Below are 57,671 nucleotides of genomic sequence, written 5' to 3' on the forward strand. Positions count from 1 at the left end.
ACGCGAACACACGAATCGCCGAAGGCCTCCGAACCCCCCTTGACCAGGGAAATAGGTGGATATTAGCCGGATAAGGGGCAATCGCCGACCGAGCCGACCGATGCTGACAGACCATGCAGGGCGAGCGATTCGGTGAACTTCACCGAGACGTACTGGCTGCCCGCGTCGGTGTGAAATATGAGTCCGGGCTCGACCGGGTGCCCGTAGTGGCCGCGCCGCCACACCGCCATGTTGAGAGCTTTGTCCACCAACGCTGTCGTCTTCGTGGCCGCGGCGGTCCAGCCCACGATCGCGCGAGAGTAAGCATCGAACACGAACGCCACATACGCCCATCCGGTCCAGGTCGAGACGTAGGTGAAATCCGCGACCCATACCCGGTCCGGAGCGGGGGCGGTGAAGTCGCGGTTGAGCTTGTCGGTGGCGCGCACGCCGTCCTTGCCCGGGATCGTGGTGCGATGCTTGCGGCCTCGCACGACACCGTTGAGCCCGAGTTCGCCCATGATCCGGTCGACGGTGCAGAACGCCACGTCGTGGCCTTGGCGGCGCAGGTAGCGGGTCATTTTGCGGCGTCCGTACATTTGCTCGGGCTTGCCCGCGAGGTCTCGTAACGCGTTCTCGAGGTAAGCGTCGGTGATATCGCGGGCCGAGGGTGGTCGGTGGCGGGCTTTGCGGTAGGTCCTCGGCGCGATCTGCACTCCGTGCGCCCGTAGCGCACGACAGATCGACTCGACACCGTAGACCCGACGGTATTCATCGATGAACCCGACGATCACCGGTGTCGCGGGTCGGTGAAGTCGGCCCGGGACGCGGTGACAACCATGTGGTTGTTCCGTCTTCCCGAGCCGCTTCCCGAACCCGGCGTGCCCGTTTCCGAGCACCGGGCTCTCCGCGAGACCCGTTCAGGCAGCGGCTATTTCCCGTTCCTCAGCGTCCGGCCAGGGGGACGGGATGACCGATCCGCGATAGCGGTATCGGGTCGTGCCGACCTTCTCGAGGTTGATCAGCTCCCGATTCTCGGTGACCGGCCACCATCCGCCATCGAAATATCGGCGGCGGATCTGGGTCCGGGTCAGCTTGCGGTGTTTCCGAAGCAGCCACCGCCACACCGTCTTCCATGTGTAGTGGGACAGATAGGAGAAGACCGCCGAAGACACCCCCGCCCGGAAATAGCCACTCCAGCCCCGCAACGTCGAATTCACCCGGCGCAGCAGGGCATCCAGCGGCTGACTGGTCGCGACCTGTCGGCACAACGTCTTGATCTTCCGTCTCGCCGCCGCGACGGCCTTCTTCGACGGATAGACATAGACATAGTGTTTGCTGGTCCCTCGCTTTCGATGACGCTGGATGCGCCACCCGAGGAAGTCCAGCCCCTCATCGATATGAGTGATACGCGTCTTGTCTTGTGACAGACGCAATCCCATCACCGCCAGTACTTCGGCGATCCCATCGCGCAACGCTTCGGCGTCGGCCCTGGTGCCCCTGATCATCAGGCACCAATCGTCGGCATATCGGGACAGCTTGAAGTTCGGCTGTCCATGCCGAAGACGCCGGGCGCGTTCCAACGCGCCGGTGTTCGGCCCACCCGCAGAGCGGGCGATATGTTCGTCGAGCACCGACAACGCGATGTTCGCCAGCAACGGCGACAGGACCCCACCCTGCGGGGTCCCGGCGGTAGTGTCCTCGAGCAGGCGGTCCTCGGTGAGGATGCCCGCCTTCAGAAATGCCTTCACCAGATCCAGGACACGGTTGTCCCCGACTCGTCGACGCACCCGCTGCATGAGAGCGACATGCGAGATTTCGTCGAAACAGGCTTTGATGTCGCCTTCTACGACCCACTCGTAACAACGAGGACGGGACGCCAGATAACGCACCTCGGCCACCGCGTCATGAGCCCGGCGATTCGGGCGGAAACCATAGGAACACGGCAGGAAATCCGCCTCGAAAATAGGCTCCAGCACCAGCTTCAGCGATGCCTGGACCACCCGGTCGGCGACGGTCGGAATCCCGAGGCGACGCAACTTGCCACCCGCCTTGGGAATCATCCGCTCACGCACCGGCAACGGGCGAAAACTACGGTCCTTCAAACTGTTCCGCAGCTGGTCGAGGAAATCCTCGTCCCCGTCGAACGCCGCGATCGAGGACGCCGAGCGGCCATCGACCCCGGCCGTCCGGGCACCCTTGTTCCCACTGACCCGATCCCACGCCACCAGTAGGAAGGCGGGATCGGCGACGAGATTGAACAGATCATCGAACCGGCGATCAGGATCATCGCCCGCCCAACGGTGCAGCTTCGTCTGAATCTTCAGTACCCGGCGCCGAGCCTCATCGAGGACCTGCTCCAGTTCGTCGGTATTCACCGGCGACCAAACCTCCTGACATTCCAGTACTTCCACTGCTTGCCTTGCTGGCCCCCTTCGCCCTGCGGCCGCCTCTCGCGGCCTCCACGGCGGGCACGTCACCGCCCGCGACTACTACGGAGCCTCCGCCCCACCACACGGTCCTCGACCGGACACAGTCTCCACACCCCACCCGGACCGGCTGCCCGGGCGAAATGAACGGTCCCGCACGATGGTTCCCACGTTCACCAGATGATCGATCGGTCAGGGAGGCACCCAGCTCTACTCCGGCAGCCTCGCCGCGCCTACGCCGCAGACCTTCGACACGGCCTCCGCACCCGTCGGAAAAAAAAATACGGTCACGGAGTCGGAACCCTCGGAACTATAAGGTTCCGCGCACTGCATCCCGGCCCATATCCACCAGATTGGAGCCGGTTTCGCGGTTACGGAGCTTCCACCACTGATTCGCTCACGCTGCACCTTCTGACCTCGCTCGACGAACCCGCACCGTCTGGCAGTTCCGGCACGTCCCGCCTTTATCAGGGCCGCTTGCCACCCCCGGAACGGTGTCCTCCGCCCGAGAGCTGCCCCCAGCTTCACTCAAGCCGCTGCGACGACCCGAGGGAGACGGTCTCTCACCACCTCTCGATCACTCCAGCGCCTCGTGGCGCACAGTTCCCCCGCGAAGAAAGCCGACGCCAGCTTCAGGATCTCGTTGGCCTGCTTGAGATCTCGGACCTCTCGCCGCAGTTTGGTCAGTTCCTCACGCTCGGTCGAGGACAGGCCCGCGCCAGCCGCTCCGCTCGGCCGGGCGCCCTCGGCCAACGCCTTCTTGATCCAGATCCGCAGCGTCTCGAAATGGACATCGACCAACGGCGCGATTGCCTGCGCAGCGGCATACGGGGTGCCGTACTCATCGAGGCGCTCGAGAGCCAGACGCACAGCCTTCTCACGAACCTCGGGCGGGTAACGCTTCGACATGATGGAGACCATCTTCCTCTAGGAAGAAGCGGCCCCCAACCCGTGATACCTCTGTATTTGTCAAGCGGCTTCGGCTTGACGGGCGAGTTCGACTGGTTTGGTGCGTCGTTCGTCCCGGATCATGGTTCGCCAGCACAGATCCGCCAGTCGCCGCTTGAGACAGCGTTTCGCCTCCTTCGGTGTCTTTCCCTCCGCGATCTTCTTGTCGTAGTAGGCGCGTCCGGCGCTGCCACGCATCCGGATCTGGATCATCGCAATGGTGTGCAGGGCGGAGTTGAGTTCGCGATCGCCATAGCGTGACAAACGATGACGAGTCGAATCACCGCTGGCGATCTCGACCGGCGCCGCACCGGTGTAGTTGGCGTAGGCGGCCGCGGTTGGAAATCTGCTGGCCCGACCCGTGCGGCCGACGATCCGGGCAGCGAGCACCGGGCCGACACCGGGGATCTCACGCAGCGTGGTGCCGTGCACGTCGAGCAGCTCGCTCATGGCCGCGGTGTTGTCGATGAGCTGCGCGTCGTAGCGCTTGATGTCGGCGATCAAGTCCTTGACCAGGGACTTGCGGACTTTGCCGGTCCCGGTGCTCGGACGCGGGCCGCGCAGTACGGTCGAGGCTTTCGCCGCGGTGAGATCGGTGGGCACCCCGCCGGGCAACAGCTCCCGCAACAGGGCATGCAACTGATTCACCGACCGGGTCCTGTTCTCGGACAGAGTCTTTCGCCGCTCATCCAGCAACGCGAGGGAATCGGCGGTCGTTTCCGCATGCACCGGACGGGCATCGCCGTGCATGGCCGCGACACTCGCTGCCGCAGCGGCGTCGATGCGGTCGTTCTTGCGGCGCCCACCGCGGGAAAGCTGCCGGATCCGAGCTGTCGCGGCCGGCGCGACATCCACCACCACCTCACCCTTCGAGACCAGCCACCCCGCCAGATGATGGCCCAAACCTTCAGCGTTCTCCACCGCCCAGGTTCGTTCGGGCCACTGCACCGCCCAGGCCAGCAACTTCCGATAGCCCCGAAAGCTGGCATCGATACGAATCGAACCGCGATCAGAGTTCGTCGCGGGGGCGACAGCGGTGGCGGTGTGGGTGGACTTGTGCGGATCGACGCCGATCAGCATCATCAGATTCGGTTCCTCGTCTCATGCCGGGTGGGGAATCCACGGCCGACATGTCGACTTCAAGAACCTCTCACAGCAGCTTGTCGTCACACCTCTGTCGAGTCAGACCGTGAACGGAGACCGGGCAGGTGGACACATCACGGGCAAGTCAACCGCAAGGGCGACAGACGGTTCACGAGTCAACCCGCCCGGTCTCCTGCGGCACGTTACGGGGCAGCTGACCCCGACCACGAAACCGCTGCCACTAGATAAGTCGACGGTTCAATCTCCCGGCCGCGTAGTTCCTGGTAGTAGGCACGGGCTCCGGGGTCGTGCAGCATCGCGGCGTGGGCTTGGGCGTGCAGGGCGTCGACGAGGCGGTCGTTGTGGACGAACCGAGCGTGGACGGTCTTGGTCTTGCCGGACTGACGGGTGATCGGGGCGGTCCCGGCGTAGTTCTTGCGGGATTTGGCGTCGGTGTAACGGTTTTCGGCGTCGCCGAACTCGGCAAGCACCCGGGCGCCGGTGATCACGCCCATGCCGGGCTGGCTGAGGTAGACCTCAGCGTCCGGGTGCCGGCCAAAACACGACTCGACCTCGCCCTCGAGGATCTTGATCTGCTCGTTGAGGGTGCCTAGGACCGCGACCGTCGCACGGACCGACGCCGCGTAGGCGCCGGCCACCGTGTCGGCTTGGCCGAGATGCTCGGTGCGCAGTGCCGCCTGGATCGCGGCGGCCTTGGCGGGGATATCGCGGCGTCGCGCCCGTTTCAGTGCGGCGGTGACCTGGCCGATCGTCAACCGGGCCGCTGCCGTGGGATCGGCGGCCTTGCCCAGCAGCTCGAGGGTGTCGACACCGGCGAGCCCGAGTGGCTTGTAGGCGGCGAGCGCGGCCGGGAAGTACTCGCGCAGCGTGGTGCGCAGCCGCAGCATGTGCCGGGTGCGTTCCCAGATCATGGTCTGGTGGGCGCGCGCGGCGACCTTGACCGCGGCGGCCTCGTCGGAGTCAGCGGCGACGGGGCGTAGCTGGTGGCGGCGAGTCCGCAGCAGGTCGGCCAGGGTGCGGGCGTCGGCCTTGTCGTCCTTTGCTCCCGACAACGACATCAATTCCCTATGGCGCGCAGCGGTTTTCGGGTTGACCCCGTAGACCTGGTAGCCGGCCGCGACCAGTGCACGCACCCACGGGCCGCGATCGGTTTCGATGCACACCAGCACCTGGCCGGGATCGGAGTCCTGCGGCAGGAATCGGGCGATCAGCTCATGCAACCGGCTCATGCCCTCGACACCCTCCGGCAGCCGGGCTGCCTTCAGGGTCTGACCGTGTTCGTCTTGCACCTCCACGTCATGGTGATCTTCGGCCCAGTCGTCTCCGACGAACAGCACGTACGCTCCTGAATCTGCCTCGTTCGGTTGTCAGCAGCCGACGGGAGACTCAGCGCCCTAATGGACCAGTGCTCACACCAAAGTTGTTGGCGGGCACGACATCCCATAAGTTGTTTCGCTCCCGACCACCGGCAGGGGCACGGTCTGACACCAGAACTCGAAGTTCAGGTGAGGTTAGTGCTCACCTGCCGGGGCTACCGGCACCGAGTCTGCCCTACTGGCTGGCCCGGTAACTCCCATTAGGTGCAGCGGGCCGGGGCCGGCGGTGGGCCTCGTGGAGGATGCGATCGCGACGGATCCGGTTGACGGTGCAACCGCTCGATTACATCCGCAGGCTCACGGCCCTCTGGGTAATCGGTGCGGTGCCGTGAATTGTCTTCGGGCGACCAGCATCTGCGGGTTCACGGTGGTCGGCCAGGTGGTGCGGCGGTGGTCCAGCCAGAGGCGGATGGCGCGGTGACCGAGATCACCGAGGCGTTGACGCCGTTCGGCGAGGGTGATGCGCCGGTTGGCCAGGTCGACGTCGGCGAGTTTCAGGCTGCGAATGGCGCCTGTGCGGGCGGCGTTCTCAGCGGCCAGGGCGACGTGACCCGCCAGGGCGGGGTCGGTGGCCAGTTGCTCGACGGGCGTGGATCTCCTCGTCGGTCATCGGCAGCAGGGCCAAATCGGCGGGGCGGGTATTCGACCTCGGTGGCACCCAGCAGCCACTGCGCGATCCTGACGCCCACGACAACGATTGAGCAGGCTATCTCGGTGGCGAGGGGCGTACTCGTCCTCGGGCGGACGCGCTGAGAGTCATTCTGAGATTTCTGTGGTCATGACTCGTCGATGACTTCGATGCGGTGGTCGTCAACGATGTGTCCGTTCTCGTCTTCGATCCGGAGGGCTTCGATTCGGGATTTGACGGTGGGGTGCACACCGTTCATGAAGTGCATCTTCAGTTCTGGTGGTTTACCGTCTACCCAGTACTCGGGGTTCGTGTGGGAGATGGCCAGTTGTCTGCGGGCTTGTGCTTCCAGGTCCTTCTGGTGAGAGCGTTGAGAGTCGGGGTCGTTGGTCTTGACTTCGTGCCAGACGCGGCCCTCGTCGGTGACGATGTCGACCTCGCTGGCCATCCGGGCGCCGGTCGGTGTACTGACATCGACGAGCGGGCCCAGATCGTGGATGTTGTCTAGTTTCTGCGCCATCCGGATCTCACCCTCGTATCCACGAATTCCCGCCTCGGGTCCTTGCAGGGCGGCATCGTTGATCATGCGCCGGGTGACCGGGTCACCTGCCGCCGTGCGGGTCGCCACCCTGTCCGAGAACCGGGTGACGATGTCGCGGTGGGCGTCGATCCCCGCCTGCCAGCGGTCGGCTCCTTTCTCCGCCAACTCCGGTGACCTGTCCAACAGCGTGTTCAGGCGTTGCTGGGTCGCATTCAGGCGCTCGTGCATGGCTGTGAGCTTTTCACCGGCCGCGCGGAGTTCCGGTCCCGACAGCGGCTGTTGCTCGTACCGGTGTGTCGCGGCGAGCCGGTCGGCGATGCTGACACCGTCGCGCTCAGCTGCTGCCTGCATCTTGTTGAACCATTGGCTGGTGTTGTTCGCCGCGACGCTGTCGATCATCCGTTGAGCCTTCGCCGTCTCGGTGAACGCTTCGGTTTGACGCTCGGCGAGCCGGTCTGCCACATGTGGCGGGAATCCGTGCCGGGCGAATTCGGCCCGTTGTTCCAGCAGCGTCTCGCGGTAGGTGTTGGCCATCGGCTGCTGCCGGTAATCGTGGTATCGATCGTGCAGCAGACTCTTGGCATCGGCGACCGCACGCGGATCAGCGCCACTGTTTTCGATCAGAGCCACAGCTTGCTTCAACCCTTTGGGCAGCTGCTCGGCCCGCTCACTCTGCGTTGCAAAGCGTTCGAGCAGGTCATCGACGTGCCGTGGCCCGATCCTCCTGGGCGAGGAGCCGACCTCACGCAACACCGGGGTGAGCCCGATCTTGTCCGCCCACTCGGTGGTACGAGCCGTCGCGTCACGGATGATCAACTGTTGAGCCCGCTCCCCAGCCAGATACTCATCCACCTGGCGCCGCGCCGATGCGTCAGCCGCGTCCGCGGACTCGCCCCGCTCGCGAAGCTCGCGGGACTTGTTGTTGAGAAACTCCCGCCCCAGATTGGTCTCGCGCACCCGACGCTGTTCGGAGTACTTCTTCAGCACCGCCCGCTCGACCCGAGCCGTGGTCTCCCCGTCCACACCGGTGGCCCGGATACCTGCCAGCAGACCCTGCATCCCCTCGGGAAGCTCCTGACCATCGTGAGCGTCCTCGACGAGGTGTGATGACCGTTCCACCTCACGCGCGCTCGCCGCGATCTGCTGCCCACCGTGCTCGTCCGCGTCTCCGTGCTTGCGCATCGCATGGCGCAACTCATCAGCGTCGCCGCGATACCTGTCGTGCAAGCTGCGACCAAGCCGGCGACTGAGCAACTCTTCCAAGTCGTCCCGTAACCGTCGCAAAAGCGCACTGAGCTCATCAGTGGAAAAGCCCCTCACCAAATACCCTTTCAACGCGCAGCCGCAGTTCGAGCACGGTTTTCCTGCCTGGATCCCCCGTCCGGGCAGCCGACGCGCGGCGAAGCTTCGCACCGGGTTTGCCCCGACAGCTTCGTGTGGTCCACCGTGGTAGCGGGCGGTGTGGTCCTCGAACAGCTCAGCGGCGCGGCGGTTACACGGCCGCGCCCTCCAGTGGTCGGGTCGACGCCATTGCTGGCTACCGATGGGCGGGCCTTACGGTCAGTGAGGAACAATGGACTGGACTTGCGGCCGCCCACCATCCGAGGCAACAACCGCGCGATGCCGATCTGCCACGCGGTTACCTCCCGCGCCCCCCCTTGCGGGTCACCACCGCACACCGGTACGCCGTGTCGAGATCAAGCACATCCAGCATCAGCATCTCCTCGGCACACGCCGAAGATTCGTAGAACATGTACTACAGCAAGGCTCCCGTAGCGGCGTATCCGATCCTCGGATCTGGCCGGCCAGTTCCGTGCTCAAAGCCTTGTCTGCAACCGGCGGCGCGGGCCGCGCCCGTGAGCGCGCCAACGGCTCCCCCGACCAACCAGCCCTGCGCCCGCCATACCCGCACGCCGACGCCAGCGCGGTCAACCGGATACTCAACGTCTTCGCTGACTTGCCACCCCACACGAACATGGGCCAACCGATCGACCGATCCGGCTCCTGATCCAGGAGGGACACATCCGTATTCACCCCTGAATCGGCCACCAACCGATCGAACGCCGCCGCGTACGTCGCCCGCATGTTACGCACTGTGATCGTCACCAGGTAGATCCGCACCGCATCTGCCGACCGCGCACCACCCACTGGAGTCGGCGTATCTGAACCCGACTCGTCGGACCAACTCCAACCCGCCATCGCAGATAGTGTCCCGAGTCACCTCACAGGACCATGTCACTATCTCCGGCAACTCCTTAGCGCCGGATCGAGCGGACTTACTCCTCGGCCTCAAGCACACCGGAGACTGGGTGAAACTGTGGCCGTTCAACGCGGTCTGACCACATCAATCCGGGTTGCGCTGAAGTCGTACACACCCTGAATCGGTACTGCCGACGATAACTGTGCCTCGGTGGATAACTGTGTGCACACGGCTTGCGAGGTCCTGCACCGATATTTCGGTGCCTTGCAGGAGAACCAGGTTCGCGAGCTTACCCGCGGCGACTTCGCCGATCTCGTCTGCCGCACCGAGAAGACGGGCGGCGGAACTCGTCGCCGCACGCAGCGACTCGGTGGGTGTGAGACCGGTTTCGCATAGCAGCTCGAGTTCACGCAAGTTCTGTCCATGGGGGGCGATACCGGCATCAGTGCCCATCGCGATCATGACGCCGGCGTCGCGGGCAAGCTGCACCGATGCTAGGTGCGCCTCGAGTACGTCGGTGATCTTCTCGCGAGTCGCTTCGGTGAGTGTGGTGCTGTGCCGGGCTTGGCGGAGCAACGCATCCGGAGCTGAAAGAGTCGGAACCAGCCATGTCCCTCGTGCGGCCATCATTTCGACCGCTTCCTCATCGAGATAGACACCATGTTCGATCGAGCGAACGCCAGCGCGTACGGCGTTCTTGATACCGGCCGTGCCTTGTGCGTGAGCCATGACCGACAGACCCGCTGCGGAGGCCTCGGTGAGAAGTGCGTCGAGTTCGTCGTCGCGAAAGTGTGCCATTCGCGGGTCACTGCGTGGGCTGGTCACGCCGCCACTGGTGGCGACTTTGATGACATCTGCTCCGGCTCGCACCAGTTCGCGGACCGTTCGCCGGACCTCGTCGACGCCATCGGCGACGGTGGTAGCCGGCGTTCCTGGATGCGACGGCCAGAGTGCGTGGACGCACCCGCCGGATGCCATCCATTCGTCGGCGTGTCCGCCTGTTTGACTGATGATCCCGATCGTGATCTGCATGTCCGGCCCGGATATGAGACCGGACGAAATCGCGCGTTTGACACCGAGATCGGCCCCGGCGGCATCCCGTACGGTGGTAACACCTGCTCGCAGTGTGCGTGAGAGGTTGCGCGCTGCTCTGAAGAACCGTAACGAGAACGGTTCCTCGATCAATCGGAGAACATTGATCTCGTCCAGGGTTACGTGGACATGGCAGTCGATGAATCCAGGCACGACCAGGCAACCAGCCGCGTCGATCTCGTAGTCGCCATCAATGCCCAGGCCGACGTCGACGATGCGCTGGCCTTCGATTGCTACATCGGCGGTACTAGCGCTACCCGACAACGGATCGAAAACGCTACCTCCACGGACAATAAGCCGCTCGTTCATAGTCTTCACACCACATCGGGGCCGTAAAGTGCGCCGACCCATATCACAGCGAGCGCTCGGGTGACCACGTCTGGATCGGACAACGGTGCGCGGCCGAAGGACGCCAGCAGGTAGCGCTCGTTCATCCAGATAAGAGCCGCTGCCACCTCGCGGGGTTCGCTGACCCGGCTAGCGCCCTGCTCGATATCCTTTTCAATGCGTTCGGTAGTCGCGGCGATCAGGCGATCGGCGAGGGCTTGGTAGCGCCGCCCCATATCGGGATCGTAGCGAGCGGTATCGGAGATGGCCTGCAAGAGCCGGCCGTGTTCGGCGAAGATCTTGGTGAGCCCTGCCAAGCTGCGCCGCAGATCCGTGATGCTGTCGCCGGAGTCCTGCCACCAATTCACCGCGACGTGCTCCAGTTCCAGACCGACATCATCGAGTATCGCATTCAGCAGCTGCTGACGGTCTTCGAAGTATCGGTAGAAGGCTGTCCGGGCTACCTCTGCGGTGGCGGCGATCTCCTCGAGCGAGATTTCTGACCAGCTTCGGTCCTCGAGCAGCTCCTGCGCCGCGTCGAGCAACCGTCGACGCGCGTCTCGTCGTTGGGCGCGGCGACGGGCGCTCAGCTCGTGCTGTCGCGTAACCAAGATCTTTTCCCTCTCGTTCGAGTGGCTGCCGAATCGAACTCCTGGCGCACCTTGCGGAGCGCTCCAAACCGCATCCTATCACTTGGTGTCGCACGATCAGTGTTTCTATATGTTTGACATGATGTCACACACCACCTATGGTTGTCCGCAATCGAGGGGTTCCAAGCGAAGCTGGCCCCGACTAGGCAATCAGCCAAAGAAGAGGTAGATGATGCGGATCAGCCTGGCATACACCGGTTTTGGTTCCATTTTGGCGAACCTTCCAGCGATCCACGCGGCCGACGAGTGCGGTCTCGACGGCATCTGGTATGCCGAGCACATCTGCAACCACGATGCGATCGTGCCCGCGACCGTCTACTTACGAGAGACCGAGCGCCTGGAACTCGCGCTGATGGGCGTCAGTACAGCTGGTCGGCATCCAGGGGTGGCGGCTATGGAGCTCGCCTCATTGGCCGAGATCGCCCCTGGCCGAGTCCGAGCGGCTGTCGGAACCGGTGTGCCGGAGATGATCGCGAAGCTCGGCAAACGCCCACGTCGACCGGTCCAGGAGACGATCGCATTGCACCAGGCTCTTCGCACGGCGCTCGCGGGCGGTGACTTGAATGCAGACTACGGCGATTTTGGTTTCACGCAGTTCAAGATGAACCCCCTGGCGGGACCCCCACCGCTGGACATCATGGCCATCCGGCCGCGCATGGTGGAAGCAGCGGCGCGGCACGCCGACGGGGTCTGCTTCAGCGCTGGCAGTTCGCGTAAGTATTTGGCGCAGACGGTTCAGCGTGTGGAAACTACCTTGGCTGAGTCCGGCCGTGATCGTGCGAGTTTCCGAATCACGAGCCTCGTTGCCGCGTTCATCACCGACGATATGAGCAAGGCCCGGAGTCAGGTAGCTGCCTTGCTGTCCACCTTCGACCCGGCGACCACGGAGTACCTGGCTGCGGGCGCTATTCCAGATGGGGCACTCGTGAGGGCTGTCGGCGAGGGCGGCCCGTTCGCGGCGATGCCTGTGTTCACTCCCGACGTGATCGATGCAGTTGCAATGGTGTGCCCTCCAGACGGCATCGGGGAGGCATTGGGCCGATATGCCGAAACCGGAATCGATGAGCTCGCGGTCGCATTGTTCGCGCCGACGGAGCAGATTCCCGAACTCGTCCGAGCAATGGCCGCGAGCCGGCCGACGCTCGGCTCCAGTCTCTCCTAGAGAACGAACGGAATGAGGATATGACCGACGCTGCCAGCATGCTCGACACGGATGCTCAGGAGATTCTGCGCCTCCATAGGGAATTTGTCGACGCCAACGGTCCCCTCGACTCCACGTATTTGCGGAATCGAGTCGTGTCGGGCCCGGACGAGATGATCTGGTTCAACCTCAACGGGTCAATCTACACCGGAGTGGATCATATTGCGCAGCTGTGGGACATGCTCGCGTCGATCATGGCCGGTGAGGCGATGAGCTCGGAACTGCGAGACGAGCATGTGCATGTGGTCGGCGACTGCGCATGGGTGACCTATCTCAACCACTACCGGGCGGATTTCGGCAATCTCGGCAGTTTCAACGCCGGGATGCGTGGTACCGAGATCTGGCGCCGCGACAATGGAATGTGGCAACTCGTGCATGTGCACTTCTCGACTCACGTGCCCAATCAGATGGGCGGGCACTGATGTCCGCGTGCTTCAAGCAGGTTAAAAACGCCGCGCGGGTTATGGTGCCCAGACCGGGCGGCGAGTTGTCCGTGTTGCTGCGACGCTCCGCGGGTGCCGCCCGAACCCCAGTGGTCTTGATACATGGCATCAACGGCGCCGCACGAGACTGGTCACATGTCATGGAACTGCTGTCGGATCGGCCGGTCCTCGCCATAGATTTGAGCGGGCATGGAGGTTCAGCACCGTGGTGCCGCTATGACGCGCAGACCTATGCCGAGGACATCATGACCGTGCTCGATCACTTCGCCTTGGGCGAGGTGCATCTCGTCGGTGCTTCGTTCGGTGGCGGGGCCGTGATCACCGTGGCGGCGCAGCGACGAGTCCAAGTGCGGTCTCTCACGATTGTGGGTGGGGCGCTGAGTCTGGCTGGTATCGCCGACGTCGATCAGATCGCTGCAGAGCTACGCAGGCTGGGGCCCGCCGCCTTCTTCGAAATGGTTGCCGAGGCCAGCTTCGCGCCCGGCACCGATCGTGCAGTCATCGACGAAACTGTGCAGTTGGCTGCGCTACGTGACATCGACACGATCGAAGGAATCATGCGGGATGCGCTCGCCGCTGACGTGTCTGCGGCCGCCGCTTCGGTCCAGGCGCCGACCTTGGTGCTGACGGGCGAGTACGACCAGACCTGTCCCCCGGCACTCGGTGCGGCACTCGCGCGAGCTCTCCGCGGGCATCACGAGATACTCCCCGGTCGAGGCCATATGGCACATGTAGAGGACCCCGGCACGGTTGCCGACCGGATTGATGAGCATCTGGCCATGGCCGAGGCGGACGTTTCCGTGGTTGAGGGCTGAAATCTATGCATCCTGTCGACTTCGGCTACAGTGCGCCGACCACCGTGGCGCAGGCTTGCACCGAACTTTCCGGCGGCTCGCGTTGCACCCGCCTGCTCGCTGGCGGAATGAGCATCATGCCACTGATCGTCCGGCGGCTCGCCCGGCCGGAACGGCTCGTCGACATCACCAGAATCGCTGCGCTGCAACAGCTGACGTCTACCGGTGAGGGCCTGCGGGTGGGAGCTGCCGTCGTCCAGCGCAGACTTGAAGTGAGCGCCGAACTCGCCGGCTACGACCTTCTTCGGCAGGCGTTGCCTCGGATCGGGTCGGTGTCCACGCGCAACCGCGGCACGGTTGTCGGCAGCCTGGCACATGCGGATCCGGGAGCACAGCTCGGCGTGTGCCTGGTCGCGCTCGGCGGTGAACTCACCGCTGTGTCGACCGCTGGCGCGAGGCGCATCCCGGTGACCGACTTCTTCCGCGGACCGTATACGACGGCGCTGCGGGCCGATGAACTCCTTACCGACGTGACCTTTGCACGTCCGCCCTTACATACCATCGGGTACTTTGAATCGGTCTCGCTCCGCGGACGCGGGGATACGCCCCTGATCAGCGTTGCCTTGCTCGGACGCCGCCGCGTAGATGCCGTACCACGGCTTGTGGTCGGCGGCGCGGGGCGGATACCGAGTCCAATTCCCGCGTCCATACTCGATGACCTGAGCGACAGGTCGATCGACAGCGCATCGCACACCCTACGGGAGGTATTGCGTTTCGACGACGACCTACGGGCCAGCGCCAATCATCGCGCACGCCTGACGGTGCGCGTGCTGGCTCGGTTGTTGCGCCGGTACCGCGAGGAGAACCGATGATACACGACACACACCCGATAACTGTTCACATCAACGGTCGTCCAGTATGCGCCGCTGTCGCCGCACGGTACTCACTGTCCGACTTCATCAGGGAACGCGCCAGCCTCACCGGAACACACGTCGGATGCGGTGAAGGCGTCTGCGGCAGCTGCACCGTTCTGGTAAACGGCGCTTCAGCCCGCTCGTGCCTGGTCCTAGCAGTGCAGGTCGACGGTGCTCAAGTAACCACCATCGAAGGACTGTCCACGCCTGGCGAGCTGTCGGCAGTTCAAACGACGCTGCTCGAACATAGCGCCTTTCAGTGCGGCTTCTGTACCTCCGGTGTCGTGGTTTTGATCGAAGAGTTGCTCGCCGAAATCGACGACGGGGCGCGACTGACACCGGAAGACATACAAGATCGGCTTGCCGGAGTTATTTGCCGCTGCACCGGATACGCGCCTATCGTGGCCGCGGCAACCGCCTGTATCGCGGACCGGGTGAAGGGGATGCGATGACCGCCCCAGGCACGACCGAACGTAACCACCGTGCGCGGCTGCTCACCGGCGACGCCCGCTACTTGGCCGACAATGCCTCCACCGGCGATCTCCACCTAGTTGTCGTCCGGTCCCGGCAACCACACGCCAAGATCACCGTCGACGCCGACCCTGCACGGTCGGCACCAGGTGTGCATATGGTACTGACCGGCTCCGATATCCGTCCGGCCACCTCTCCGATGCAGATGATGTGGAACGCGCCGATTCAAGCGAGCGCACCGACCTGGAGTTTGGCCGGCGACCGTGTCCGCTACGTCGGCGAGCCGATCGCTGCCGTCGTGGCCGACGACCCCTACCTCGCCGAGGACGCCGCCGAGTTAGTCGCCGTGCAGTACGACCCACTACCGGTATCGATCCGACCCGACCCGGATGGACCGCGCTTATATGACGACTGGCCGGACAACGTCTTCGGCCGGACTCGGTTCGAGGCCGGCGACCTGGAAGCCGCGCTCGACGCTGCCGCCCTCGTTGTCCGCGGCCGATATGGCCACGATCGGGTTGCCGGGTTACCACTGGAGACGCGAGGGGTCCGGGCCGAATGGACCAGCGACGGGCAAGCGCTCACCCTGACCACCTCGACCCAGTCACCCCACCAGGTCCGCGCTTCGCTTGCCCACACCCTGCAGATCGCGCCCCATGAGGTGCGCGTGGTGTGCGGCGACATCGGCGGCGCATTCGGTACCAAGGCATGTGCGTACGTAGAGGAGACGCTGGTCGCATTCGCCGCTCGGGCGGTGCGGCGCCCGGTTCGCTGGATCGAAAGTCGCGCCGAATCTTTTGTCGCCACAGTCCATGGGCGCGGCGCGACCGTCGACATCGAGCTGGGCCTAGCGAGCGATGGAACAATCAGCGGACTGCGCGCACAGGTGCTATTGGACTGCGGCGCAACGCCTTACATGGTCGGACTCGGTACTGGCATAGTGACCGCGGCCATGGTGTTCGGCCCGTATCGAATTGCCGATGCGCTCTCCGAACTGGTAGGTGTCGTCACCAATAAGACTCCGATCGGCGCCTACCGGGGCTTCGGCATGCCGGAAGCCACGTTCGCGATCGAACGCGCTCTCGACGAAGGAGCGCGGCGCCTTGATCTCGACCCGGTCGAGATCCGCCGCCGCAACATGCTGCAGCCCCACGAGCTACCCCATTGGACACCAGCCATGCTGTGTCTCGACAGTGGCGACTACCGACAGCTGCTCGACAAAGTTTCCGATCGAATCGACTGGCCGCGCACACGTGCAACGGCCGCCGACGCACGCGCAGGCGGGCGACTGATCGGCGTCGGGATAGCCAGCTACGTCGAGGCAACCAACTTCGGGCCGTCGCTGACATCGGCAATGATGGGAATTTCCAATCCTGGTCATGACCGCGCCGTGGTCCGGATCGGCGACTCGGGCCAAGTGACGGTGCTCACCGGACAGATGCCGATGGGGCAGGGCCTCGACCTCGTTCTCATTCAGATCGCTGCCGAAGAAATCGGCGTTCCCGCTGCTCGCGTCTCGCTCGTCTGGGGAGACACCTTGGCCTGCCCGTACACCGGCTATGGCAGTGGCGGAAGCCGCGGAGCGGGAGTCGCGGGCTCGGCAGTGATGACGGCCGCGCGTCAGATGCGAAACCGGCTTCGCGCGCTTGCGACACACCTTCTCGGCGTCGAGGATACCGCCGCCGTGCACGACATCGGCGACGGATTCAGGGACGACTCCGGCAATACCCTCAGTATTACGCAGCTTGCGGCCGCCGCTTACCGAGCCACAGATCTGCCTGCAGGCATGGAGCCCGGACTCGAGACTTCCTACAGCTACGATCCGAACGCATTCGCTTTCTCCTATGGAACGGTCGCAGCTGTGGTCGAGGTTTCCACCGACACGGGTGCAGTCGACGTACAACGCCTCGTCTTCGGACACGACTGCGGCCGGCAACTCAACCCAAAGATCGTTGCCGCGCAGATACGCGGCGGCGTAGCGCAAGGTATCGGGGCCACATTATTCGAGCACCTGCCGTACACGGAAGACGGTCACCCCGCCGTCCAGTCTCTGTGGGACTACTTCCCCCCACTGGCCGCCAATGTTCCCGATATCGAACTGGTGCACACAGAAACGCCGTCACCGTTCTCGCTCAATGGTGCGAAAGGAGTCGGCGAGAGTGGCGTGATCCCGATCGCGGCCGTAATCGCCAATGCCATCCGTGACGCACTCGGACACGACAGCCAGGTCACGGACTCGGTGCCGATCACCGCCGAACGACTGCTCGAAGAGCTGGAACGCGATCGGCGGATCACCGATCCGTCGGCAACCATATAACGAGAGGACCATCCGATGAAATATGCGTCTCAAGAGTGGCTGGATCGACAGTGTGAGTTGCAACAAGCATTTACCTCACGCCCCGGTGCCTCTGCGCGAGTGCAGTATCGGCTTCTAGATGCCCCCGGTGGAAGCGAGATCCGATATTACGCCGATGTCCAGGATGGGCGCGCCGTCGAGCAGAAACTTGGAGACGACCCCCACGCGCAATGTACGATGATCTGCTCCTATGACGATTCCGTCGCGATGCTACGCGGCCAGCTTGCGCCGACCACCGCATTCATGGACAAACGAATAAAGGTGACCGGCGACGTGGCGAAGCTGGCTCCACTGATGCCGCTCACGCAAACCCAGGAATACCGCAAGCACTACGAACAGCTCCTCACCGAAACCGAGTTCTGATATGCAGCAATCGGATCCACCCGGTCGTAGGTCGCGATGACATTCTCGATTCTCGCCTACGACCCGATCGCCGGTCAGCTCGGCGTGGCGTCGCAATCGCACTATCCCGGTGTCGGCGCAGTCGTCACATGGGCCGAGGCCGGCGTCGGCGCGGTCGCCACGCAGGCCTTCGCCGATCCCTCGTACGGCCCACGCGCGCTCGCGCTGATGCGCGCCGGGATGGACGCGGGACAAGTTTTAACCCACCTTCTCGGTGCCGACGCGGGGCGCGAGACACGCCAAGTCGGCATCCTAGATGTCGCCGGGAACGTCGCAACGCATACAGGTCGGCTGTGCGTGCCCGCGCTGAGCGAGGCGCACGCGCCATACGCCCTCGCGATTGGTAACACCCTCGACAGCGATACCATCGCCGCCGCGATGGTCCACGGCTACGAAACTACGGACGGCGATCTGACACATCGCCTGCTCGCCGCATTACAGTCCGGTCAAACAGCCGGCGGCGACATCCGCGGGATGCAGTCCGCAGCGCTGCGTGTGGTTCGCACCGAACCGACACAGGACCCGTGGGACGGCGTGATCCGCGACCTTCGCGTGGACGATCACAGCTATCCGATCGCCGAGTTGGGCCGGCTGGCCGACCTGTACGACGTGTTCGATGCCATCTCCGAAGTGGTCTTCGCCCCGCAAGGTGTCGTACTCGGAGCGCGTGAAGTCCATTCTGCACATAGCTATGTCGCGGCGGCCGAGCGGCTGGTCCGCGCGGATCATCTCCTCGGGGCCAACCCGGAAGCAGCGTTCTGGGCTGCGGTTGTACACGCCCGCGCCGGACGATCCGACCTTGCCCGGCGTCTGCTCGACAGTGCTACACGGCGAAACCGCAGGCTTCCCGAGCTGTTCCGCCGACTGGTCGACACAGGCATTCTCACCGAAGCCGACGTCGACGCGTCGATCAGGCATTAGCCATGTGCTCGGTCTTCCCAGCTAGGACAGCGATGAGATCGGCCGCCCTCAGCAGCCTGTTCGTCCTGATCTCTGCCCAGTGGCTTCGGGATCGTAGCCACGACGACTCCGTGGACCATCGTCGACCGAGTGTCAACCTCGGCTGGGCTGGTCGTGGCCGCGGTATCGCTGCCACGCGAAACAGTACGCAGAACCGCCCCACTCACCTCAGCGACAAGACCGCCGAGGCCACTCGCCAGCGGATTAGCCGGTGACAGGAGGTCCTAACGAATGCGTGATGTTCTCCCTCAACTTCTCTCCTGGTGGCATGCCGGTGAAGTGGTCGGCGTCGGCACCGTAGTCGCGACCTTCGGCTCCGCTCCTCTTCCGCCAGGAGCCACGATGATCGTCGGACCCGACGGAACCTCGGTCGGATCGGTGTCGGGCGGCTGCGTCGAGGGAGCGGTCTACGACCTGGCGTCGGCGGCGGTCAACTCTCGAACCCCGGTCCTCGTGCGGTATGGGATCTCTGAGGAGGACGCACTGGCGGTAGGCCTGACCTGCGGTGGCACCCTCGACGTCTTCGTAGACAGAGTCAGCCGCCAGACCTATCCCGAACTCGATACGATTGCCGCCGACATCGAGGTGGGACGCGCGGTCGCGGTCGCGACCGTGATCGAGCACCCGAACCCCGCGAGACTTGGTCGCCGACTCGTCGTACGCCCCTCCGACGGGACAGCCGACCGCGCGAACACCGGGTCGAAGGGAGCCACGCCCGCCCGAACGGTATCAACGCTCGGGTCCACGCGGCTCGACGGCATGGTTCGGGACGATGTGTTGAGTATTCTCGCCGCCGGTCATAACGCGACACTGAGTTACGGGCCAAACGGTGACCGGAGTGGCGAGGGAATGCGTCTCTTTGTCTGGACCTGCGTTTCCCGGCCGCGACTAATCGTGTTCGGCGCCACAGATTTCGCGACCGCGTTGACCAGAGTCGGAGGATTACTCGGGTACCACGTTACCGTCTGCGATGCTCGACCGGTCTTCGCAACGAAGACCCGGTTTCCCCAGGCAGATGAAGTCGTTGTCGACTGGCCTCACCGCTACCTTCGCCGAGAACGCGACGCAGGCCGGATCGATCCCCGAACAGTGATCACAATCCTCACCCACGACCCCAAGTTCGATGTGCCCGTCCTGACAGAGGCACTACGACTGCCCGAGGTGGCGTACATCGGAGCGATGGGCTCCCGCAAAACAAATACCGACCGCCTGGCTCGACTACGTGAGGCAGGACTAGCCGCCAGCCAGGTTTCGAGGCTTCACAGTCCGCTCGGCTTGGACCTAAGAGGCCGCACCCCCGAGGAGACCGCGATCAGCGTCGCGGCAGAGTTCATCGCGACGCGCTGTGGCGGCACCGGCCGGCCCCTGCGCGACCTCACCGGGCCTATTCACTCCCTCGAGACGAATCGTCTCGAATCACCACGGCTGCACAAGTTTCATGAGAACGTCGAGCCTACGTTGTAACTCCAGCTCGGAATCCTACTCGTCGTCTTCCTCCTGAACTACCGCCGAATCCCTGTACCGGTTATCTTTCGGCGTCGGCAGCGGTCCCGCCCCACCCGCCTACCCGAGTTGCGCTGTGCTGACCCGATCAGCGCGCCCCACCTTTCCTCGGAGAGTTTTTTCGGACAATCGGCACTGTCCTCCGGCCGCGGTCACCGCGGTTCCCATATCGAGCGCGGCCCGTTGGCTTCTTCCAAGATCAGCCACGTCTTGGTCGACCGGACCCCATTCAGAGCATGCAGCCGCTCGAGCACCAAGTTGCGAAGTGCGGTGTTGTCCGGTGCTCGAACCAGAACGAGGACGTCGAAATCACCACCCAGCAATGAAAAATGCTCTACGAACGGCAGAGCACTCAACTGACTGGCAACCCCTTTCCACGAGCCCTGCCGGATTGAGAGCGCAATAAATGCAGACGCGCCGAAGCCTGCTCGCTCGTGGGCGATGCGGGTGGTGAATCCCTCGATCACCCCCACCTTCTGCAGTCGCTCGATTCGTACGTAGGCGTGGGCACGGGAAATGTGCACTTTCTCTGCGAGTGCCCGCACCGAGATTCTGCTGTCGTCAACGAGTTCCTGGATTATCTGCCGGTCAATCGCATCGAGTACATAAGGGTCGTTTGTGTCGGTGGCCATCTGTCCATCTCGGCGTGGTCGCTCACACGGCAGTGAGACATTCTGTCACGTACTCGGACATTGTAGTCCGTTTGCCTTCGTTTTCCGCATAGCGTTGTCGTTTAGCCGCTTGCTTGCGAGGATCGGCAGGACACAATGTATTTGGAGGCAATGTGACGCTCGTGGAGCCTGTCGATGCGCTGCAGTACCGGAAGTTCCTCCCGGCGGATACCGCGGTGCAGTACCTGGATGCGGCGGGTCAGCCGAAACAAAGTGAGGCACGGTATCCGCGCCCGGACGATGACCGGCTCATCGAGATGTATCGGAAAATGGTGCTCGGGAGGCGGTTCGACCAACAGGCGACCGCCCTGACCAAGCAGGGGCGATTGGCCGTGTACCCGTCCTCCCGTGGACAGGAGGCCTGCCAGATCGCGGCAGCGATGAGCCTGCAGCCTTCGGACTGGATGTTCCCCACTTACCGAGACTCCGTCGCCCTGGCCGCCCGCGGGATCGATCCGGTAGAAATCCTCAGCATGTTTGCCGGTGACTGGCACTGCGGCTACGACCCCGCCACTCACCGCACCGCCCCGCAGTGCACCCCTCTGGCAACACAGCTACTGCATGCCGCCGGCCTGGCCTACGGCGAGAACCGCAATGGCAACGACACGATCGCGCTGGCGTTCTGCGGAGACGGCGCCACCAGCGAAGGCGACTTCCATGAAGCTCTGAACTTCGCAGCCGTGTTCAAGGCGCCGGTCGTGTTTCTGATACAGAACAACGGATTCGCGATCAGCGTCCCCCTCGCGCGACAGAGCGTCGCACCCAGTCTCGCGCACAAAGGTGTCGGCTACGGCATCGGCTCCGAGCAGGTCGACGGCAACGACCCTGTCGCGATGCTCGCGGTGATGGACGAGGCAGCACGGTTCGTCCGCGCGGGCAACGGGCCCGTTATCATCGAGGCCCACACCTATCGGATCGACGCGCACACCAATGCCGACGACGCCACCCGGTACCGGGACTCCTCCGAAGTCGAGCAGTGGCTACAGCGCGACCCCCTTGCACGTTTGGAGACCTACCTGCGCGGCAAGGACCTGATGGACGACGCGTTCGCCGCCGCACTCGCTGCCGAGGCCGAAACAGCTGCCGCGGAGCTACGGTCAGGAATGAACATCGACCGTCCCGCCGATCCACTCGACCTGTTCCGGTATGTCTTTGCCGAGCCCACCCCACAGCTGCACGAGCAGCAGGCGCAGGTGCAGGCCGAACTCGCTGCAGAGTCCGAGGAGAACTGACATCGTGCCCACACTCACCATGGCGCAGGCACTCAACGCCGCGCTACGCGACGCCCTGACCGCGGACAAGAACGTCGTAGTCTTCGGCGAAGATGTCGGCACACTCGGCGGCGTGTTCCGGGTAACCGACACGCTCGCTCGTGATTTCGGCGACGACCGCTGCTTCGACACCCCGCTGGCCGAGTCCGGCATCATCGGCTTCGCGATCGGCATGGCGATGGCCGGATTCAAGCCCGTGGTCGAGATGCAGTTCGACGCGTTCGCCTACCCGGCGTTCGAGCAGATCGTCTCGCATGTGGCGAAGATCCGGAACCGGACCAAGGGCGCGCTGTCAGTCCCCATGGTCATCCGCATTCCCTTTGCCGGCGGTATCGGCGGCGTCGAGCACCACTGCGATTCCAGCGAGGGCTATTACGCCCACACTCCCGGTCTCAAGGTGGTCGCGCCCTCCACTGTCGAGGACGCCTACACCCTCCTGCGACGGGCGATCAACGACCCCGACCCGGTGATCTTCCTCGAGCCCAAGCGCCTGTACTTCACCCGTGCGGATGTCGATCTCTCCATCGGGTCCCCGATAGGGCAGGCTGCCGTGCGCAGGACCGGCAGCGACGCAACCCTGATCGCCTACGGGCCGTCGGTCGCGGTCGCACTCGAAGCCGCCGAGGCCGAAGGAGATGGCCACGCTCTCGAGGTGATCGACCTGCGCTCGATCGTGCCATTCGATGACCAGACAGTGATGAAGTCGGTTCGTAAGACCGGACGTTGCATCGTAATTCAAGAAGCGCAGGGCTTCGCCGGGGTGGGTGCCGAGATCGCCGCCCGCGTCCAGGAACGATGCTTCCACCACCTGCAAGCTCCGGTCCTACGGGTCAGCGGATTCGACATCCCCTACCCCGCCCCGAAACTCGAGAGGCTGAACCTGCCGGGCGTCGACCGAGTCCTCGACACCGTCGACCGGCTGCAATGGAACGACACCGTCGATACACGCTGGGCGGTGACCGCATGAGTCACCAGGTGTTCGTGCTTCCCGACCTGGGTGAGGGCCTGACCGAAGCCGACATCGCCGAATGGAAAGTCAAGATCGGCGACACAGTCACCATCGACCAGGTGGTCGTCGAGGTCGAGACGGCCAAGGCGATTGTCGACGTGCCGATCCCATTCGAGGGCACCGTCATCGCCCTGCACGGCGACGAAGGCGCCACACTGAAGGTCGGCACACCTCTGATCACCATCAGCTCTGTGGGCGACGCCGCCACAACAGACGCTGTCCAGCCTGGACACAAGCAGTACCGAACCGAGGAGCGCGCCGGATCCGGCAATGTTCTCATCGGCTACGGCACCCGCGAAGCCACCCGCAGGCCCCGCCGACGCGTGCGACCGACCGCGACCATCGCAGTGGGAGCGGAAATCAAGCCCACAGCCTTGCCCCCCACCACCTCTGCGGTCCGCGTGATCTCGCCCGTCGTGCGAAAGCTTGCCCGCGAGAACAATGTCGATCTTGCGCAAGTCGCGCCCACCGGTCCAGGCGGCATCATTCGTCGCGCCGACGTCGAACTGGTTCTTGCAGGCGCCGACTCTTCGAATAGCTCAGTAACGCGCACAAGCCGGGATTCCCAGAGGATTCCACTCAAAGGCCTCCGCAAGGCCGTCGCGGAAAAGTCCTCGACCAGCCGCCGAGAGATCCCTGATGCCACCACTTGGGTGGACGTCGACGCCACCAACCTCGTGCAAGCCCGTCACACGATCAACGCATCACTACCTGAGAACGAGCGAGTCAGTCTATTGGCCCTCCTGGCGCGGTTGACCGTCGCCGCGCTGCAGCAATTTCCGGAGCTGAACTCGACTGTCGACACCGATCGTGAAGAAATCATCCAGTTCGCACACGTACACCTCGGCATCGCTGCCCAAACTCCGCGTGGCCTGGTCGTTCCGGTAATCGAGCACGCCAACTCGCTCACGACCGCGCAGCTCACGCGGCAGCTGCAGCAGGCCACGTCGCTCGCTCGCGACGGCAAACTGCCGCTGGCACGGCTGACCGGCGGCACATTCACCCTGAACAACTACGGGGTCTTCGGAGTCGACGGAAGCACCCCGATCATCAACCACCCAGAAGCCGCGATTCTGGGCGTCGGCCGCATCATCGATAAGCCCTGGGTGCTCGACGGTGAGCTGACCATCCGCAAGATCACCCAGATCTCGCTCAGCTTCGATCACCGAGTCTGCGACGGCGGCACCGCCGGCGGATTCCTCCGGCTCTTCGGTGACTATCTCGAGAACCCCATTGTCGCCTTGGGAAGGCTGTAGATGACCGGCACACACAGCGACGTGCTCATCCTCGGCGGCGGCTCCGGCGGCTATTCCTGCGCGTTCCGCGCCGCCCAGCTCGGGCTGTCCGTCACATTGATTGAGGCCGACAAGGTCGGAGGCACCTGTCTGCACCGCGGCTGTATCCCTACCAAAGCACTGCTCCACGCCGCCGAGATTGCCGACAACATACGAAACAGCATGTCGTTCGGGATCAGGGCGACGTTCGACGGAGTCGACATCACGGCGGTCCACGAATACAAGAACAGCACCATCGACCGCTTGTACAAGGGATTGCAGGGGTTGGTGGCCCACCACAAGATAACCACCGTAAAAGGCCGCGGCACCTTCATCGGTGACCGGACGATCGCTGTCGATGGCATCCGCTACACCGGTACCTCGATCGTCCTGGCCACCGGGTCCCACGCTCGCACCATTCCGGGCATCGCGATCGGTGAGCGGATCGTCACCAGCGATCACGCGCTCGATCTCGACTTCGTACCCGAGTCGGCGATCGTGCTCGGCGGTGGCGTCATCGGCGTCGAGTTCGCCAGCCTGTGGAACTCGTTCGGCGCCGACGTCACCATCGTGGAAGCACTCCCCCGTCTCGTCCCTGCCGAGGACCCGTGGTGCTCGAAACAACTCGCCCGGGTCCTCCGCAAGAGCGGGATATCGATCCGTGTCGGAACCAAGATCGCGGCAGCGAAGGAGTCCGCCGACGGTGTCATCGTCGAGCTCGAAGGCGGCGAGACACTCGAAGCGGTTGTATTGCTGATCGCCGTCGGTCGTGAACCTCGCACGGTCGGTAATGGTCTCGCCGAACACGGCATAACCCTCGACCGTGGGTTCGTTGTCGCCGACGAGCGCCTACATACCGGTGTCGACGGGGTATATGCGGCCGGTGACATCGTTGCCGGGCTTCAACTCGCGCACCGGGGGTTCCAACACGGCATCTTCGTGGCCGAAGAGATCGCGGGGCTCGCGCCTGTGCCTGTGGCCGAGCATCTGATTCCAAGGGTGACGTACTCGCATCCCGAGGTCGCATCCGTCGGGCTCACCGAGAACGCGGCGCGTGAGAAGTACGGCGACGTTACCGCCGTGGTCTACGACCTCGCCGGTAACGGTAAAAGCCAGATCCTGAAAACCACAGGTGGTATCAAAGTCGTCCGGGCCGGGGGTGTGGGCACGCCGGGACCGGTAGTAGGGGTGCACATGGTCGGCGATCGTGTCGGTGACATGATCGGCGAGGCTCAGCTCGCGGTCGGGTGGGAGGCACTTCCCACCGACGTCGCGTTGTACATTCATGCCCACCCCACACAGAACGAGGCACTCGGGGAAGCCATGCTTGCCCTCTCAGGGACCCCACTTCACGCGCATGGCTAATTGATAGGAGGTAGTTCAGCTGCAAACCTGCCAGCTCCATGCGAGGACAGCTCACACCCCTGGCCTCGCTCATGGACATCTCTTCTGTCGCTGTTGCTTTACTGTGGTCGTCGGTCAGACAGCCGGATGTGGGCGTGTCATCTGCGGCCCCGATGTCGCAGACGCTCCCGATTTGGTGGGCCGGGCGCGTTGTCCGCGATATGGCCTTGTTCTGCGCGCACCTGAATGACCACAGGTTGCGGGTCGTGGCCGGCCTCCACCGGGCAGATCGGCAACTTGGGCACTGTTGCCGCGTAGTTGAGTATCACCGTCGACCACGGCGCCTCTATCACCACGCTCGGTCTCGCCGCTCCTCGATTACCTGCGCTGCACAAGCTGCGGGAAGCATCACGGCAACTGAGAAAACGGCAGCTTGCATGCATTGATGTCCAAATGGCCTCATGGGCACCGGCGGATGCCGAATCAGTAACGGTTCCGCAGGCAGCATCCCCCTTCGATTCCCGACACAACCCAACATCTGCGTGGCGACAACTACGAAAGGCTGATTCATGAGTCTGCACGACACCCTGCGCTGGCAGGGGGAACTGACAGCGACCCGACACGACCCCCAAACCGGGGCATCGTTCGTCATCCGCATCTCCTCCACAAGCCTCGGACCAGCAGCCGGCGGCACGCGGGCGGCTCAGTATGCCTCCTTCGCAGACGCCCTCGCTGATGCCGGCAAACTCGCCGACGCGATGACCTTGAAGATGGCTGTGAGCAATCTGCCCATGGGGGGTGGCAAATCGGTCATTGCCTTGCCCGCCCCGCGCAAGGACATCGATCAGGCCACCTGGAACCGGATCCTAACACTGCACGCGGAGAACATCGACAAGCTCAAGGGCAACTACTGGACTGGACCCGACGTCAATACGAACTCCGCCGACATGGACACTCTCAGCGAAACAACGAAGTTCGTCTTCGGACGCTCCCCTGAGCGCGGGGGCGCCGGGTCGAGCGCGTTCAACACGTCGCTCGGGGTGTTGGCGGCGATGAAGGCAACGGCTGCTTACCGTGGCCTGGGGACCCTTGACGGGCTCCGTGTGCTGATTCAGGGACTGGGGGCAGTCGGCAGTGGAGTGGCCAGGCTTGCGGCGGACGCCGGAGCACGCCTCCTGGTCTCCGACACCGATCCGGCTCGAATGGCATGGGCGCAGCAACGCGGATATACCGTCGTCGGCGTCGACGAGATTCTGCGGACACCATGCGACATCTTTGCGCCTTGCGCCATGGGAGCGGTCATCGGCACCGATGTCGCCGCGGAGCTGCCAGCTTCCGCCGTCGTCGGTGCAGCCAACAATATCCTCGCCGACGACCACGCCGGGGCCATACTCCGTGAGCGCGGCATCCTCTACGCCCCAGACTTCGTCGCCAATGCCGGTGGGGCATTCCATCTTGTCGGCCGGGAGGTGCTCGGGTGGGACCGCGAGACCGTCGAAGAACACACCCGCGGGATCGGCGACATCTTGACCGAGGTGTACACGTTGGCGGAAAGCAGCAGGATCACAACTGATCTTGCTGCACGCGCCGTGGCTCGCACCCGCCTTGAGACAAGCCGCGCCGAGACTGCCGCTTGAAGCTGGCGCCGCCACCACCCGGCAAGTAGCCATCGCGGTACGAAAGTGTCCACCTGGCTCGGCACTTGACGCTCTCTATCGGCGCACCCCGTCGGGAACCACAGGTACCAGTCGATCGGCGCCGGGTCTGTCAGGAACCTTTGGGGATGGAGGTGATGATCCCGAACAGGTGCTGAAGCAGCCTGCCGCCGCTTCTGCGAGGAGGATCACCGTGAACGACAACACAACTCGGTCTGCTAGTGATGGGTTGGATGTTCGGATCGCGCATGAACTGGTAGAGCAGGCCCGCTGCGAGGAGCTGTCGTTGACCGGGCCGCTGGTCTGTTGACGGCTGTGCCCCGCCGCGTCATAGAAGGCCGCTCTGGAAGCGGAGATGCCGAGCATCTCGGATACGCCAAGGGCGATCGTGTAGTGACGGCCGAGATGGAGGCTGACAATCACCGCAATGGCACCAGCCGCACGATCGTCCATACGATATCGGGCCGGTCACCGTGGAGGCGCCCCGGGACCGGGCCGAAGAGTTTGGGCCACAGATGGTGCCCGAGCATGCGCGGCGGGTCACCGGGTTCGACGAGGCGGCGGTCAGCCTGTATGTCAAAGGGTTGACGACTGGGGAAATTCGCACTCATCTAGCCGAGATCTACGGCGCCGACGTCTCACGGGAAACGATCTCGAAGATCACCGACGCCGTGGCCGCCGAGTTGGCCGAATGGCACGCTCGATCGCGCCGACGCCGATTTCAGAATTGCATTGGCGCGCTTGAGTTCTGCGTTCTCACGCCACAACCGCTTCGGCTCCGCGGACTCAGCAGAAGTGACGCCCCGGAAGTCACCGACGTCGATCTCGGCCTGCCACACCCGCGTCCGGACCGTTTCCGGATGCGTGGCTCCCAGCAGTTCCGCGACCGCCCGCATCGCAGACCACTCCGACGAATGCCGGCCATGGACCTCCACGACCATCCGCACCGCCCGCTCACGCCACTCGGCCGGATACTTCTTCCTCGACGACACGGCCAAGATATGCAGTCTCTCTACCTGCCAAGGCGATCCAAACGCACCTCGTAATGCCGGTGCTGGACGACGGCGTCACCGATTGAAGCCACTGGCCGACGTCAGGTCTGCTGTGCGCCTGCTATCAGCGGGGCCAGAGAGTGCGTAAACCGAGTCCGACCCTTGAGGCCCTGCTCGGAACATCAACACAGCCGGGAAGAGCGGACGAGTGCCGAAAATTCTCTGTGGTGAAGCCAGTTCTCAGAGCGAGAAGTCGAGAATCAGCCGCTCCCTCAGACCACCTGCCGCCAGCAACCGATGCGCTTCTGCAGCCTGCTCCGGTGCCATCGCCCGGGTCCGGAGTGGACTCAGTACACCCTTGTCAACCTGTTGCCGAAGACGATCCAGCGCGTCACCATCCGTCAGGCGCAGATCCACCCGAGCCCGCAGCACCGAGATCCCCCGCCCCGGTTCCGGCCCTTCCCACGGACGCACTACCGCCAGTCTGCCACCGGTTCGGATCGCCGGCACCACTGCCTCACCCAGCACCGCCGCATCCACCAGCGCGTCGACGCCGTTCGGTTCGACCTCGCGGATCCTCTCGGCGACCTCGGGCCCCCGGCGAACGACCTCGTCCGCGCCGAAGGAGCGCACCAGCACCTCGTCGTTATCGGCGGCGTCGGCAATTACCCGTAATCTCTCGGCCTTCGCGAGCTGGATGACATATGCACCAACGGCACCGGCAGCACCGATCACCGCGATCGTCGCCCCCGGTTGCAGATCGAGCCGATCGACGATGTCGCGCGCCGTCAAGCCGTTCATCGGCAACGTTGCGGCATCAGTGAAATGCAGGCCGCTCGGTATCGCTGCGGCGGCTTCGGCAGCGACAACCACCCAATCCGCATAGGACCCCCCACCAACCGCCATCGTGCCCTGGGCAGTCGCAACCATCACCCGCACACCGGCACGCCATGACGCGCCGGGGCCTACCTCGTCGATCACCCCAGCGGCATCCATACCAAGTACGTATGGCGGATCCCACTCGGGTCGGCCACGCCGACCCGCACGGATCACGGTGTCTGCGGGGTTCACTCCCGCCGCATGGACTCGGATTCGAATCTGCCCCGGTCCCGGATGTGGTTCGGACAGATCGAGAACCTGCAGTTGCTCCGGACCGCCGAACTCGTAAATACCAACAGCTCTCATGATCTAGGCAACGTTCCGCAGGTGCCGATTAGTCCCCACCCGGACAACCCGCCGGATTCGGTTGTAAAGCAATCACGCATGAACCGCCTTTTCTGCTGTCGCCTGCCAAGGTGATGGGTTCTGGCACAGATAGTGTGATCATTACGAGGGTCGCCGAATTTCGGCAGTCGAGCAGGACAGTTGTGGCTGAGTAGTGCTCGCTTCCGGAGCATGTCCAGGTTTGATCATACAAAGCACTGCTGTTTGAGGGCCTTGACCTTGTTCACGGTGCCCACAGTTGGACCATTGCTTCCAGGGCAGGGTGAGCCCGGCAGTGACTGCGGCGAGATCGTGCTCGAGGCCGGCCGCGAACGAATGCAGCGCGGAAAGGTCGTCGGCGCTGACTGGTCCATCCATTCGGATAGCGGGTCACCGCGCCGGTCACGCATCATGACCGCGAACGCGCCGATGTGGCGGCGGGTGGTCGCGAGTTCCGGACAGCGGGCCAGGATCTGGTTCAGTTGTTCGTTGTCGTCGCCTGTAAGGGTTTCAGGGTCGCGCATGATCCAGGGAGGTGGCAGCGGCAATCACCTCGTCCGGTGAGGCGGCAATCACAAAGCGCCGCACTTCTTTCCGATCGAGGCTGAGTTCCTTGGTCACGGAATCGTTCTTCACGACGTCCAAGACGGAACTCGTGCACATTCGCTCCCGGCCGATGCTGGCCCAGTTTCGGAAAGAGACGTTCGACTGAATCGAGAACTACTACAACACTCAGCGAAGGCACTCTACGCTGAATTATTTGTCACCAGAAGATTATTCGTCAGGGTACAGAGAAATCAGTCAGATTGCGGCTTGGTCCGGTGTCCACGAAACCAGGAACACTTTAGCGGAACTTCCTCCGGATAGGGGTTGCACGATCTACTCGTCGGCGATGATGGTGCGTGTAGTAGCTATACGAACCGTCGAATACCGATTCGTATAGCGGCGTAGCGTTCGGACGAAAGCCTCCTCAATGACTCTGCCCGGCAGCGAACCACTCCGCCGCCGACGGCGCTCCGTTTGTCACGAGGGTGCCCGTTCGCTTGGCTCTACCGATCCTACTTCGGGCGCCTGTCTACAAGCCGTCGCGCTTTACCAACTGACCGCTCGATTGAGTCGGGGGGCAGGACATCAACGACGACACTGACCCCGATTCGCTGCTTGATCAGCTGTTTGAACACTACAGCTGCGGCCGTGCGGTCCTCCGAAGAAGCCTCGGCGCGGCTTTCCACGCGAACGGTCAGGCGGTCCAGGCGTTCGGGGCGGTCGAGGACACACTGGAATTGGGGCGACAGTGCGGGGACCGTCAGGATGAGCTCCTCGATTTGTGAAGGAAACAAATTCACGCCCCGCAGGATGATCATGTCGTCACTGCGGCCGGTGATCTTCTGCATCCGCCGCATGGAGCGGGCGGTGCCAGGCAGCAGCCGGGTCAGGTCCCGGGTTCGATACCGCACTACCGGGAACGCTTCCTTAGTCAGCGAGGTGAAAACCAGCTCGCCCTCGGTACCGTCGGACAGCACCTCGCCGGTCTCTGGAGCGATCACCTCCGGGTAGAAGTGGTCCTCCCAGATGTGCAGGCCGTCTTTGGTCTCCACGCACTCCATCGCCACGCCGGGCCCCATGATCTCGGATAGTCCATAGATGTCGACGGCCTGAATGCCCAGCTTCTGCTCGAGCTCGGTCCGCATGGACTCGGTCCACGGCTCGGCGCCGAAGATGCCGGTGCGCAGGGAGGTGGCGGCCGGGTCGATGCCGTGCTCGATCATGGCGTCGATCATCGTGAGCATGTAGGAGGGGGTAACCATGATGGCGTCGGGCCGGAAGTCCTGAATTACACGGATTTGCCGCTCGGTCATGCCGCCGGACATGGGCACCACCGTGCACCCCAGGCGCTCGGCGCCGTAGTGCGCGCCCAGCCCGCCGGTGAAAAGCCCATAGCCATAGGCGACGTGCACCATGTCGCCGCGGTTCACCCCGGCGGCGCGCAGGCTGCGGGCGATCAGGTCGGCCCAGTTGTCCAGGTCCCGGCGGGTGTAGCCGACCACAGTGGGCCTGCCGGTGGTGCCGGACGAGGCGTGGATGCGGTTCACCTGGTCGCGCGGCACCGCGAACATGCCGAACGGGTAGCTGGCCCGCAGTTCGGCCTTGGTGGTGAACGGGAAACGCGCCAAGTCGGACAGTTCCCGCAGGTCCGACGGGCGCACGCCCGCGGCATCGAAGGCCGCGCGGTAGTGCGGAACATTGGTGTAGGCGTGGTTCAGCGACCAGCGCAGCCGCTCGAGCTGCAGAGCCGCGAGGCGGTCGCGGTCGGCGAACTCGATGTCAGTGTCGGAGAGGTTCTCGGGTGCGGGAGCGGCGGTGCTCATGGCGGAGTCCTTCATGAACGCGGTCAGCAGTCGAAGTCGACCGTGAGGGTGTCAGTGGTCGGATAGGTCTGGCAGGTGAGTACGAAGCCGGAGGCGACCTCGTCGTCGTCCAGTGCATAGTTGCGGCGCATGTTGGCCTCGCCTTCGCAGATCAGCGCACGGCAGGTGCCACAGACACCGCCCTTGCAGGCGAAGGGCAGGTCGGATCGGATCTGCTCGGCCGCGTCCAGGATGGTGCGGTCGCGCGGTAGGTCGGCGGTGGTGGAACGCCCGTCCGAGGTGATGGTGACACGGCTGGTGGGACCGGTCTGCGCGGCCTGCGGGTGCCGGTCCGGTGCTGGCGGCGCCTCGCCTACGTAGAACAGCTCGCGGTGGATTCGTGCCCGGTCGAGACCGAGCTCGGCGAGCACCGTCGTCGCGTCGGTGACCATTCCCAGCGGACCGCACAACCAGGCGTGATCCACGGCGTCGAAGGGAACCAGATCCGTCAGGATGGCACGGATCCGGTCGGCGTCCAGGCGTCCGGAGAACAGCTCCACGTCGCGCGGCTCTCGTGATAGGACGTGGATCACCGACAGTCGGGGACCGTAGCGATCCTTGAGGTCGGCGATCTCATCGGTGAACATCACCGACTGGGTGCGCCGATTGCCGTAAAGCAGGGTGACGCGCGCACCGGGGTCGGTCAGCACCGAGGCCGCGATTGACATCAGCGGTGTGATGCCCGAGCCGGCCCCGATCAGCAGGTGACGAACGCCGCCGACCGGGTCAGCGGTGAAGGTGCCAGCCGGTTCCTGCACTTCCACACGGTCGCCCTGCGAAACTTCGCGTACGAGCCAGCGGGAGAACAACCCGGCCGAGACCTCCCGTACCCCGACACGCGGAGCGTGCCCGACGGGGGCGCAGATCGAGTACGAGCGCCGATGCTCGACGCCGTCGACCTCGCGCCGCAGGGTCAAGAATTGTCCGGGTCGGAAGCGGAACCGCTCGCGCAGCTCATCGGGCACCGCGAAAGTGACGGCCACGGCGTCGTCGCACAGCCGTTCCACCGCCGAGACGGTCAACATGTGGAACGCCGTCGCCCGCTGCTGGGGCGCGGGTCGCTCCGTTGCGGTCGTCATCTCAGATCTCCTTGACGTGGTCAAACGGCTCTTGGCACGTCCGGCACCGGTAGAGCGCCTTACACGCGGTGGCTCCGAACTCGGAGATGCGCTCGGTGTCCGGCGAGTCACAGCGTGGGCAGCGCACCCGCCGTCGGGCGGGGATCAGGGTCAGCGCGACCGGACCCCGGCGCGGCGCCGGGCCCGGTGTCGAGTAGCCGTGCTCGCGTAGCTTGCGGCGGCCGTCCTCGGTGATCCAGTCGCTGCTCCAAGCAGGGGCGAGCACTGTGTCGACCCGCACTTGCGGGTAGCCGCTGCCGCGCAGCGTGCGAGCTATATCGGCGCGGATCTCGGCCATGGCCGGGCATCCGGAGTACGTCGGCGTGATCGTCACGACAATGGTCCCGTCCACGTCGGAGCGCACATCGCGCAGCACACCCAGGTCGGCCAGGGTCAGTATCGGCATCTCCGGGTCCGGCACGGCCGCGGCGAGTTCGCACGCGGTGTCGAGGGTGTCGGCGGCCACGCTCACCACCGCCCTTCAGGATGGGCACGGGCCACGCTCTGCATTTCGGCGAGCAGGGCGGCGAGGTCGCCAGTGTGCTCGCCGATGCGCCCGATCGGCGCGGACGCTGTGGCGGCCGGCAGCGTCAGGTCGGCGGCACCGAGGATGGTGGCGACGCTTCGGTCGAAGTCCGCAGATAGCTCGGCCGGATCGGCAGCGATACCGGCGCCAGTGAGTTCCCGCTCCTCGTCGGTGGTGGCGAACAGTTCCGCGATGTACGGGGCCAGCGCCCACAGCCCGTTCTCGATGCGGCGCCGCGACTCCTCGGTGCCGTTGCCCAGCACCACCACCCAGCGCCCGGCGTAGTCGCGATGATAGGTGAGCTCCTTGAGGCCCTTTTCCGCGACCGCCGACAGTACCGGGTCACCGGATTCGCGGAGCCGGTCGAACAGCAGGGTCCGCCAGGTGATGAACAACAGCATCCGGGTGACAGTGTGGGCGAAGTCCCCGTTGGCGACTTCACACATCCTCACGTTACGGAAGTCCGGCGCGTCACGGAAGAACGCCAACGCATCCTCAGCAGGGACGGGTGAGGTCTGCGAGATCACCGGCACTACAGCGGAATCCGCGGCCGCCGCGCGGGCGAACAGTAGCCGAGCCTGTCCGAGCAGGTCCAGGCCGATGTTGGCGAGGGCGACTTCCTCTTCGAGTTCGGGCGCGTGGGTGCACCACTGGGTGAGCCGCTGGGCGCTGACCAAGGCGTCGTCGGCGAGCATCAGGCAGTAACGCGCCAGGGCGGTGCGGTTCACACCCTCGGGCACCGAGGCGTCGACACCGGCCAGTGGGTCGTCGAAATCGCCGCCGAAGGCCCACCGACCGTGGTCGTCGCCCTCCAGCAGGCCGGAGTAGGCGTTGTCGTGATCGATCATGGCTGCCTCACATATGCGGGACGTTGTCGGGGATCTCGTAGAAGGTCGGATGGCGATAGACCTTGTCCCGGTTCGGGGCGAAGAACGGGTCCTTCTCGCTCGGGCTGGAGGCCGCAATTGCCTCTGAGCGCACCACCCACAGGCTCACGCCCTCGTTGCGCCGGGTGTAGACATCACGGGCGTGCCGCAGCGCCATTTCGTCGTCGGCGGCGTGCAGGGACCCCACATGCACGTGGTTGAGGCCGCGCTTGCCGCGCACGAACACCTCATACAGCGGCCACTCCCCGCGAATCCCGTTGCTGCCGAACATCATCGGGCTCGTTTCGATTCGTGCTGAGCGAACGCGGCCGCGGCCTCACGCACCCAGGCTCCGGCGTCATCGGCCGCCCGGCGCACCGCGATGCGCTCGGCATTGCACGGGCCGTCACCGGAGATGACTTTGGTGAACTCGTCCCAGTCCGGGGTGCCGAAGTCGTGGTGTCCGCGGCTTTCGTTCCACCGCAGCTCGGGGTCGGGCAGGCTAACGCCCAGCGCCTCGGCCTGCGGCACGCTCATGTCCACGAAACGCTGGCGCAGTTCATCATTGGTGTGCCGCTTGATCCGCCACCGCATGGACTGCGCGGTGTTGGGCGAGGCGTCGTCGGGCGGGCCGAACATCATCAGCGCAGGCCACCACCAGCGGTTGACCGCGTCCTGCACCATCTCCCGCTGCTGGGCGGTGCCGCGCATCATGGTCATCAGCAGCTCGAAGCCTTGGCGCTGGTGGAAGGACTCCTCCTTGCAGATACGCACCATGGCCCTCGCGTACGGCCCGAAGGAGCTGCGGCACAATGGGACCTGATTGCAGATCGCGGCGCCGTCGACCAGCCAGCCGATCACACCGACATCGGCGAAGGCAAGGCTCGGGTAGTTGAAGATGGACGAGTACTTCTGCGCGCCTACGATCAGCTTGGCGGTCAGATCACCGCGGTCGGTGCCCAGCGTCTCAGCCGCTGAGTACAGGTAGAGCCCGTGGCCGGCTTCGTCCTGGACCTTGGCCATGAGGATAGCTTTGCGGCGCAGCGAAGGAGCCGAGGTAAGCCAGGCACCCTCCGGCTGCATACCGATGATCTCCGAGTGGGCGTGCTGGGCGATCTGCCGGATCAGGGTGCGGCGGTAGCCCTCGGGCATCCAGTCCCGCGGTTCGACGCGCTGGTCGGCGGCGATGGTGTGGTCGAACTCTGATTGCAGTTTTTCGGTGGACGTCATCGAGGTGTCTCCTCACCGACCCGTGAACACGGGAGTTGTCTTGTTGAGGAACGCCACGACCGCGTTGCGGTGGTCGCTCGTCGCGCCGAGTTCCCGCTGGACGGCGCGCTCGCGCTCCAGCGCGCCGGACAGATCAGGAGGGCCGTTGCGGACGAGATACTTCACCGCGCGGTACGCGGCGGTCGGTCCCGAGGCGAGGCGAACGGCAAGTGCACGCGCGGTATCGTCGAGTTCGGCTGCGGGCACCCGCTCATACACCAGGCCCCACTTCTCGGCCTGCTCGGCGGTGATCTTGTCACCCAGCATCAGCAGCCCGGTAGCATGGCTGACGCCAAGGCTGCGTACCAAAGCGTGGCTCAGCCCTGAGTCGCTCGCAAGACCAATACCGGTGAACGCGGCGGCGAAGGAAGCGTTGTCGGCGGCGACCCGGATATCGGCGGCCAGCGCCATCCCGAAACCCGCGCCGACGCAGGCGCCGTTCACTGCGGCCACCACTGGGATCTCGAGTCCGGCCAACGCGCCGATCAGGGGGTTGTAGTGCTCGGCTATGGTGCACATCGCACGCTCGGGGCTGTCCCGCAGCACCTTCGCGTGTTCGGCGAGATCCTGGCCCACGCAGAAGTGTTTGCCCTCCGCCCGCAGTAGCAAGGCTCGAGCATCCGGGTTCTCGGCCACCCCACGCACTGCGGCCAGCAGTGCTTCCTTCAATGCGGTGTCCAGTGCGTTCGCTGCGTCTGGCCGGGCCAGCGTGAGGGTGACCAGCCCCGCTACGGACTCGACGAGGACGGGTTCGGTTGTGGTGGCACTCATCGTGTCTCCTTGGTGTCCCAGGTGTGGAAACCTCGACCGGTCTTGCGGCCGAGTTCGCCGCGCGCGACCTTCTCGCGCAACAGCTGCGGCGGCTCGAAGCGCGATCCGAGATCGGTGGCAAGGTGTTCGGCGATCGCCAGTCGCACATCCAGTCCGACGAGGTCGGTGGAACGCAGTGGCCCCATGGCGTGCCGGTAGCCCAGTTCCATGGCGCGGTCGATGGCCTCGGCGTCGGCCACGCCGTCCTCGAGCATTCGAATCGCCTCGAGTCCGAGAGCGACACCGAGCCGACTGGTGGCGAAGCCTGGGAAATCGTTGACGACGATCCCTTCCTTGCCGAGCCCAGCGACCCAGTTGCGCACCGCGGTGACGGTCGCCTCGCCGGTGACGGCCGAGCGCACGATCTCGACCAACCTGGAGACGGGCACTGGATTGAAGAAGTGCATGCCAAGGAACCGAGCCGGATCGGCAAGGGCAGCGCCCAGTTCACCGATCGGCAGCGAGCTGGTGTTGGATGCGATTACCGTGTCCTGGCCAACCGTCTGCTCCACACTGGCCAGCACATCGAGCTTTAGCGCGATATCTTCCGGCACGGCCTCGACCAGGAGGGTGGCATCGGCCGGCAGGTCGGCGATGTCGCCGACCATGCGCACCCGATCCAGCACTTCCTCGGCCATGGTGCCCGGGAGCTTGCCCTTAGCGGCCGCGGCGTCGAGCCCATTCGCGATGCGGGCGTGGGCGGCTGCACGATCACCGGCTTCCGCGACCGTAACGATGCTGCCCAGAGTGGCGAACACCTGCGCGATACCCGCGCCCATACAGCCGCCGCCGACGACGGCGACGATGGCTGGTGCATGCTGTGTCATCGGTTCCTCTTTTCCAGGAATTCGGCCATCCGGTTGTGTTTGTCGGGCGTCTCGAACAGAACGGCCTGGGCGAGGTCGTCGGCGAACGGCCGCGGAGCGGTGGCGTCAATCACGAGTTTGGTGAGCCGCAGCGCCAGTTCGGAGTTACCGGCGAGGCGGTCGATCAACGCGTGGCCGGCCTGCAGGTGGGCGCCGTCGTCGACGATCTCCAGTACTAGTCCGCTGCGCAGCGCTGTCTCGGCGTCCAGGCGAGCGCCAGCCAGCAGCACCTGCTTGGCGAGGGAGTTCCCGACCAAAGCGGGCAACCGGTAGGCGGCGCCGGCCGCGGCCATGATGCCCAGTCTCGGTTCTGGATTCGCGAACACTGTGGTGGGGGTAGCGATGCGGATGTCGCATGCGTAGGCGAGTTCCGCACCGCCGCCGAGGGCATAGCCGTTGACCACCGCGACAGTAGGCAGCGGCAGCCGGGCGATTCGATCGAACAAGTTGCGATTGATCCCCGCGAGCGCCGCGTCCCGGCCCCGATCGCGCAACTCGTTTATGTCGGCACCACCGGCGAAGTGATCACCGCGGCCGGTCAGCAGCAACAGTTTGGGCTCTCGCTCGAGCCTGCCGCACATCCGATGCAGTTCGGCGACCATGGCCCCATTGATGGCGTTGCGCTGCGCGGGCCGGTCCAGGGTGACCGTGATCCGATCGTCGGACTCGGTGACCTCGATGGTGCGGAAGTGCTCTGTCACGGTCACGGTGTCTCCACCGGCAACGAGACGCCCTGCCCCACACCGACGCATAGAGTCGCCGATCCACGGCTGTGATTGCCCTGCGCGGTCCTGGCCCCGTGGACGAGATACACGTTCTGCACGTCTCAACTCCTGCTGTCGATGTCACGATTATTACCGAACATTCGGTTGGTAATCAACATCTATTTCTAGGTTTCCACCGGAGCATCAGGTCCTGGGAGGATGTGGACCATGACTTCCGAACGCGCCACTCGCAGGCCGGGCCCCGGACGCCCGGGATACGACCTGGACTCGCTACTTTCCGTCGCAGTGAAGGTCTTTAACGAAAAGGGCTACGACGGCACCAGCATGGAGGTGCTCGCCACGCGTCTCGGGATCACCAAGTCTTCGATTTACCACCACGTGTCCAGCAAGGAGGAACTGCTCGAGCTGGCATTGTCGCGTGCCCTAAACGCGCTCTTCGCCGCGACCACCGAGCCGGAGGCAACTAGTGGAAGTTCGGTATCGCGATTGGAACACCTGGTCCGACGCAGTGTCCAAGTGCTGGTTGCAGAACTTCCCTACGTGACGCTGCTGCTGCGCGTCCGCGGGAACAGTGCGATCGAGCGTCGGGCGCTGACCCGTAGGCGCGAGTTCGACGAGTTCGTCGCGACGCTGGCCCACGACGCCGCAGCCGAGGGCGACCTGCGCCCCGACATCGACCCGGCGTTGATCAGCCGACTGCTGTTCGGCATGGTCAACTCCCTCATCGAGTGGTATCGCCCGCGCAGCGGGGCGGACACCGACCAACTCGCCGACGCCGTAGTCGCGATGACTTTCGACGGTCTGCGCACCCACCCACGCCGGACGACTTCTTGACAGGATCCGGAACAACGAGGATGGTAATTACCGACCGAACGGACGGTGCGAGGAGACGTGGTGGGCAGACTTCTGCAAAGTTATGTGACAGGGACGTGGTACAGTGCGCCCGACGAGGGTTCGCCCGTGTACAGCGCCGTCGACGGCAGCGAGATCGCCCGGATCTCTGCAACCGGCCTGGACTACAGCGCAGCGGTGCAGTACGCGCGCACCGTCGGCGGCCCCGCCCTCACGTCGCTGACCTTCCACCAGCGCGCGGTCGCGCTGAAACAGTTGGGGCAGACACTGCTGGCGGGCAAACAGGAGTTCTACGAGCTGTCCCGCGCGACCGGTGCGACGGACCAAGATTCCGGCATCGACATCGATGGCGGTATCGGCACCCTACTGAGCTACGCGAGCCGGGCGCGGCGCGAGTTGCCCGACGACACAGTCGTGCTGGACGGTGCAGTGGAGCGGCTGGGCAAGACGGGCTCCTTCCTCGGGCAGCACATCTACACCTCCCGCCGCGGCGTCGCGGTGCAGATCAACGCGTTCAACTTCCCAGTCTGGGGCTTCCTGGAAAAGCTCGCGCCGACGTTCATCGCCGGATTGCCCACTATCGTTAAACCCGCCGGGCAGACCGCCTACCTGACCGAGCTGGTTTTCCGTCGAATCATCGAATCTGGCTTGCTACCAGAAGGTTCGATGCAACTGGTGTGCGGCAGCGGCCAGCCGCTGCTCGAGCACCTCGGCGGACAGGACTCCATCCTGTTCACCGGTTCCGCCGACACCGCGCGTGTCCTGCGCACCAACCCAGCGGTGGTCGCAAGCGGCGTCCGGTTCAGCGCCGAGACCGACTCGCTCAATGCCTCGATCCTAGGCATCGACGTGACCGCCCGATCCGCTGAGTTCGACCTGTTCGTCGAGCAGCTCGTGGTGGAAATGACCGCGAAGGCGGGCCAGAAGTGCACCGCCATCCGCCGCGCCTTCGTACCGAATGTCCTTATGGACGACGTGATCGCAGCGGCGAAAGCCCGACTGCAGAAGATCGTGACCGGCCCCGCCGACGCCCAGAGCATCACCATGGGCGCCCTGGTCAGCGTCGAGCAACGCGACGAGGTGCTCAAGGCGGTACGTGCCCTGACCAAGAGCTGCGAGATCGTTCACGGCTCGGCCGAGCCGCCGATCGGCCCTGGCGCCTACTTGCCACCGATCCTGCTGCGTTGCCACGACTCTGCTGCTGACGAGCCCCACGACATCGAGCCGTTCGGGCCAGTGGCCACGGTAATCGGCTACGGCGACACCGGCGACGTGATCGAACTCGCCGCACGCGGCCACGGCAGCCTGGTTGCCTCCGTCATCACCGGCGACCCTGAACTGGCACGGGAGATCGTGCTCGGCCTGGCACCGTACCACGGGCGAGTGCTCGTCCTGGACAATGTCACCGCCAAGGAGTCCACCGGACACGGTTCGCCGCTGCCAGTGCTGGTTCATGGCGGCCCGGGGCGTGCGGGCGGTGGCGAGGAGCTCGGCGGCATCCGCGCCGTGCTGCATCACATGCAGCGCACCGCCGTGCAGGGCAGCCCGCAGGTCCTCACCGCGGTGGGCCACCGGTGGGTCACCGGCGCCTCTCGCACCGACGGTGGTGTGCACCCGTTCCGCAAGGATCTCGGCGAACTCGCCCTCGGCGACACCATCGTCAGTGGCCCACGCAGGGTCACCCTGGACGACATCACCCATTTCGCCGATTTCACCGGCGACACCTTCTACGCCCACACCGACCCCGCCGCGGCGGCGGCCAATCCGCTCTTCGGCGGCATCGTCGCACACGGCTACCTCGTCGTCTCGCTGGCGGCCGGACTGTTCGTCGACCCAGCTCCCGGTCCGGTCCTGGCCAACTTCGGTGTAGACAACTTGCGCTTCCTCACCCCCGTCAAGGCCGACGACGAACTCACCGTGGTTCTGACCGCCAAGCAGATCACCCCACGCAGCGGCGCGAACTACGGAGAGGTCCGCTGGGACACCGTTGTCACTAACCAGAACGACGAGGCCGTCGCCACCTACGACGTCCTCACGCTGGTCGTCAAACCTCAGGCAGAGTCCGCATGAACCACCGGATCGCCGTCTGCTACGGCGCCCCACCGACCCTGCCGCGTTCGACGAGCACTACCGCAGCGTGCATATCCCCCTCACACTAAAGGTGCCCGGTTTGAAGGACTTCGCCTAGGCAAAGTGCGCCGCAGTCGACAGCTCGACCCGCCCTACTACGCCGTCGCCCATCTCGGCTTTGAGACCGAGGAATCGCTGCGGCAGGCGTTGATCTCTCCCGAGATGAGAACCTCCGCCCAGGACGTGCGCGACTCCGCTACCGGCTCGGTGACGAAGTACATCGAACACTACGAAATAAGCGGACATTAGCCCTGTTACAAGGCCCTCGTCCCAGCGGTCACAACCGTCATCACCGGCCCAGTTGAGAACAGAAACCACCGCTATACCGCGTCAACCCTGGCAGGTTCGCTCCATCCTGTTGCACACACTCCCAGGCCTCGGCTTGGCGGCAAGATCCCACCGAAGTGGTGCAAACGTACGCGATGGCCCGGGCAAGTTTGTCGGTAATTCCACAGGCCGCCGTCCGAAAGATAGGTATGCCGGCGGCAGATCGACCGTCGTGGATACCGTGTCGCGCGAAGGAGAATTTACGCACCACAGCAAGCGCTATCAAGCGAGGATTCGGATGTATCTCCCGCGCGAAGATCGCCCGGATGCGGGTGGACACACGCATCCGGGCGCCGATGGGCGCCTAATGATTCGACGTTGCCCGGCTTGTACGAAATTGCTCGCGCCACTGACCTCGTCCTGCTCGTCGTGTCAATCGACGGAGCTGGAGTGGGTGGCTTCGTCCGGCGAAGGGGCGATCGTCTCCTGGAAAATTGTGGAGCGCTCTACGGGCGACCGCCGCGAGGCTACGGAATTGTCGACGATCGCCGTAGTCCAACTCGATGAGGGACCTATGGTCTTCACCACAGTACTCGGCGAGATACCGCCGTACTCGAAAGAATCAGTGCGCGTGAAGTTCGCACCCATGCCCACAGTGGACAGGTTCCCCGTCTTCACAGTGGACACAACCAGCAGAACAAAACACGACTGGCGGCCTGCCTCCAGAGCATCCGCCCAAGAGTGATCCGGCAGGAAAGCGATCGAGGATTGGCGTGAAGATCGACAGCATCAGATACGATGCGAGTTGGGTTCAATCGGCGCTGAAGCAGTGCATTTACTTGGAAACGGTCAAGTCGGTCGACGCTGACGCAAAGTTTGTGATCGAGTTCGCGATTCGATGGGCTCCGTTCGGTGGTGCTAGTGCCGGAGATCTGTTGGTCGCCTTCGGCGCCACTCGGTTGCGATTCTTGCAACTAGTCCGGGAGGCCCTTGACCCTCGCCCAGACGACGACCCGCACGCGCGAGCCCTCAAACGTGATTTGGTGGGCTCGCTATCCTGGGCATGGCTCGTCTGTACCGATTCCGCAGCTCCGTACACCATTGGCTGGCTGTCGCAATGAATGCTTGTCGTTTCGCATGTCGCCAGACCAATGGAACCTGTCGGAGCTGGGTGCTACCGGCCGCCGCTGATGCGTGGTGGTGCCCGGTCGTCGGTAGGCCGGCGAAGCTCAAGCCCCACATTGCCAGCTGGTCCTGCGGGATCGTGTCGCTCAGGCGAGGGTGGTGACGTCCAGGTCGCCGTCGGCGCACTGGGCGCGTAGCCGCTTCTTGTCGAACTTGCCCACACTGGTCTTGGGGACCTCGGCGATGAACGTCCAGCGTTCGGGCAGCTGCCATTTGGCGAACTTGTCGGCGAGGAATTCGCGCAGTTCTTCGGGTTTGGCTTCGGCGCCCTCGGCCAGCACGATCGCCACCAGCGGGCGTTCGTCCCGCTTCTGGTCGGGCACACCGATCACCGCGGCCTCGGCGACCGCCGGGTGGGCGATCACCGTGTTCTACAGATCCACCGAGGAGATCCACTCCCCACCGGACTTGATCACATCCTTCGACCGGTCCACCAGGGTGAGGTAGCCGTCGGGGCTGATCTTGCCGACGTCCCCGGTGCGCAACCAGCCCTCGTCGAACTTCTCCGGATCGATGACCGTGCCGTCGGGCGAATATAGTAAGAGCCGGTGATCCACGGCCCGCGTACCTGCAACTTCCCCAGCGATTCGCCGTCGTTGGAAACCACGCCGTCGTCACCGACCAGACGCGCCTGCACCCCGGCGGGGAACGGCCCTGGGTGACCCGGTAGGCCCACTTCTGCTCGTCGGTGACCGCGGTCGCGGGCGGCTGCGCCACACTGCCCAGCGGGGAGGTCTCGGTCATCCCCCACGCGTGCAGCACCCGCACGCCGTGCTCGACCGCGACGAGCCTGCCGAGCTGGATGGCCTTGCGGGTCGCGGTGGCGGACGGCCTATGTCGAGATGGCGGCAGATCGCTCGTATTGTCTGGGCTATCCGCTGAGGGACGGCTGGGGCGAAATAGCGCCTCTACGATCGAGACGCGTGGCCCAATAGTATGGCGGCCATGTTGGGGTGCCGTTGGGGGTCGGGGAGTAATCGGGAGGTGAGGAGGTCGCCCGTCGAGTTGCCGCAAATAAATTAGTGTGCCGCTATGTGCGGCAAGGGCTAAAGCGAGCCGTCGCGTTAGGGCATGCATGGCGATGTGAAGGCCGGGACCGTTGCCGTGCGTGCGTGCGTGCGATGTTCGAAACGGAACCGGGCCTTGCCGGAAATCGAGATTAGGCATTGTTGTTTTCCCCTTGCCTGCGTAGCCAGGAGTCCCATGCCTCGTAGTCGGGATGGTCTGGACCGATCGTGACGAGAGCGTCACCGATAATTTCGTTGGTTTCGGCGCGCATCGGCACCGTCAGGGTTCCGTCGGAGTTGCGTGTTGCCTTCATGTGAATCGTCCCCTTTTAGAGCGGGTGCGGCTCGAGACGGTGTTGGAGGTTCGAGAAGTATCTGTCGAGTAGAGTCCCCTGAGCCTGTCTATTTTTTCTGCTTATGTCGAGTGCCTCGGCGATGGCGTTAGCTCGGTAATCGGGTGGCATCTGGCGGTTGAGTGCCCAGGCGGCAAGCCCCTCAGCGAAGGTTTCTTCCCGGCCGGCGTTACCCGGCTGAGCAAAGTAAGGCTCCCTTGTATCCATCTTGTCGTACAGTTTCCTGAACTCTACCGACTCGGACGCGTTGCCGATGGCCCTGTCGAAGGCATGACCAGTCTCATGCACAGCCAGGGAAACACAATCGTGTTTGCCCCTGCCGCCGAGGACCACTCGGCGCGTTGACTTATTGTACAGTCCTGGTACGCCGTCCCAGGTCTTTTTGCGGGGCCATCCGCGTGGTGTTACTCCGCGAAGTTCGGGCAGGACGTCGGTGACCGGGCCGTCGATAATATCGATGCCGCCTTCGGGGTGGCTGGCGAAGTATTCGAGGAGTTTGTTATGGAAGCTGTCCGGGAGACGTTCCAAGTCACGTATATGCCGTTCCGTAGCGCTCCCATACCCGATAATTCTGAGCCGGTCGCCGTATATGGCGGATAGGCGGGTGCCATTGCTGTTTCCGAAGCCGCGACCAGCCTGGCTGGTGCGTTCTTCCGCTGTCATCGACGCGGCTTCACTTCCAAGCACCTGCCTCTCACCCGCCAGGTCGGCGTTTTCCGCCTCCCGCGCAGCCGTCTTTGCCCCCTCACCGATCTCACGCGTGAGCCTCGCACGGTGTTCGGCTGCCTCGCCCGTCCGAAGCATCTTCGGGACTATCCGCTGACGAAATAGATCGGCAATGGCCCTGCTGAACCGCACCCCGTTCCCTACCCGTTCATGGCGGTGTCACCGCAGGCCGCGTGGCGTTGCCGCGTCGGAGGGAGCAGCAGACGGATGTCGCACTTCGGCGATGTCGGTGATGGTGTACTCGCCGGTGGCGTGCATACGCCGCAGCTCGGTGCGCTGCTTGGCTGAGAGCTTGGGCGCCCGGCCACGAAGGCGGCCTTTGGCGCGGGCCACGGCCATGCCCTCGCGGGTGCGCATCCGCAGCGGGTCGACGTCGAACATTGCCGCCCCTGACACGACCCTTAACGGCACCCCATGTTGGTGAGTATGTGGCTGATCTTGCGTTCCGAGTGCAAATTCTATTTGTGTGGGCGGGCGCTGGCGTCGATAATTTTTCACCGGCACCATCCGCCGCAGAATGTAAACTTGCCCCGCAACTCGAGTCCAGTGGGCGATCAGCGGGCCAGGTGTGTGAGGAGGAAGTTGCAAGCTGCGCTGGACGCCTGGTCGAACCGTTCGCCGTACACTGCAAAATGGCCGCCGGGCAGCAGTTCGAGCTGTTTCGGTTCCAACGCATCGGCATAGCTGGTCAGCGCGATGTCCGTCGGTGTCAGCGTGTCGTCGTTGGCGACTATCATCAGCAGTGGCGTCGGTGAAACTCGCCTCAGGAACGCTTCCGGGGCGTATGACTGGAGCTTGTCCACACTGGAGAGGGTGACTTCGTTCCGCCAGGTAGGAATCCGCGGCCCGTTCGCCATCAGCCACTCATAGACCTCGGCGCCCGGCATCGCGACCAAATCGGCGGGATCATCAGAGGCCGACTTGATCATCTGGTGCGGCTTGCCGGCAGCCCGGGCGAGGCGGTCGGCCGCAATGGCCTCATGCACAGCGGGCATGGCGATCGGAGATACCAGCCGAGTGAACGTAGCCCACCCGTGGGTCAGCGGCACCTGGGAGACCACAGCACGTACACGCCGGTCGATGGCCGCGACAACCAACGCGTGCGCGCCGGCGAAGCTGGTGCCCCACACCGCAATACGATCCGGATCGACACCATCCAAGGTCTGCGCAAAGGTGATCGCATCACGATAGCCGTCGATCTGCGCCGTCGGGTCCACCTCGTATCGCGGCTCACCGTCGGAGGCCCCGAACCCGCGGTGGTCATATACAAGGCACGCGAGGCCAGCCTTGCTGAAGACCTCGGCGAACGGCGCCACCCACTCTTTGACCCCGGCAAAGCCGTGTGTCATGACCACCAGTGGCACCCCGGCCACTGCTGTCTGCGGCTTATACAACCACCCGCGCAAGGTCACGCCACCACTGGTGAATTCCACATCAACTCGCATGACGCCTCCAATCAATTCCATTACGTCATGTAATGGAATTAAAAGTAGACGAGCCGGGGCTGTGGTGTCAACCACAATCGGCTATACGCGGGTAGCCGACGGCATCCAGCGCAGAGCGGACGGTCAGCTGCACCAACTCTTCGTCGATTGGCCCCAACGTCGGAATCAGCGCACGCATCAGCATCGGTCCGGTGATCAAGTCACAGATCCATTCGGGGTCGGTTCCCGGGACGATCTCACCCCGTTCCACCGCGCGATCCAGGATCGCCGCGGTTGAGACCCGTCGGGGATTCAGGAATTGCTCATGGAAACGACGAGCAAGATCCGGGCTGCGGGACAGGTCCTCCAGCAAGCCCGGCACCGCCATGCGCACGAGGGGGTCGTTGAACAATTCCATCTGGTGGCGCTGGATGGCCAGCATCTCGGATTCGAGTCCGCCTAGATCCTCTGCGCCCGGATCCAGTCCATACCTGTCGATCAGCAGTGCCATGACGAGGGCAGCTCGGTCCGAAAAGCGACGGTACAAGGCCGGACGGCTCGTTGCCGCCACGTCGGCTACCGCTTGCAAGGTGAGTGCGCCGTAGCCGCGCTCAACGACCAACTGTTCCGCAGCGGCCAGTAACGCGGCGTCCAGTCCGCGATCCCGCGGACGGCCCGCCCGACTCTGCATCCTGTCGTACATGCGTTCACCGTACCCAGATGGTTCGCGGTGCTAACATACAGGCGTCAGGGGCTATGTGACCCGCCCGGCTACGATAGCGCCATCGTCGAACACGCAACTCGGGCATCAAGGGCACAGCGACGAACCGATCCGCGCGATATCCTTGGATAGGTCACCAAACAGGACCGGCGTATGGGCAAGATCGACCCGTTGAAAACTCAGCGCGCCGTGACCCCCGAGATCACGGCGGAGCTGGCAGCAGCCGGATTCACCGACGCACACGACATCGGGCGCGGCGGATTCGGCGTGGTGTATAAGTGCACGGAAAAGACCCTTGACCGGACCGTGGCGGTCAAAGTTCTAACCGCCGACCTGGACGAGGGTAACCAGGAGCGGTTCGTCCGGGAGCAGCGGGCGATGGGCCGACTGACCGGACATCCGAACATCGTGGGTGTATTGCAGGTCGGCACCACCACGACCTCCGGTCACCCTTATCTGGTGATGCCCTACTATCCGCAGGATTCCCTCGACACCCGGATCCGTCGTCACGGTCCGCTGTCAGCGCAGGAAACACTGCGGCTGGGAGTGAAGCTGGCCGGGGCACTCGAAACCGCGCACCGGCTCGGCATCCTGCACCGGGACGTCAAACCTGGCAACATCCTGATCACCGACTACGGTGAGCCCGCACTGACCGATTTCGGCATCGCACGAATCCCCGACGGGTTCCGTACCGCCACTGGCACGGTCACGGGTTCGCCGGCGTTCACCGCGCCGGAGATGCTGAAGGGTGAGGCACCCACACCCGCAGCCGATGTCTACGGACTCGGCGCCACGCTGTTCGCCGCGCTCACCGGGCATGCAGCGTTCGAGCGATGCAGTGGCGAGCAAGTGGTCGCCCAGTTCGTGCGGATAGCCACCCAGTCGAGGCCGAATCTTCGCGAGCACGGCGTCGACGAAGACCTTTCGCTGGTGATCGAACATGCCATGGCTCGCGCCCCCGAGCAGCGGCCACCTATAGCGACGTTGGGCGAGCAACTGCAGCAGCTGCAGGCCCGACACGGATGGCCTGTCGATCAGATGGCGATCATGACCGAATCAGGGGCCGAGCAGCACAAGAGCGCCCCGGTTTCGTTGATCCCGCTGACTACAGGCCGCTCGCCGGTGGGGGGCTCCTCGCAGTTCGGTTCGGGAATCACAGGAAGAGGGTCCCTTCCTCTCGAACTGACGAGCTTCATCGGCCGCCGCACGGAATTGACAGAGGTCAAGGGCCTGCTGGCGAGCTGCCGACTGGTGACGCTAACTGGGGTCGGCGGGGTGGGCAAGACCCGGCTGGCGGCGCGCGCCGCGACCCGTGCACAACGAGACTTCCAGGGTGGGGTGTGGCTTGTCGAGCTCGGAGAGCTGCACGACGGTGGCCTACTGCCCGGCGTGATCGCCGCCGCTGTGGGGATGCGCCCGCGAGAACAGCCGGTGCTCGATGCGCTGATCGACTACTTGGGGCGGCGGCAACTGCTACTGGTTCTCGACAATTGCGAACAAATCGTGGACGCGGCAGCGAAGGTCGCCGGGAGCTTGCTCCGGGCCTGTCCGAACCTGCGGATCCTCGCTACCAGCCGCGAACCGCTGGGCGTCGACGGGGAAGCAGTGCTGCGGGTGCGGCCACTCAAAGTTCCCGATCTGGATCGGCAGCCGTCGCTGCGAGGCGCACCTCGCTACGACGCGGTCACGCTGTTCGTCGAACGGGCCGCCGCCGCCGTGCCCGGATTCGCGCTTACCGAGAACAACGTCGCCATCGTGACCGAAATCTGCTATCGCCTCGACGGACTACCGCTGGCGATCGAGCTGGCGGCAGCCCGCCTGCGGGCGCTCACACCCGAACAGATCCTGCAGCGACTCGCCGATCGGTATGCGCTGCTGACCCGCGGCAGCCGCAGCGCGCCGAACCGCCAGCAGACCATGCAGTGGTGCATCGACTGGAGCTACTCACTGTGCACGCCCGCTGAACAATCACTTTGGGCACAGCTGTCGGTCTTCGCCGGGAGCTTCGAACTCGACGCCGCCGAACAGGTGTGCCGGAACGACATCGCAGCAGAAGACCTGCTCGACGTAGTCACCGCCTTGGTCGAGAAATCGATCCTGATCCGGGAGGAATCGGGCTCGGCGGTGCGATTCCGGCTGCTCGAGACGGTACGCGACTACGGCCGCAACAAACTCGAAGAGGTCGACCAGTATACGGAATTGCGGCGACGGCACCGGGACTGGTATCGGCAACTCGCCGAGTCCGCCGACACCGATGGGATTATCCCCCACCATCTGGACTGGCTTGCCCGCCTTAACCGCGAGCAACCAAACTTGCGCGAGGCGCTGGACTTCTGCCTGGCCGACACGGAAGCGGAACCCGACGCCGCATTATCGTTCGCTGCCGCCTTGCAACTGTTCTGGTTCTCCCGCGGCCAGGTCGGTGAGGCACGGCATTGGCTCGACCGCGCCCTCGCCGGCGGACCCGCCACTGCCACGACGGTACGCGCTAAGGCTCTGTGGCGTGCCAACATGGTGGCCGCAGCCCAAGCCGATCCCCGCGGGGCATCCGCACTGGTTATGCAGGCGCAAGCGCTCGCTGAAGGGACCGAGCACCCAGTCGTACACGCGTTCGCGGATCTCACCAGAGCCCTTCACGCGGTCAGCACTGGCGACCCTCCGCGCGCACATGCCCCCCTGGAAGCCGCGCTCAAGTCGTTTACTGCGCAGGGCGACGTCTCTGGGCAGGTCTGGGCCCTGCTCGGCCTCGGATGGGTGCATGCGCTTCAGGAGGACTGCGCCACAGCTCTCTCGTACCACGAAAAAGCCCTCGCGATAATCGAATCCTATGGCTATTCCCTACACCGATCATATGCGCTCTGGGCCACGGCATTTGCCGCGTGGCGCCACGGGGATGGCGACCGGGCTCTGCGGCTTCTCCGGCAGTGGCTACAGCTGAGCAGGCAGCAGAAAGACCCGCTCATGGCCGCTATAGCCCTGGAAACGCTAGCGTGGATTGTGGAATCGCAGGGCAGCGCGCGACGTGCCACCGTGTTACTTGGGGCCGCGAAGGCATTGTCTCAGTCGACGGGCACCTCCACAGTTCCGTTTCCCAACCTGGCGGTCCACCATGAGCACTGCGAGCGAAGGGCCCGTCGCACGCTGGGTCTGCGAGCTTTCGAGGCCGCCTACCGCGAAGGCGCATCGCGCGATCTCGATGCCGCGACCGACTACGCCTTGGGAGAGCAGCCACAGGCCGTAACAACCCCCGGTCCAAATCCCCCGACGGCGCTGACCACAAGGGAGCGGGAGGTAGCCGACCTCGTCGCTGACGGCCTCACCAACCGGGCCATCGCCGCCCGCCTCAGCATCTCCCAGCGCACCGCTCAAGGACACGTCGAGCACATACTGACCAAACTCGGATTCACCTCACGTGCCCAGATCGCTGCCTGGGTCGCCGAGCAGAGCCGAGCCACACAAAGGTGAAGGGCATCGTTCCGAACTCCACTCGGTCGCCTCCCGCATGGGCGGCATTGGCCGAGCAGAATTGCAGGCTAGCGCAATAACCCAGCGTTGAGCGAGATCGCGGTTCAGGCCGAAGACGATCGCCCAGGACTCTCCCGCCAAGCAACCCAGCGCAGTTCTCACGGATGTCAGCGAACGCCGCTGTCCTGTCGCATGCCGCCGTGGGCGTGATGGGTCAGAAACGAACGTATCCGACTCACACCAACCCTCACCCACAGCGACCGGCGAAACCGCAGGGGGTGCCAAATCCTTAACTCTGTCTCAGTTTCGGTGGTAGCGCGCCTAGGTCTATGCCAACAGGATCCGGTGTCGGAGTAGCGGAAAGCTGGCGCGGCCGTACATCTGCCGCTTGATCAGCTTCGTTTTCGTATTGACTCCTTCGCAAGGACCGCTGGTGTAGGGGCTGGCGACGGCAGCGTCGTGGTCCTGGTCGAGGCCGGTGAGGAACGGGTTGAATTCGGTCAGGCCGGCTTCGCGGACCTGTTTGACCCAGCTGTCGAGGTCGCTGCCGCGGCGCTGGGTCATCAGCTGGGCGAACTCGCGGACCAGGCTGACCAGGGCGGTCATTTCCGGGCACGCGGCGGCGATCTCGTCGAGGTGCGCGCGACGGGGATCGGGCAGGTCAGCCGGTCGGGTCAGGATCCAGCTGGCCACGCGCTTGGGTGAGATCGCGATTCGGTCGCCGTTGAGGCGGCCCTGGTTGACGTAGCGGTAGAGCAGATTCAGCCCTCCGGCGTAGCCGAGACCTTTGATCTCGGCGAATAGTTGCAGGACCGGCACTCCGGGGTCGGCGGCGCGGCGGGCGCGAAGGCGGTCTCGGTAGGGGTCGACCAGGCAGGGCCGATACTGCGGTGGTCGACGCAGATGTTCCGGCTCGGGCGCACGGGCATAGCGTTTGACCGTGTTCAGCGAAACGCCCAGCCGGCGCGAGCAGTCCAGCAATCCGACCCCTTGATCGAGTAGGTCGTGCACGGCGTGCCATCGCTGCAGCGTGGTGGCACCGCCCTTGACCTGCCGATACTTCGGCGCCGCGGCCGACCAGCAGGCGCTGTGGGCGACCACCGTCTTCTCTACCACCTGTGCCAGCCCATGCCACAGGTGCCAACGGTCGCTGACCTGCATCGCGGTAGGCAGGGCCAGGCGCACGGCCTCGGCATAGGTGGTGGAGCCGTCACGGACCACGACCTGCACGTGCGGGTGCTCGCTCAGCCACGCGGCGAGGGTGTCGGCTTTCCGGTCGGCCAGCACGTCGATGCGGTCGTGGGTCACCGGGTCGATCACGACCGTGCCGTATCGGTGGCGGCGCCGCAACGCGAAATCGTCCACGCTCACCGCGGCCGGCACCGGCCGCTCGGGCAGCGGGATACCCAGCAGCACCCGCACCGCCGTGTGGCGTGACAGCCCGATCGCCAGTTGCGTCAGCAGCCGGGCTCCGGCGCGTCCGGCCAGCTCTCGCACCACCGATCGAACCCGACCGGTCAGGCGCGTGGTGCGCCGCTGGTAGCGCTCCAGTACCCCGGACACCTGCTCACGAAAGGTGTTGCGACAGCCTATGGATGGCACACCAGCCGCCGCACCTGCACTCGCAGGCGCACTGCACGACCGTCGAGCGGCAGGTCGACGACGGTGCGCTGATGGTAGCTGGGCACCTTGCCCGAAACAGCACCGCAGCCCGGGCAGGCCGCCGGGCCATCGGGGGTCCGGGCGCGTATCCCGATCCAGGATCCCTCGTCGCTCACCTCCTCCACCAACAGTGGTGACAAACCCGAAAAAGCCAGGCCCACAGAGCATCCACATCACCCACGGCACATCGTGCCCTCACACCCCAGCAGTCGCCACCGAAATTGAGACAGAGCCGTTCACCCGACACTCCCGCCGATCGGGGCCATGTTGTAGGCGGTCGGTGAGTGAGGTTTGCGCTGTCACTACTGGGACCTGTGGTAGTGGTTGTCCTGGATGTCTGTCCGGTCTTCTTCTGGGTCGTCGTCGGGCCAAAGTGGGATCTCTTCCTTGTGTTCGGCCTCCATGCCGTGCTGTGCCAATTGTCCGCCGTGCCCGGAGGCTATAAGGGCTGTGGCGTACAGTGATTCGCTGCCAGCGGTGAAGTAATGTGTGTGTGCTTGCATGCTGTAGCCCATCGGCGACGAGTAGCTCTCCGGCGTTTCCGCCTTGATGCGGGTGGCACCGTAGTCCGGATCGATGGGATCGGGACCGCCCAACCAAGCCTGGCCCGCGTGAGCGTTCAGGTCGTTGGATGCTTTCCCGACGTACACGTCTCCGCCCTCCACGTGGAAGCCGTCCGCGTTGCCTGCCTCGTCGGTGCTGACGGGTCCGAGCAGGACCACGTCGTTGGCGTGCAGTTGACTCGCGGCCGCCGCGTCGGAGGCGACAATGGCCCCGGCGGAATATCCCACGACCGTCACGTGCGACTTCGATGGATCCTTATGGGTCGCCCACAGTCCGTCGACGTCCTCGGCCAACAGGTTTCCGCCCTCGCGCATAGCGGTGGGGTCGCCGCTCAGCACGGCGGTGATCCCGTCAGTCGGCGAGTCGTATCCCATCCATGCGACGACCGCGGTCGGATGATCCGGGTCGGCTCTGTTCGATTCGACATACAGATTCTGCGCTTGTTCGCTTTGGACATCGAACCAGCCCTTGTCGGATGTGTCGCTGGCACGCAGACTCTGACTCGCTCCCGGCACGACGACCGCAGTGTTGGCCGCGGTGTCCGGATCGCCGATACTGATTGCGGCCCTGCCCTTTCCCCCGAACGCGAGTGGCTCGTACACGTACAGGTAGGTGGAAGACGGGGCGGTCGGATACCGCCCGGGTTCGGTGTTGTTCGGACGGCTGTATTGCTCCAGGCCAGCTCGGACATTGATCGCATTGTGGTAGCGCGTCATGTCCTCGGCTGTCAGGCCGTATTTCTCCGGGTCTTCCTTGATCGCATCGACTGACACGCCCTTGTCTTTCGCTATGTCCTCGACCCGGCGGATGTCGGCGTTCATTACCTGTCGGTTCGCGGCGTCACGGACCTCGACCGGTATGCCGTTGAGATTCCCGATCCGTTCAGGGTCCTCGGCCAGCAGCCGCGTCTGTTCCTCGGGGCTCAGCGAGTTCCACCACTTGTTGACTTTTACCGCGTCCTCCGCAGTCGAAGTACGAGGCGGCTTTTCGTACTCCTCCTCGTCCAGCAGGTTGTAGAGGGCGATTCCGGTCAGCGCCACGCCACCACCGATCGTCAGAGCTGCGCGGGTATCGGCGTCGCGTAGATGACCGGCAGCAGCCCGCAGCCCGGCACCGGCAGAGCGGCAACCCGCCGAGACACTCGAAGCCGCCCTCTGGAGGGCGGCTCCGAGTGTCTCGGCGGCAGTCCGGACGCTCCTGGAAATCGGGTTTCTCATAATAGCCACCACGGATTGCCCGATGTCAGTGGGTGTGTCCCGCGTTAGGCTCAGCCAATCGCAGACAGTTGGCGCAGCAGCGGCAGCACGGCGTGCTGGAAGTCGCCGGGGCATTCGGTGGCGCCAGCGACGGCCTGCCAGTCACGGTGGCCGCTGACAGCGGGCATGATTGCCGTGGCACCATTAACCGGATTCGCGTAGTGAACCTGAGCAAACGGGTTCAGGCCCAAGCCGCTGCACAGACGTGTGAGCACGATATCGAGGCTGTGAAGCGCGGCCTTGCTGGGGAGGTGATCGGTGAAGTCGCCGATCACACAGATGCCGATGTTGCCGGTGTTCGCGCCGACAACGTGGCCCGCGGTAATGATCTCGGCTCCGGGTCCGAGTGATGATCCGGGCTTGAAGATGGGTGAGTCGTCTGCTGGGCTTTCGGCGGTGCCGGTACTGCGACCGGCATATACGACGCCGTTGGGATCGATCACAAGGTGATAACCGATATCACCCCAGCCCTGTCCCAGCGGGGCGGGCGACGCGTGATAGTGGTAGATCTCCTTCACCGTGTCGCGGTAGTCGCTGTACTCCTCCCCTGTCGGAATCGCCGAGTGGTGCACCGTAATCAGCTGTGCCGGAGCATACTCCGGCGTACCCCAGGTCATAAGTTTTTCGTCGGCTCCCCATCCCGATCGGGCCACCACCGGGAAGCCCCAGGCGTATGAGGTGGGCACCGACGTTCGGAACGGCTGGGCCGGCGTGACTCCGAACAAGCCAACCGGCCTATCGAGACTGATCGACGCAGCACCCGCAGGGACCCGTACGAGTTCGGACAGCGCGGCCTGCCGGTCATCGCGCCCATGCTGCGCGGGTGGTACCGCCACCGGATCGCTCCATTTTCCGCGCACCCGGAACCGTATACTTCGCACTCCGTGCGGCACAGCGGCGAACAACGCTCCACGGCAGTCGATCTCGCTTGCAGGCTGCGCGCGAGCGATATTGCGACCTCCGCTCAACGCGATGCCCACCGTGGCAACGGCACCGCCGAGTACCACACGTCGCGTGGGAAACACCGATCGCGCAGGGCGAGGCTGCAGAGGCTCGACTGACTCATGCACGTACATCTACACATACTCCTGACTGTCGAAATTGCAAGGGTGCATAAGATTCTCGAATTCTTTTACGCCCGTTCCAAAGAAACGCGGATCCACACTGGTCTAGCCTTCTCCACTCGAGCGAAGGAAACGAATAGCCCGCTTCCCGCCAGAAAATGGAAGCTCAGCCAACCCGGCAGATCTATACCGTCCTCGTCTGGCATATTGCACCCGGCGGGCAGCGCGGTGACGGCCTGGCGTTGCCAGGCCAATCGATCCTTCTGTCTTCTAAGACCGAGTTGCCCGAAGGGGAATTTCCTCCAGCCGGATCGGCTGGCCGCTGCGGTCGAGCAGCTTAAATGGGAATTATGCGGCTCTCTTACGGAGCAACATCCAAACTCTCACCGTCACAGGATTTCTCCAGCTAGATGCTTACAAGGTACATTATCGCGGCGAACCGACACTCTATTCTTGCCGGGGAACCCGCATGGCTCAGCAGGCGTACTCGAACATGGTGTTTGTGAAAGAAACGATGGCATCATCAAGCGATCGATTGAATTGGATTGGCAGCAGCGGCCTCATCCGGAAATCCGAGCACATGGGGGTCGACTATGGTGCGGAGTTGCTCGTGGGTTCGGGAATGGATCCAACTGGTGGCGATGTCGTATCCGGTGTCGAAGAGTTCTTCGGATGATCGTGCCGGGGGCTTGAGCGCGGCGCCGTAAGGTTGATGGGCGAAGATGGTCGTCTCGCGCAGGGCCGGGTCGTGAAACGGTCGCGGACGACTACGGATTGCAGGCAGCGAGGGATGCAGGATCGGAAAGATCAGTCCGCCACGGCTGTCGTATGGTTGGGGCCCGTAGAGGTCTAGGATGAGAGCCGGGTGCGGGGAGAAAATATCGTGGGGGACTCGATATTGGCAGCCACCGTCGAAGATATCCTCCAGTCCCGTGGCCGCAGGCAGCGCGCCCGGAATGCGGGTGGCGGCGACGAGCACATCGGCGACGGGCAGGTCGGACAAACCCAATTTCGGCAGGTCTCGTGGCAGCAGCAGGGTGCCGTGTTCTGCCGAATAGACCGGGATGAGCAGCGACGATGCTGCCTCGTGTAGCTGCCCGGACGGTTTCGGGTCGAGGGCGAAGTCGGCGAAGGTGCGGTCACCGACGATGGCGTGGGCGAGCTCGCGAATCCGCGCCTCGGGATACAGCGCGCGTCGGGTGAGCAGAGCACGGAAGCTTCTCGCACCCAGGACATCCTGCTCGGGATGTTCGATCGCGATCTGCCTGGCCTCGCCGCGCGCCATCCCCAGCGCTATCGCCGCGGCCGCGATGGCGCCGCCACTGACGCCCACGACGGTCGGCTGGATCGCGGTGCCGGGTCGCCCGCTGATCTGGTCGCGCCGGACGGCGAGAGCATCCATCGCGCCGATCGCCATCCCCACCATCAGAGTGAGGCTGCGGCCAGCCACACCGGCCAGAATCCGGACCACGGGACGTTCCTGTGTCAACGACTGTCCTTCCACCTGTTTCCAGCACTTACCGGCGACCAACGCGATCCATCGCCGCCCGAAACCATCGACCCCGACCGTGACCCGCCGCCCGCATCGATGCGTCGGTCGCGGCCAGCGCCGTGCGCAGCCCACGCCGTGCGCCGGTGATCGGGTCAGTCGCCTGCCAGGTGGGCCGAATCCCGAGAAACTTCCGCTCCGATCTGGTTTCCGCCGCGTCGTCGGACGTACGGCGCAGCAATCGGTCCGGCAGCGCGAGCTTGCACACGGTGCGGTAGGCCAGCCAGAACTGTGCGGGCAGTGACCCGGTCGTGTAGGGCAGGTCGTACTTGTCGCACAGCGCGTGGACACGCTCGGCGATCTCGGGGTAGCGGTTGCTGGGCAGGTCGGGAAACAGGTGATGCTCGATTTGATAGGAAAGGTTGCCGCTCATGAACGCCAGCACAGGGCCCGCGGTGAAGTTCGTGGTACCCAACAGTTGTCGCAAATACCACTCACCGTGGGTCTCGGTCTCGAGGTGCTCGGCGGTGAATTTCTCGGCGCCGTCGGGAAAATGACCGCACATGATCACCATGTAGGCCCACAGATTTCGCAGCAGCAGCGCCGAGGCGTTCGCCGCGAGCGTGTACTTGAAATTACGCCCGCTCAGCGCCGGGAACAGCAGAAAATCCTTGCCGAGTTGGCGGGCGATCTTTCGCGCGAACTCGATGTTCGGCTTCGACCGCAGCCGGCTTCGGGGAATACCCAGATGCCGTCGCTCGAGCGCCCAATCGTGCACGGCGATCGACAATTCGAACCCGGCCGCCACGACCACGTTCAGTACGGGTTGCATCAGATGAATCGGACGCCACGGTTCATCGCGGGTCATCCGCAGCACCGCGAAGCTGAGGTCTTCGTCCAGGCCGTACACATTGGTGTAGGTGTGGTGGACGTAGTTGTGCGATCGCTTCCAGTGCGCGGATGGTCCGAGGAAATCCCACTCCCAGCTTGTGGAATGGATCTCCGGATCATTCATCCAATCCCACTGACCGTGACTGATGTTGTGGCCGAGTTCCATCATCTCGATGGTTTTGGCGGCTGCCAGCATCGCGGTCCCGGCCAGTCGCGGCGCCCGGTATCGCCCGGCGAACAACAGCAGGCGCGCGGCCACCTCGAGACCGCGGTGCACCCTGATGACGCGC

General features: G+C 64.4%; 50 protein-coding genes and 4 pseudogenes (1 of these 54 running past the window's edge). 22 read left to right on the top strand and 32 right to left on the bottom strand.

Annotation, left to right across the window (positions count from 1 at the left end; genetic code table 11):
• Positions 1–62 precede the first annotated feature (62 nt).
• From ACFV2O_RS30765 to ACFV2O_RS30785, 5 genes are all read right to left on the bottom strand, one after another.
• The gene (locus ACFV2O_RS30765) at positions 63–773 is read right to left on the bottom strand and encodes an IS3 family transposase (RefSeq protein WP_379254978.1); all 711 of its coding nucleotides are present in this window, start codon (positions 771–773) and stop codon (positions 63–65) included.
• Between the two features lie 126 nt (positions 774–899).
• Complete coding sequence (gene ltrA, locus ACFV2O_RS30770) at positions 900–2,357, bottom strand: group II intron reverse transcriptase/maturase (protein ID WP_379254979.1); 1,458 nt, start codon at positions 2,355–2,357, stop codon at positions 900–902.
• Between the two features lie 579 nt (positions 2,358–2,936).
• Entirely contained in the window at positions 2,937–3,317 is a 381-nt protein-coding gene (locus tag ACFV2O_RS30775) for a transposase (RefSeq protein WP_379254981.1), read from the bottom strand.
• 60 nt (positions 3,318–3,377) lie between these two features.
• Positions 3,378–4,439 (bottom strand): IS110 family transposase, encoded by a 1,062-nt coding sequence (locus ACFV2O_RS30780; protein WP_379254982.1) that lies wholly within the window; start codon positions 4,437–4,439, stop codon positions 3,378–3,380.
• A 203-nt stretch (positions 4,440–4,642) separates the two neighbouring features.
• Positions 4,643–5,797: an IS110 family transposase gene (locus ACFV2O_RS30785; RefSeq protein WP_379254984.1), complete on the bottom strand. Its 1,155-nt coding sequence runs from the start codon at positions 5,795–5,797 to the stop codon at positions 4,643–4,645.
• Positions 5,798–6,253: 456 nt separating this feature from the next.
• Here ACFV2O_RS30785 and ACFV2O_RS30790 point away from each other — a divergent pair, with 456 nt between their 5' ends.
• Positions 6,254–6,589, top strand: a complete 336-nt coding sequence (locus tag ACFV2O_RS30790; RefSeq protein ID WP_379254986.1) for a hypothetical protein — start codon at positions 6,254–6,256, stop codon at positions 6,587–6,589.
• Positions 6,590–6,612: 23 nt separating this feature from the next.
• Here the strand turns inward: ACFV2O_RS30790 and ACFV2O_RS30795 are convergent, their stop codons facing one another.
• The 3 genes from ACFV2O_RS30795 to ACFV2O_RS30805 all read right to left on the bottom strand — a co-directional run bounded on the left by ACFV2O_RS30795 (position 6,613) and on the right by ACFV2O_RS30805 (position 11,169).
• Positions 6,613–8,268: a hypothetical protein gene (locus tag ACFV2O_RS30795; RefSeq protein ID WP_379254987.1), complete on the bottom strand. Its 1,656-nt coding sequence runs from the start codon at positions 8,266–8,268 to the stop codon at positions 6,613–6,615.
• Positions 8,269–9,349: 1,081 nt separating this feature from the next.
• On the bottom strand, positions 9,350–10,606 hold the full coding sequence (locus ACFV2O_RS30800; RefSeq protein WP_379254989.1) for an amidohydrolase family protein: 1,257 nt from the start codon (positions 10,604–10,606) through the stop codon (positions 9,350–9,352).
• 5 nt (positions 10,607–10,611) lie between these two features.
• On the bottom strand, positions 10,612–11,169 hold the full coding sequence (locus ACFV2O_RS30805) for a TetR/AcrR family transcriptional regulator (RefSeq protein ID WP_039797591.1): 558 nt from the start codon (positions 11,167–11,169) through the stop codon (positions 10,612–10,614).
• Between the two features lie 274 nt (positions 11,170–11,443).
• On the opposite strand from ACFV2O_RS30805, the gene ACFV2O_RS30810 reads away from it, so the two are divergent.
• From ACFV2O_RS30810 to ACFV2O_RS30850, 9 genes are all read left to right on the top strand, one after another.
• On the top strand, positions 11,444–12,436 hold the full coding sequence (locus tag ACFV2O_RS30810; RefSeq protein ID WP_379254990.1) for an LLM class flavin-dependent oxidoreductase: 993 nt from the start codon (positions 11,444–11,446) through the stop codon (positions 12,434–12,436).
• A 20-nt stretch (positions 12,437–12,456) separates the two neighbouring features.
• Positions 12,457–12,897 (top strand): YybH family protein, encoded by a 441-nt coding sequence (locus ACFV2O_RS30815; RefSeq protein ID WP_379254991.1) that lies wholly within the window; start codon positions 12,457–12,459, stop codon positions 12,895–12,897.
• 41 nt (positions 12,898–12,938) lie between these two features.
• Positions 12,939–13,733 (top strand): alpha/beta fold hydrolase, encoded by a 795-nt coding sequence (locus ACFV2O_RS30820; RefSeq protein ID WP_379255217.1) that lies wholly within the window; start codon positions 12,939–12,941, stop codon positions 13,731–13,733.
• 5 nt (positions 13,734–13,738) lie between these two features.
• Entirely contained in the window at positions 13,739–14,584 is an 846-nt protein-coding gene (locus ACFV2O_RS30825; protein WP_379254993.1) for an FAD binding domain-containing protein, read from the top strand.
• The gene (locus ACFV2O_RS30830) at positions 14,581–15,078 is read left to right on the top strand and encodes a (2Fe-2S)-binding protein (RefSeq protein WP_379254994.1); all 498 of its coding nucleotides are present in this window, start codon (positions 14,581–14,583) and stop codon (positions 15,076–15,078) included. Before ACFV2O_RS30825 ends, ACFV2O_RS30830 begins: the two co-directional genes overlap by 4 nt.
• The gene (locus ACFV2O_RS30835) at positions 15,075–17,414 is read left to right on the top strand and encodes a xanthine dehydrogenase family protein molybdopterin-binding subunit (protein WP_379254995.1); all 2,340 of its coding nucleotides are present in this window, start codon (positions 15,075–15,077) and stop codon (positions 17,412–17,414) included. Before ACFV2O_RS30830 ends, ACFV2O_RS30835 begins: the two co-directional genes overlap by 4 nt.
• 15 nt (positions 17,415–17,429) lie before the next feature.
• Entirely contained in the window at positions 17,430–17,816 is a 387-nt protein-coding gene (locus ACFV2O_RS30840) for an SCP2 sterol-binding domain-containing protein (protein ID WP_379254996.1), read from the top strand.
• 36 nt (positions 17,817–17,852) lie between these two features.
• Entirely contained in the window at positions 17,853–18,776 is a 924-nt protein-coding gene (locus ACFV2O_RS30845; RefSeq protein ID WP_379254997.1) for a DUF1028 domain-containing protein, read from the top strand.
• 270 nt (positions 18,777–19,046) lie between these two features.
• Entirely contained in the window at positions 19,047–20,279 is a 1,233-nt protein-coding gene (locus ACFV2O_RS30850) for an XdhC family protein (RefSeq protein ID WP_379254999.1), read from the top strand.
• 191 nt (positions 20,280–20,470) lie between these two features.
• Here ACFV2O_RS30850 and ACFV2O_RS30855 read toward each other — a convergent pair whose 3' ends face one another.
• Complete coding sequence (locus ACFV2O_RS30855) at positions 20,471–20,950, bottom strand: Lrp/AsnC family transcriptional regulator (RefSeq protein ID WP_039797584.1); 480 nt, start codon at positions 20,948–20,950, stop codon at positions 20,471–20,473.
• Positions 20,951–21,102: 152 nt separating this feature from the next.
• Here ACFV2O_RS30855 and pdhA point away from each other — a divergent pair, with 152 nt between their 5' ends.
• From pdhA to ACFV2O_RS30885, 6 genes and pseudogenes are all read left to right on the top strand, one after another.
• The gene (pdhA, locus tag ACFV2O_RS30860; RefSeq protein WP_039797582.1) at positions 21,103–22,221 is read left to right on the top strand and encodes a pyruvate dehydrogenase (acetyl-transferring) E1 component subunit alpha; all 1,119 of its coding nucleotides are present in this window, start codon (positions 21,103–21,105) and stop codon (positions 22,219–22,221) included.
• A gap of 4 nt (positions 22,222–22,225) precedes the next feature.
• Positions 22,226–23,227: an alpha-ketoacid dehydrogenase subunit beta gene (locus ACFV2O_RS30865; protein WP_379255000.1), complete on the top strand. Its 1,002-nt coding sequence runs from the start codon at positions 22,226–22,228 to the stop codon at positions 23,225–23,227.
• Entirely contained in the window at positions 23,224–24,525 is a 1,302-nt protein-coding gene (locus ACFV2O_RS30870) for a dihydrolipoamide acetyltransferase family protein (RefSeq protein ID WP_379255002.1), read from the top strand. The genes ACFV2O_RS30865 and ACFV2O_RS30870 overlap by 4 nt, the downstream gene beginning before the upstream one ends.
• Positions 24,526–25,908 carry a dihydrolipoyl dehydrogenase gene (gene lpdA, locus ACFV2O_RS30875; protein WP_379255004.1) on the top strand — a complete coding sequence of 461 codons (1,383 nt, stop codon included), beginning with the start codon at positions 24,526–24,528 and terminating at the stop codon, positions 25,906–25,908.
• 548 nt (positions 25,909–26,456) lie between these two features.
• Entirely contained in the window at positions 26,457–27,524 is a 1,068-nt protein-coding gene (locus tag ACFV2O_RS30880; protein ID WP_379255006.1) for a Glu/Leu/Phe/Val dehydrogenase dimerization domain-containing protein, read from the top strand.
• 533 nt (positions 27,525–28,057) lie between these two features.
• A pseudogene (locus ACFV2O_RS30885) lies at positions 28,058–28,201 on the top strand (transposase); the annotation flags it as partial.
• A gap of 48 nt (positions 28,202–28,249) precedes the next feature.
• On the opposite strand, the pseudogene ACFV2O_RS30890 reads toward ACFV2O_RS30885, so the two are convergent.
• The 12 genes and pseudogenes from ACFV2O_RS30890 to ACFV2O_RS30945 all read right to left on the bottom strand — a co-directional run.
• A pseudogene (locus tag ACFV2O_RS30890) lies at positions 28,250–28,483 on the bottom strand (IS3 family transposase); the annotation flags it as partial.
• 291 nt (positions 28,484–28,774) lie between these two features.
• The gene (locus ACFV2O_RS30895; protein ID WP_039797577.1) at positions 28,775–29,719 is read right to left on the bottom strand and encodes an NADP-dependent oxidoreductase; all 945 of its coding nucleotides are present in this window, start codon (positions 29,717–29,719) and stop codon (positions 28,775–28,777) included.
• Between the two features lie 224 nt (positions 29,720–29,943).
• Positions 29,944–30,261, bottom strand: coding sequence for a hypothetical protein (locus tag ACFV2O_RS30900; RefSeq protein ID WP_157170788.1), 318 nt, complete (start codon positions 30,259–30,261; stop codon positions 29,944–29,946).
• A 534-nt stretch (positions 30,262–30,795) separates the two neighbouring features.
• Complete coding sequence (paaK, locus tag ACFV2O_RS30905) at positions 30,796–32,106, bottom strand: phenylacetate--CoA ligase PaaK (RefSeq protein ID WP_039797606.1); 1,311 nt, start codon at positions 32,104–32,106, stop codon at positions 30,796–30,798.
• 23 nt (positions 32,107–32,129) lie between these two features.
• Entirely contained in the window at positions 32,130–33,224 is a 1,095-nt protein-coding gene (gene paaE / locus ACFV2O_RS30910) for a 1,2-phenylacetyl-CoA epoxidase subunit PaaE (RefSeq protein ID WP_039797576.1), read from the bottom strand.
• A 1-nt stretch (position 33,225) separates the two neighbouring features.
• The gene (gene paaD / locus ACFV2O_RS30915) at positions 33,226–33,738 is read right to left on the bottom strand and encodes a 1,2-phenylacetyl-CoA epoxidase subunit PaaD (RefSeq protein ID WP_051020665.1); all 513 of its coding nucleotides are present in this window, start codon (positions 33,736–33,738) and stop codon (positions 33,226–33,228) included.
• Complete coding sequence (gene paaC / locus ACFV2O_RS30920) at positions 33,732–34,637, bottom strand: 1,2-phenylacetyl-CoA epoxidase subunit PaaC (protein ID WP_379255009.1); 906 nt, start codon at positions 34,635–34,637, stop codon at positions 33,732–33,734. The genes paaD and paaC overlap by 7 nt, the downstream gene beginning before the upstream one ends.
• A gap of 7 nt (positions 34,638–34,644) precedes the next feature.
• Entirely contained in the window at positions 34,645–34,950 is a 306-nt protein-coding gene (gene paaB, locus ACFV2O_RS30925) for a 1,2-phenylacetyl-CoA epoxidase subunit PaaB (protein ID WP_039797573.1), read from the bottom strand.
• A complete protein-coding gene (gene paaA, locus ACFV2O_RS30930) occupies positions 34,947–35,885 on the bottom strand; it encodes a 1,2-phenylacetyl-CoA epoxidase subunit PaaA (RefSeq protein WP_039797572.1) in 939 nt (312 codons plus the stop codon). The genes paaB and paaA overlap by 4 nt, the downstream gene beginning before the upstream one ends.
• Before the next feature lie 12 nt (positions 35,886–35,897).
• Positions 35,898–36,695 carry an enoyl-CoA hydratase-related protein gene (locus ACFV2O_RS30935; RefSeq protein ID WP_039797570.1) on the bottom strand — a complete coding sequence of 266 codons (798 nt, stop codon included), beginning with the start codon at positions 36,693–36,695 and terminating at the stop codon, positions 35,898–35,900.
• Complete coding sequence (locus ACFV2O_RS30940; protein ID WP_379255011.1) at positions 36,692–37,561, bottom strand: 3-hydroxyacyl-CoA dehydrogenase family protein; 870 nt, start codon at positions 37,559–37,561, stop codon at positions 36,692–36,694. Before ACFV2O_RS30940 ends, ACFV2O_RS30935 begins: the two co-directional genes overlap by 4 nt.
• A complete protein-coding gene (locus ACFV2O_RS30945; protein ID WP_379255012.1) occupies positions 37,558–38,307 on the bottom strand; it encodes an enoyl-CoA hydratase/isomerase family protein in 750 nt (249 codons plus the stop codon). Before ACFV2O_RS30945 ends, ACFV2O_RS30940 begins: the two co-directional genes overlap by 4 nt.
• 225 nt (positions 38,308–38,532) lie before the next feature.
• Between ACFV2O_RS30945 and ACFV2O_RS30950 the strand changes: the two genes are divergently transcribed.
• From ACFV2O_RS30950 to ACFV2O_RS30970, 5 genes are all read left to right on the top strand, one after another.
• Positions 38,533–39,159, top strand: coding sequence for a TetR/AcrR family transcriptional regulator (locus ACFV2O_RS30950; protein ID WP_379255013.1), 627 nt, complete (start codon positions 38,533–38,535; stop codon positions 39,157–39,159).
• 60 nt (positions 39,160–39,219) lie between these two features.
• Positions 39,220–41,247, top strand: a complete 2,028-nt coding sequence (gene paaZ, locus ACFV2O_RS30955; protein ID WP_379255015.1) for a phenylacetic acid degradation bifunctional protein PaaZ — start codon at positions 39,220–39,222, stop codon at positions 41,245–41,247.
• On the top strand, positions 41,165–41,365 hold the full coding sequence (locus tag ACFV2O_RS30960) for an EthD family reductase (RefSeq protein ID WP_379255017.1): 201 nt from the start codon (positions 41,165–41,167) through the stop codon (positions 41,363–41,365). Before paaZ ends, ACFV2O_RS30960 begins: the two co-directional genes overlap by 83 nt.
• A gap of 5 nt (positions 41,366–41,370) precedes the next feature.
• Entirely contained in the window at positions 41,371–41,556 is a 186-nt protein-coding gene (locus ACFV2O_RS30965) for an EthD family reductase (protein WP_379255018.1), read from the top strand.
• 791 nt (positions 41,557–42,347) lie between these two features.
• Positions 42,348–42,695 carry a hypothetical protein gene (locus ACFV2O_RS30970; protein WP_379255020.1) on the top strand — a complete coding sequence of 116 codons (348 nt, stop codon included), beginning with the start codon at positions 42,348–42,350 and terminating at the stop codon, positions 42,693–42,695.
• A gap of 150 nt (positions 42,696–42,845) precedes the next feature.
• On the opposite strand, the pseudogene ACFV2O_RS30975 reads toward ACFV2O_RS30970, so the two are convergent.
• The 6 genes and pseudogenes from ACFV2O_RS30975 to ACFV2O_RS31000 all read right to left on the bottom strand — a co-directional run.
• Positions 42,846–43,536 (bottom strand): annotated as a pseudogene (locus ACFV2O_RS30975) (AMP-binding protein); the annotation flags it as partial.
• Between the two features lie 382 nt (positions 43,537–43,918).
• The gene (locus ACFV2O_RS30980; protein ID WP_157170787.1) at positions 43,919–44,080 is read right to left on the bottom strand and encodes a hypothetical protein; all 162 of its coding nucleotides are present in this window, start codon (positions 44,078–44,080) and stop codon (positions 43,919–43,921) included.
• 15 nt (positions 44,081–44,095) lie between these two features.
• Positions 44,096–44,923 (bottom strand): hypothetical protein, encoded by an 828-nt coding sequence (locus ACFV2O_RS30985; protein WP_379255022.1) that lies wholly within the window; start codon positions 44,921–44,923, stop codon positions 44,096–44,098.
• Positions 44,924–45,004: 81 nt separating this feature from the next.
• A complete protein-coding gene (locus tag ACFV2O_RS30990; protein ID WP_379255023.1) occupies positions 45,005–45,226 on the bottom strand; it encodes a hypothetical protein in 222 nt (73 codons plus the stop codon).
• A 173-nt stretch (positions 45,227–45,399) separates the two neighbouring features.
• On the bottom strand, positions 45,400–46,311 hold the full coding sequence (locus ACFV2O_RS30995; protein ID WP_379255024.1) for an alpha/beta hydrolase: 912 nt from the start codon (positions 46,309–46,311) through the stop codon (positions 45,400–45,402).
• 46 nt (positions 46,312–46,357) lie between these two features.
• The gene (locus tag ACFV2O_RS31000) at positions 46,358–46,972 is read right to left on the bottom strand and encodes a TetR/AcrR family transcriptional regulator (protein ID WP_379255025.1); all 615 of its coding nucleotides are present in this window, start codon (positions 46,970–46,972) and stop codon (positions 46,358–46,360) included.
• 171 nt (positions 46,973–47,143) lie between these two features.
• Between ACFV2O_RS31000 and ACFV2O_RS31005 the strand changes: the two genes are divergently transcribed.
• Positions 47,144–50,455: a protein kinase gene (locus tag ACFV2O_RS31005; protein WP_379255026.1), complete on the top strand. Its 3,312-nt coding sequence runs from the start codon at positions 47,144–47,146 to the stop codon at positions 50,453–50,455.
• Between the two features lie 327 nt (positions 50,456–50,782).
• Here ACFV2O_RS31005 and ACFV2O_RS31010 read toward each other — a convergent pair.
• The 5 genes and pseudogenes from ACFV2O_RS31010 to ACFV2O_RS31030 form a co-directional block, all read right to left on the bottom strand.
• Positions 50,783–52,278 (bottom strand): annotated as a pseudogene (locus ACFV2O_RS31010) (ISL3 family transposase).
• 141 nt (positions 52,279–52,419) lie between these two features.
• The gene (locus ACFV2O_RS31015; protein WP_379255027.1) at positions 52,420–53,721 is read right to left on the bottom strand and encodes an alpha/beta hydrolase; all 1,302 of its coding nucleotides are present in this window, start codon (positions 53,719–53,721) and stop codon (positions 52,420–52,422) included.
• 227 nt (positions 53,722–53,948) lie between these two features.
• Complete coding sequence (locus ACFV2O_RS31020) at positions 53,949–54,917, bottom strand: N-acetylmuramoyl-L-alanine amidase (RefSeq protein ID WP_379255028.1); 969 nt, start codon at positions 54,915–54,917, stop codon at positions 53,949–53,951.
• Between the two features lie 607 nt (positions 54,918–55,524).
• Positions 55,525–56,490: a patatin-like phospholipase family protein gene (locus ACFV2O_RS31025; protein ID WP_379255029.1), complete on the bottom strand. Its 966-nt coding sequence runs from the start codon at positions 56,488–56,490 to the stop codon at positions 55,525–55,527.
• Between the two features lie 28 nt (positions 56,491–56,518).
• Positions 56,519–57,671 carry the 3' portion of a fatty acid desaturase family protein gene (locus ACFV2O_RS31030; protein WP_379255030.1) on the bottom strand. It continues 131 nt past the right edge of the window, so 1,153 of the gene's 1,284 nt are visible here — the last part of the coding sequence; the start codon falls outside the window, past its right edge — the gene reads right to left on this strand; it ends in the stop codon at positions 56,519–56,521.

Origin of the sequence: Nocardia sp. NPDC059691, assembly GCF_042733915.1 — a bacterium.
GTDB lineage: Bacteria > Actinomycetota > Actinomycetes > Mycobacteriales > Mycobacteriaceae > Nocardia > Nocardia sichangensis.

Excerpts from the sequence above, each read along its gene's own strand:
- ACFV2O_RS30775 (WP_379254981.1), bottom strand. The coding sequence starts at position 3,317 with ATGTCGAAGCGTTACCCGCCCGAGGTTCGTGAGAAGGCTGTGCGTCTG.
- ACFV2O_RS30780 (WP_379254982.1), bottom strand. The coding sequence starts at position 4,439 with ATGATGCTGATCGGCGTCGATCCGCACAAGTCCACCCACACCGCCACC.
- ACFV2O_RS30800 (WP_379254989.1), bottom strand. The coding sequence starts at position 10,606 with ATGAACGAGCGGCTTATTGTCCGTGGAGGTAGCGTTTTCGATCCGTTG.
- ACFV2O_RS30810 (WP_379254990.1), top strand. The coding sequence starts at position 11,444 with ATGATGCGGATCAGCCTGGCATACACCGGTTTTGGTTCCATTTTGGCG.
- ACFV2O_RS30815 (WP_379254991.1), top strand. The coding sequence starts at position 12,457 with ATGACCGACGCTGCCAGCATGCTCGACACGGATGCTCAGGAGATTCTG.
- ACFV2O_RS30820 (WP_379255217.1), top strand. The coding sequence starts at position 12,939 with ATGGTGCCCAGACCGGGCGGCGAGTTGTCCGTGTTGCTGCGACGCTCC.
- ACFV2O_RS30825 (WP_379254993.1), top strand. The coding sequence starts at position 13,739 with ATGCATCCTGTCGACTTCGGCTACAGTGCGCCGACCACCGTGGCGCAG.
- ACFV2O_RS30830 (WP_379254994.1), top strand. The coding sequence starts at position 14,581 with ATGATACACGACACACACCCGATAACTGTTCACATCAACGGTCGTCCA.
- ACFV2O_RS30835 (WP_379254995.1), top strand. The coding sequence starts at position 15,075 with ATGACCGCCCCAGGCACGACCGAACGTAACCACCGTGCGCGGCTGCTC.
- ACFV2O_RS30840 (WP_379254996.1), top strand. The coding sequence starts at position 17,430 with ATGAAATATGCGTCTCAAGAGTGGCTGGATCGACAGTGTGAGTTGCAA.
- ACFV2O_RS30845 (WP_379254997.1), top strand. The coding sequence starts at position 17,853 with ATGACATTCTCGATTCTCGCCTACGACCCGATCGCCGGTCAGCTCGGC.
- ACFV2O_RS30850 (WP_379254999.1), top strand. The coding sequence starts at position 19,047 with ATGCGTGATGTTCTCCCTCAACTTCTCTCCTGGTGGCATGCCGGTGAA.
- ACFV2O_RS30855 (WP_039797584.1), bottom strand. The coding sequence starts at position 20,950 with ATGGCCACCGACACAAACGACCCTTATGTACTCGATGCGATTGACCGG.
- ACFV2O_RS30870 (WP_379255002.1), top strand. The coding sequence starts at position 23,224 with ATGAGTCACCAGGTGTTCGTGCTTCCCGACCTGGGTGAGGGCCTGACC.
- lpdA (WP_379255004.1), top strand. The coding sequence starts at position 24,526 with ATGACCGGCACACACAGCGACGTGCTCATCCTCGGCGGCGGCTCCGGC.
- ACFV2O_RS30880 (WP_379255006.1), top strand. The coding sequence starts at position 26,457 with ATGAGTCTGCACGACACCCTGCGCTGGCAGGGGGAACTGACAGCGACC.
- ACFV2O_RS30895 (WP_039797577.1), bottom strand. The coding sequence starts at position 29,719 with ATGAGAGCTGTTGGTATTTACGAGTTCGGCGGTCCGGAGCAACTGCAG.
- ACFV2O_RS30900 (WP_157170788.1), bottom strand. The coding sequence starts at position 30,261 with ATGCGCGACCCTGAAACCCTTACAGGCGACGACAACGAACAACTGAAC.
- paaK (WP_039797606.1), bottom strand. The coding sequence starts at position 32,106 with ATGAGCACCGCCGCTCCCGCACCCGAGAACCTCTCCGACACTGACATC.
- paaE (WP_039797576.1), bottom strand. The coding sequence starts at position 33,224 with ATGACGACCGCAACGGAGCGACCCGCGCCCCAGCAGCGGGCGACGGCG.
- paaC (WP_379255009.1), bottom strand. The coding sequence starts at position 34,637 with ATGATCGATCACGACAACGCCTACTCCGGCCTGCTGGAGGGCGACGAC.
- paaB (WP_039797573.1), bottom strand. The coding sequence starts at position 34,950 with ATGATGTTCGGCAGCAACGGGATTCGCGGGGAGTGGCCGCTGTATGAG.
- paaA (WP_039797572.1), bottom strand. The coding sequence starts at position 35,885 with ATGACGTCCACCGAAAAACTGCAATCAGAGTTCGACCACACCATCGCC.
- ACFV2O_RS30935 (WP_039797570.1), bottom strand. The coding sequence starts at position 36,695 with ATGAGTGCCACCACAACCGAACCCGTCCTCGTCGAGTCCGTAGCGGGG.
- ACFV2O_RS30940 (WP_379255011.1), bottom strand. The coding sequence starts at position 37,561 with ATGACACAGCATGCACCAGCCATCGTCGCCGTCGTCGGCGGCGGCTGT.
- ACFV2O_RS30950 (WP_379255013.1), top strand. The coding sequence starts at position 38,533 with ATGACTTCCGAACGCGCCACTCGCAGGCCGGGCCCCGGACGCCCGGGA.
- ACFV2O_RS30980 (WP_157170787.1), bottom strand. The coding sequence starts at position 44,080 with ATGAAGGCAACACGCAACTCCGACGGAACCCTGACGGTGCCGATGCGC.
- ACFV2O_RS30985 (WP_379255022.1), bottom strand. The coding sequence starts at position 44,923 with ATGCTTCGGACGGGCGAGGCAGCCGAACACCGTGCGAGGCTCACGCGT.
- ACFV2O_RS30990 (WP_379255023.1), bottom strand. The coding sequence starts at position 45,226 with ATGTTCGACGTCGACCCGCTGCGGATGCGCACCCGCGAGGGCATGGCC.
- ACFV2O_RS30995 (WP_379255024.1), bottom strand. The coding sequence starts at position 46,311 with ATGGAATTGATTGGAGGCGTCATGCGAGTTGATGTGGAATTCACCAGT.
- ACFV2O_RS31000 (WP_379255025.1), bottom strand. The coding sequence starts at position 46,972 with ATGTACGACAGGATGCAGAGTCGGGCGGGCCGTCCGCGGGATCGCGGA.
- ACFV2O_RS31005 (WP_379255026.1), top strand. The coding sequence starts at position 47,144 with ATGGGCAAGATCGACCCGTTGAAAACTCAGCGCGCCGTGACCCCCGAG.